Origin of the sequence: Flavobacterium saliperosum (assembly GCF_900100625.1) — a bacterium.
Taxonomy (GTDB): domain Bacteria; phylum Bacteroidota; class Bacteroidia; order Flavobacteriales; family Flavobacteriaceae; genus Flavobacterium; species Flavobacterium saliperosum.
In genome coordinates, this window is record NZ_FMTY01000003.1 from 7,424 (window position 1) to 65,094 (window position 57,671).

The window sequence follows — 57,671 nt, forward strand, 5'->3', positions numbered from 1 at the left end:
ATGGTGCGGCCACCGGATCGATTGATTTAACGCCATCGGGAGGTACACCGCCTTATGCTTATGCATGGACCGCTTCTAATGGAGGTGTGGTTCCTGCCGGTCAGGAAGACGATCAGGATTTGTCGGGATTGGTTGCGGGTACTTATAGTGTTGTAATTACGGATGCCAATGGAAATACAGGCGGCTGTCGTGCCGAAAACAGTACGGTAATCAGTCAGCCAGAAGCTGGACTTGGCCTTATATTGTCTTCCGATCCTGAAAACTGTGTGGGAACTGAAACCGGAAGTATAACTGCTGAATTCTCAGGAGGTACACCGCCATATACAGTTTATCTTAATGATGTTAGCGTTGGAGAAGTTGCATCACCATATAATTTTACGAATCTTGGAACTGGAAGTTACACCATAAGAGTAGTGGATGCGAACGATTGTGAAATTAGCGATTCTGAAACTGTTGATTTGATTCCATGTGAAGGTCCAAATTGTACCTATACACAAGGATATTACGGAGCTTATAACGGATCGGCTTGTACTCCGGACGGCTTACCAACATACGACCATCAGATTATAGTTAATGCGGTTACTCAAGCAGGAGGATTCTTCCGATTTGGTAGTGTTGCCAATAATAAATATTTCACATTATACTTGTCCGATGTAAATGGTAATCCGGTGATTGCGGATAATAATATTTTCAAAATGCTTCCTGGTGGCGGAACACCAAGAGCGTTGACTGGAATAGCTACTTACGGTAATACTGCGACATGGGGTTATGTTCCTATAAGCAGTGGTCGTGGTAAATATGGAGCTATTGGTAATGTATTGTTGTCACAAACAATGACCTTATTCTTCAATAAATCGTTAGATCCGGGATTAGGAGCGGTAGAATTAGAAACCACTTTTGCTACGGCAGATGTGGATTGTGGTTCGGACATTCCAGATATGAGTTCTATTCAGGTATTTACAATTCCACAGTCAGTGATTACTTATCTGACTAATAATGGTGGGGCTACTGTAAATAATCTGTTTATCTTGGCTAATAATGTATTGGGAGGAGTTGCAGGTTTACCGTCTCCTTCAGATGTAAATGCCGCTGTTGATGCTATTAACAGAGGATTCGATGAATGTAGAGTAAGTGTTTCTGTACCTGTTGATGCAGTCGCAGCCCAAAGTTCCGAATCTTCAACGGAAGCTATGTTCTCCGCATATCCGATTCCTTTCAAAGAATATATCAATGTCAGATATGAGTTCGATTATCAGTCAAAAGCGCGAATTGAAGTGTATGATGCGAAAGGGCTTTTCGTTATGGCTTATAATGATGCTGATGCCTACTTCAATAAAGAAGTTCGATTGGATTTCACTTTTAATCACGGTGAAGGACAAATGTTTTTCGTAAAAGTGATTACCGATAAAGGGGTGAGCACTAAAAAAGTAGTTTCCAAAAATTAAATTTTCATGATAATCAAAAAAAAGGCCGGTTTAAATACCGGCCTTTTTAATTTATAAGTGTTTAGGGATTATTTTACCAATCCTCTTGAAATCACAATTCGCTGAATTTCAGATGTTCCTTCATAAATCTGAGTGATTTTGGCATCACGCATCATACGCTCAACGTGGTACTCACTCACATAACCGTTTCCTCCGTGAATCTGAACCGCCTCAATTGTCGTATTCATAGCCACTTCAGAAGCATATAATTTTGCCATCGCACCAGAGTGGGAAATGTCCTGACCCGCATCTTTTTCACAAGCGGCTTTGTAACATAGCATTCTTGCAGCGGTTATTTGTGTTGCCATATCGGCCAATTTGAAAGCAATGGCCTGATGTTGGAAAATCGGTTTTTTGAACGCCACACGCTCCTGAGCATATTTCAAAGCCAGTTCGTAAGCTCCTTGTGCAATACCTAAAGCTTGTGAAGCAATACCAATACGTCCACCATTTAAAGTTGACATTGCAAAAGCGAATCCGAAGCCATCTTCACCAATTCTGTTTTCTTTAGGAACTTTAACATCACTAAACATTAAAGAGTGTGTATCAGAACCACGAATACCCATTTTCTTTTCTTTTGGACCAATTGAGAAACCTTCCCAACCTTTTTCAACAATAAAAGCATTAATGCCTTTATGTCCTTTTTCAATATCGGTTTGAGCGATTACAAGATAAGTAGACGCTGTACCACCATTGGTAATCCAGTTTTTAGTACCATTTAATAAATAATGGTCTCCCATATCAATGGCAGTTGTTTTTTGCGATGTAGCATCAGATCCTGCTTCAGGCTCCGATAAACAAAAAGCACCAATAACGTCTCCTTTAGCAAGTGGCACAAGATATTTCATTTTTTGCTCTTCCGTGCAATATTTTTCCAAACCGGCACAAACCAAAGAGTTATTTACAGACATTACTACCGCAGCCGAAGCATCCACTTTCGCAATTTCTTCCATTGCCAAAACATAAGAAACGCTGTCCAATCCGGCTCCTCCGTATTTAGGATCTACCATCATTCCCAGGAAACCAAGTTCCGCCATTTTCTTTACTTGTTCTGTAGGGAATTTTGAGTGCTCGTCTCTTTCAATTACACCCGGTAACAATTCAGTTTGAGCAAAATCTCTTGCGGCCTGCTGAATCATCAACTGTTCTTCGCTTAAATTAAAATTCATTTTATTTTCAGTGTTTTGTTTGTATGTCCTTTAAAAAAGTTTCCAAATATAGGCCATAAATATCATATTTTCAATAGGATTGTCTAATTTTAACCCATGCAAAATAAGAGGTATAACGTTGTTGGTGTCATGTCGGGTACTTCACTCGATGGTGTGGATTTGGCACACATTCATTTTAGTGTTGAAAACGGGAAATGGACCTTTCAGATTTTTGAAAGTGAAACGATTAGCTATTCTGATCAATGGGTTGACCAATTGAAGAAAGCAGTAGATTTTTCGAAGGCCGATCTAAAAAAACTCAACGAAAACTACACTACATTATTAGCTGAAATCATCTCCGATTTCATTCAAAAACACCAACTTGAACATCTCGATGCGGTTTGTTCACACGGACATACAATTCTGCACCAACCCCAAAACGGATTTACGTTACAGATAGGCAATCTTCCGGCAATAGCCCAATTGACCCATCAGAAAGTGGTTTGCGATTTTCGTGTTCAGGATGTGCAACTCGGTGGGCAAGGCGCTCCGTTAGTACCTATTGGTGACCGGATTCTGTTTTCCGAGTTTGATTGTTGTCTGAATCTCGGCGGATTTTCCAATGTGTCTTTTGAAGAAGGCGGTAAACGAATCGCCTTCGATATTTCACCGGTCAATACGGTGCTGAATTTTTATGCCGACAAGCTAGGATTGAAATACGACGATAAAGGACGTATTACCCGAACCGGAACAATTTCAGAAGAATTGCTGTCAGAATTAAACGCCTTAGATTTCTACCAAAAAGCATATCCGAAATCACTCGGATTCGAATTCGTAAAAGGAACAGTACTTCCGCTAATAGAAAAACACTCCATTTCCATTGAAGATAAATTGCGAACGTTTACCGAACATGTCGCTTTTCAGATGGCAGCGGCGTTACCTTCAGAACAAGGGAAACTTTTGGTTACCGGAGGTGGTGCTTACAACGATTTCTTAATCGAACGGATGCGTTTTTACCTCCCTCAAATGCAGATTATAATACCGGATGCCAAAACCATCGAATTTAAAGAAGCGCTTATTTTTGCCTTGCTGGGTGTATTGAAACTAAGAAACGAGATAAATGTACTGGCCAGTGTTACGGGGGCAAAGCACGATCATTGTTCCGGGAAAATTCATGAATTTAGTTCATAACAAAATCGGTAACTTTTTTTATCAATTCCTTGCTTTTTAAGTCATGACCCAATCCTTCGGTGAGTAGCAGTTGGCTGTTTTTCCAATGTTTGTTTAATCGGACGGAATAATTAAAATTAGTGGCCAGATCATCTTTATCATGTATGATTAAAGCCGGAATAGCAATGTTTTCAGCAAATTGGGCACTCGAAAAATAACTGGGTAACTTTCCTAATTGTTCCTGAAATTCATCGATTATTAAGTTGACGGATTTCGTCGTTAATCCTAAAGTTTGTTTGTAAAAATCGAAAAAATCGGAAGCTTCTCCGGGTGCACCCATGATGACTGCTTTTTCAATAGTATGTTCTTTGTAGTGATCTAAAAAATAAGTGGTAGCGAATCCGCCGATGGAATGACTTACAATGGATGAAATCTCCGATTTTTTTTCTAAAAAAGTGTTGATAACCTTGGCATACAAAACCACATGAATGGACTTCCCTGAAGATAGACCATGAGCCGGTGCATCTAACGCATACACTGTAAAGTCGTTTTTAACCAAATGCTCAATATAGTTTTTCCAACGGAATGAATGGCTGGCCCAACCATGAACCAAAAGTGTTTTTTTACTTCCGTTGCCCCATTTGTAAGTCTGGATTTTGTAACCTTCCATTGTAAAGTTGTCCGCCATTCCTTTTTGTAAGAATTCCAATTGATGCGGTTTCACTTTTCGGGCAAATGGATTGCAAAAAAGCAGAAAACCTTCTTTTTTTAGTTTTTTCGGATGTGCAAATGAGAGGAAATTGAAATAAAATCCTATGGATTTTTGCATTATTTTTTTAGAATTCATGATTATTTTTATTTTAAGATACCGATTGGTATCAAATTATATAAATTTTTTTACAGTAAGATGTCCGAAACAATCCAGTTTTTTAAATGGTTGACCACAATTTCAATATCGGCATTTGAATTTTGCAGTTTACTCATCATTACACCACCCTCAAGTGTTGATATTAGGATAGTTGCGACTAATTTTTCGTTCACTAAATTCCTAACTTGTTTGTGTGTTTTTCCATTGATGATTATTTTCTCCACAGAATCGCGAAAAACAGCTAAGGCCTGTTGTGCTTTTTGCTTCAATTCCAAATTGGTGTCATCAACTTCCACGGCAACATTCAGCAACGGGCAACCGCCAATAATGAATGGATTTGTAATGTAACTTTGAAATAAATTCAGTACACAAAAGAGCTTGTCCCTTGTGTTGTTTTCCGCTTTGATTTTCTCGTTTAACGCCAAAAAAATAGCCTGCATCATTTTTTGGAAAGCTTCAATTTCCAGACTTTCTTTACTCTCAAAGTGCCTGTAAATGGCGCCTTTGGTCAAGCCTGTAGCCTCAGTTATATCGCTTAATGACGTGGATTTATACCCTTTCGTGTTAAAAAGGGCAGTCGCTTCTTTCAGCACTTTTGCTTTTGTCAATTCCGATGATCGCATATGCAAAGATACCAATCGGTATCTAAATATCAAAAAAAAATAAATTTTCTTTTTTACATTGTTTGAAACACCCTAGCTTTGCATATCAAAATTAAATTTTACAGATGAAGGATTTATTAAAGAAATTTGAAAATAAAGAACCGGAAGTAGTGTTCCATTGGAAAGATGCAGAAACAGATGCAGAAGGATGGACGGTAATCAATTCCCTGCGTGGCGGTGCTGCGGGTGGAGGAACGCGTATGCGTAAAGGTTTGGATATGAACGAAGTGCTTTCATTGGCGAAAACCATGGAAGTGAAGTTTTCAGTTTCCGGTCCTGCTATAGGTGGTGCGAAATCGGGAATTAATTTTGATCCGAACGATCCAAGAAAAAAAGACGTGTTACAACGTTGGTATAAAGCGGTTTCCCCGTTATTGAAAAGCTACTACGGAACTGGTGGCGACTTAAATGTAGACGAAATCCATGAAGTAATCCCAATGACGGAAGCTTGTGGTGTTTGGCATCCGCAGGAAGGTGTTTTTAACGGACATTTCAAACCAACGGAAGCCGATAAAATTAACCGTATCGGACAATTGCGTCAGGGTGTGGTAAAAGTGATTGAAAATACGACTTTCTCTCCGGATATCAATCGAAAATATACCGTAGCCGACATGATTACCGGTTATGGAGTGGCACAGGCCGTGCGTCATTTTTATGATATTTACGGTGGAAATGTGGTGGGTAAAAAAGCAATCGTTCAGGGATTCGGTAACGTAGGGTCTGCGGCTGCTTTTTACTTGGCGGAAATGGGTGCGAAAGTAGTGGGAATTATCGACCGTGACGGTGGTGTAATCAACGAAAACGGATTCACTTTCGAAGAAATCAGAACGTTGTTCTTAAACAAAAACGGTAATACATTAGTTTCGGATAAAATGATTCCGTTTGCGGAAATCAATGAGAAAATCTGGTCGATCGGTGCTGAAATTTTCGCTCCGTGTGCGGCTTCACGATTGGTGACTAAAGCGCAGGTGGACAGTATGACGGCAGCCGGACTGGAAGTGATTTCCTGTGGTGCCAACGTGCCTTTTGCGGATAAGGAAATTTTCTTCGGACCAATTATGGAAGAGGTGGACAGCAAAGTGAGCTTGATTCCCGACTTTATTTCCAACTGCGGTATGGCGCGTGTTTTTGCCTATTTCATGGAGAAAAAAGTGGCGATGACCGACGAGGCCATCTTTAACGATACTTCGGAGATCATCAAAGCGGCCATCCAGAAAACATACAATGTTAGTTCTGATAAGAAAAACATCAGTGCCAGAGCTTTTGAAATCGCTTTAAAACAATTGGTATAATTCTTGCTAAATATAATCTGTCGAAAGATGGAAATATAAAAATTCCTTTATTCACGTAAAGGAATTTTTTGTTTTACGCTTAAATTAAAGATATATTTACGCAACAATTTTTAGACTATATTAGCGTTACATTTAATAAATCAAATACAATTATGAGTTTATTACTTCAGGTGGATACATTAAGCCAGGCGGCAACACAAGTGGCAGGCGAAGTTGCAACAAAAAAAGAATTGACACTGATGGATATTATCTTTAGTGGTGGTTTGGTAGGACAGGTCATCATGGTTTCGATTTTCATCATGTTGTTTTTTGCGATTTATCTTTACATTGAAAGATTAATGGCAATTAAAGCGGCTTCTAAAATGGATCAGACTTTTATGACCCAAATAAAAATGCATTTGCAACAAGGGAAGTTAGATAATGCTAAAGTGTTGTGTGCCTCAACCAATTCGCCCGTTGCGCGCTTGATTGAAAAAGGTATTTCCCGAATCGGAAAACCATTGGAAGACATTAACATCGCTATTGAAAATGCAGGAAAGCTGGAAGTGTATAAATTGGAGAAAAATGTAAGTATGTTGGCAACTATTTCCGGAGCTGGACCGATGACGGGTTTCCTGGGTACGGTTGTGGGAATGGTAATGGCGTTTCATGAAATGGCCGCCAGCGGTTCGAATAAAATTGAGATGAGTGTACTGGCAGAAGGGATTTATACGGCAATGATGACCACGGTTGTGGGGCTGATAGTTGGAATTATCGCTTATGTGGGTTACAATCACCTGGTGAGTATTACAGATAAAGTGGTACACATGATGGAAGTGAACGTAGTGGATTTCCTTGATTTATTAAATGATCCTATTTAATTATGAATTTACGCGGAAGAAATAAGGTAAATGCCGAGTTCAACATGTCGTCCATGACTGACATCGTTTTTTTATTGCTGATCTTTTTTATGATTGCGGTGACTACGATGACCACCACCAATGCCCTGGATCTGGTTTTACCCAATTCCGACGGACAGGCTGATGAGGTTGAAAATATTTCCGTCAGTGTCGATGATAAATCCAATTATTTTATAGACAAGGATCCGTTTCCTGCAGAAGAATTGGAAAATGCACTCAAAAGCAGGTTAGGAAACCAAAAGGAACCCAACATTGTTTTGCACGTTGCGAAAGGGGTGCCCATTGAAAATGCCGTTAAAGTAATGGATATTGCTTACAGAAATAAATATAAAATCGTATTGGCGGTAGCGCCTAAATAACGTATGGTATTACTGGAAACGAAACATCAGAAACGTTCTTTTACAATTACCACGATTCTTTTCGTGCTGATGTTCCTATGGTTTTTTCTGTATATTTTAAAAGACGACCCGAATGTGCCGGAAGTTTTTGAAGGTGGCGAAATTGCCATTAATTTCGGAACATCCAATGTTGGACAGGGAGAAGTACAGCCAATGGAGCCTATAAAAACCTCACCGCAACAACAAGCGGCAGAGCCGGTGAAATCGGTGGCGCAAAACATAACGACGCAAACCAATACGAAAGCGCCGGTAATTAAAACGGCAGATACCAAAAGCAATACGACTACAGAAGTTAAACCTAAAGTAGCTCCGAAGCCAACGCCTACAAAATCAACTTCCGATGCGCTTTCCAGTCTGATTAACGGTCCGAAATCCGATGGGGTCGAAGGGGGTCACGGCGATGATGGTGTTCCGGGAGATAAAGGCGATCCTAACGGAGACCGGTATTCGAACAGTTTCTACGGAAGTGGAACGGGCACAGGTTCCGGAAGTGGTACCAGTTGGGGGTTGAAAGGAAGAAAGTTGTCCAGCGGAGGGAAACAGGTGCAGGATTGTAACGAAGAAGGACGCGTGGTGGTACAGGTTACCGTTAATAAAAGCGGGAATGTTATCGCAGCTCAATATGTAAAAGGAACTACCAACACGAATCAGTGTTTGATTGTGCCGGCCTTGGCAACAGCCCGAAAATTCAAATGGCATGCCGACAATAATGCGCCGGATACTCAAATCGGATTTATTGTAATCAATTTTAAATTAGGAGAATAGTGAAACAGTTACTTTTTGTTTCATTTTTCATTTTTAATGTCAATTGTTTTTCTCAGCAATTAGGTACATCACACGGTGTTGGAGGGGATTATCCGGGACTTCAAAGAAAATTTGAACGTTTTGAAAGTGTTTTTTATGGAAGACCCGAGAACAAGAAAATTGTTAATCATATTGATGATATAATCAGTTGGGCTTTATTGGATAGAGAATTGAGTAAATCTGAAACTATTTCTGTTTCTTGTGTTGATAAAGGAAGATTGGTGTTTCAGATTAAAATTGATAAAAAAGGAAATGTTGTTGAGGCTAATCTTTCTAAAGGTTCAACGAGTAGTAATCTTTGTTTAGTTGAGCCTGCTTTGTCTATAATCAAAAACTATAAATGGAGACCAAACAAATCCGCTCCTGAAAGTCAGATAGGGTTTGTTGTGGTTAATTTTAAATAAGATAGTCAAAAGCTATTCTTTTTTGTTATGAATTACCAACAAACTTTATATTGGATGTTTGCCCAATTGCCTATGTATCAACAGCAAGGCGCTTCGGCATATAAGAAAGATTTAACGAATACCCTTTTACTTGCCAAACATCTGGGAAATCCGGAACGAACTGTCAAATGCATTCATGTGGCTGGAACTAACGGAAAGGGTTCGACGTCATCGATGATTGCTTCGGTGTTACAGGAAGCCGGGTATAAGGTAGGTTTGTATACTTCGCCGCATTTAAAGGATTTTCGGGAACGGATAAAAATCAACGGGATTGAGATTTCGGAAGATTTCGTTGTCGGTTTTATTGCCGATAACCAATCGTTTTTTGAGGAAAACCAATTGAGTTTTTTTGAAATGACAGTAGGCTTGGCTTTTGATTATTTTGCCAAATCGAAAGTTGATGTTGCCGTGATTGAAGTCGGCATGGGTGGTCGATTGGATTCCACCAATATCATTACGCCTTTGGTTTCAGTAATTACCAATATCGGATTCGATCACACGCAGTTTTTAGGGAACACGCTGGAAGCGATTGCCTATGAAAAAGCAGGGATTATCAAGCCGAATGTTCCTGTAGTAATTGGTGAATACACTAATGAAACGAAGCCGGTTTTTGTGGCAAAAGCCAAAGAATGTGCTTCACAACTTTATTTCGCATCCGATTTGGTAAAGGAAGACTATCCTTGCGGCTTATTGGGCGATTATCAGTTTCACAACAAAAAAACGGTGGTGCAGGCTATTGAAGTTTTAAAATCGCATTTTAATATATCGGAAACAAATCTGAAGAGCGGACTGTTGCATGTTGTAAAGAATACCGGTTTGTTGGGGCGTTGGCAACAGATTCATTCCAATCCTAAAGTGATTTGCGATACGGCACACAACGGTCACGGATTGAAAATTGTACTCAATCAGATTCAAAATGAAAATTTTGAGCGTTTGCATTTTGTTTTGGGGGTAGTTAATGATAAAGATTTGGATATTATTTTGCCGTTATTCCCTAAAAACGCGAATTATTTTTTCTGTAAACCGAATGTTTCCCGTGGTTTGGATGCGAAGATTCTTCATCAAAAAGCCGCTGATTATGGTTTGAAAGGCAAAGTATGTGATTCTGTTTCAGAAGCTTATGCAAGTGCTTTGCAGGTTTCTAAAGAAAAGGACTTTATTTACATTGGCGGAAGTACATTTGTGGTTGCAGAAATTTTGTAAAATAATTTTGCAGAAGTAAAAAATACCGCTATATTTGCAGCCTGTTAATGGGAACATTAATTGATAAAAGGGCGATTAGCTCAGCTGGTTCAGAGCACCTCGTTTACACCGAGGGGGTCGGGGGTTCGAACCCCTCATCGCCCACAAAAAAAACAAAAAAATTGAAGTGCTTTTTTTATTACCGATATAGGTTTTAAAATGTAGTTACTTTAAAATACCTTTTGTTATCATAGGCAACAACCCAAATTTTGTTGTTTATAAACGATGATACATAGTGGATCTCGTTTCCTTTTTCAACTTGTTGGTCATTAATGTACTTTTTCAAGACTTCATTGTTGTCTACCGCCATTATGGTGTTATCGTCAAATGTTTTGTTTTTAAGATTTGTAAATCCATCAAGTTTGGAAAGAAATTTTCGAGCCGTAGAAAAAGAACTAAAAGTGGATTCCGAAAAGAGCATCTTATTTTTTTTGTTCACCGTTCCGGCAGCTTTATCTAAAATTGCGTAATGCATGAATTCCTTATGGTCGTTGACTGCTAATGAGAAATATAAATTCTCTTTAAATTCCGCTAAGGATGTGCTGATTTGTGCAGGGGAATATGAGCGGTTTAAATCGCCTTCATCTTCAAAATTGTTAACGGATTCCCATATTTTGTTACCGTTTTTGCCAAATTTGAAGACATAATAGCCATTTACTTTGACTGTTTTGTTTAATTCGGATGCCTTATCGCTGTAAATCCCATAAACATAAAATTCGCCATTAGCCAAATCTTCATAAAAATTATTTATTGACAAATCATCCGAAAATATCGTTCTGTTGCTTTGACCATACGATTCGGAATAGCCGCCTCCGTTAGTGGAGGTAATCAAAAATTTATCCTTTAAATCAATTTCATAAACTATTTCTCCCAGTGGTTTTCCCTGAAAGTCGTACAAAGATTTATAAATCACATTTTTATGATAGTCGCTGCTAATTGATTTTGTGATAATCTCAAAATGTTCCTTTTTAACGTACCCTTTCAGGCCTATTTTTTTTGATTTGATAAAACCAGGACCATTGAGCCTGTTTACATCCGGCGCTTTTAATGAAAAATTGTTTTTCGTGCCTGTTGCTACAGACAATTGATTAACGTAGACTTCGTCTTGGAGCAGATTAATTTCTTTGCCTTTTTTATTGGTGAAGAAGATTTCATGCGTGCCGTTGAAGTTATGATTTAATTCTTCCCGATTGTTAAGGTTATTCATTTTTAATTGCCCGCTAATTTTTTCAGAATTACCAATAGTATATGTATTACCTTCATTCAACATCCTGTAAACTCCGGGTTCTTTAGAAAAATACACATTAACGAACTTTTGGTTCTTAGAAATCTCCTCAACTTTTCCAGTTTCATCTACTGCTATAAGGTCGTTAAAGTAATAGCTTGGAGGATTGTTGATAGAAAAATAAAGTTTTTCATTTTCGTTGCTAAACTGCGGATTTACAAGTTGTTTTTCTTCAAATTTCTTTTCAAAAATAGTATTTTGCGCGAATCCGAAACACGAAAAGATTAAAGTAACAGAAGTTAAAAATTGTTTCATAGGTGATTTTTATATGGGATGTAAAGTTATATCGTTTATTTCATTTTTTTAAACAATAATGTGCGATTTTTTTTATCCCTACTTTTTTCTATTGCTCGTACTCCTTTTCGATTTTCTTAATACTGTCAATGATGGTTTTGGTTCTGGCATGTTCTTTCTCTTTCTGTTTTTTGCCCAGATAGAAATAGGCTATGAGCATCCAGGCAATATACACCGCCAAAACAATCGCTTTTGTCATTGTCGACATGGGTTGCATCACCTCGATAAAATAAAACCCAAAGGCTATATTCAATAGGATAAAGTAGGCCAGCGTGCATTTCGTGTTTACAAATTGCTGAAAAGCATAGAAGGTTTCCAATTCGGATAAAACCTCTTTCGGATTTTGCGTCAAATCGATATTTCTCAGTCTGTACATCTGATAGAGTCGAATTGCAGAAAAAGCGATTATTGTTAGGAACATTAAGCCCACACCGATGTAAGTTGTCGCCATTTTGAAATCTATAGCCGCTACTACCATGATTATCGCTACTACAGCCAACAATAAGGTTGCAACCTGAATGATTATTTTGTTCGCCATGGATTGTTTTTCCTTTTTTGCTTTCGTTATGATTATGGTTACGTCCGGAAGCGGATTTTGCTTCTGTTGTTTCCAGAGTTCCTGTAGGGTATCAAATTCTTTCATATCTCGCGTAAATAGTACTTAACTGTTGTTTTATTCGGTGGATTTTGACTCTTAAATTGCCTTCTGAGATTTCGGTTACGGCGGCAATTTCATTATAAGGAACCTCTTCCAGTAATAAGGTGATGATTAACCGATCCGCTTCCGAAAGTTCGCTGATGCATTTGTATAAAAGCTGTATCTGTTGTTCTTTGTCGTCGGTTTCCTCTTCTTTTTTGATTATCGCTTTGTCGATATCAACACTTTTTTTGTTTTTCTGACTTCGTAAATGATACAGACAGGTATTAACCGCTATTCGGTAAATCCAAGTGCTGATTTGCGAATCCCCTCGAAATTTATCCAGATTTTGCCACGCTTTTATGAACACTTCCTGAAGTAAGTCGTCCGCTTCCATTGTGTCTCCTGTATATCCAAGACACAGTCGATGCACTTTTGGTGAATAGGTTTCATAAATTTCTTTAAAGAATGTTTCTTGATTTTGGTTGCTTGTCACGGTTTGGTTATTTGGTTTTTAAAAAGGCATCGATTTCTTTGTAAAACCACTGCGGTTGATCGTACATGATAAAATGTTTACTGTCGGCAACTTTTATGGTTTTGTTTTTTAAAAGGGCATATTGTTCGTTGTATATTTTTTCACTGGCTTCTTTGGTACCGAAAAGACTTGCCATTACTAATATAGGCGATTTTATGTTTGCGATGTCTTTTCTTAAGTCGGTAGTCGCCATTTCAACGATGGTGCTTCCCAATGTTTTTCGGTCGCTCTTGTAGCTCCATTCGGCAATTTGTTTAGCGCGAATGCTGTCGCTCACCTGATATAGCATGGATTTTGTCATGTTGGCCACATAGCCTTCGTTGGGTAGCGCTTTGAAATTTGCAATGACCATCTCTTTATTGTATTGCGGACTGCTTTTCAAGGATTCTGCTGTAGTTTCCGGTTTTCCGATGGCAGAAAGGAAGGGAAGTCCGTCGACGCAAATGCCTTTTCCGAACAATTCCGGTTCCGTGCTTTGCACCCAAAGTGTCATGAAGGCACCTAAACTGTGTCCGATTAGCATTGGTTTGTTTAATTTCTTTTCTTTCACATAGTGAATGATTTGATTCTTCACGGTTTTTAGAATCTCTTCGTCTTCAATTGGTTTAGCACCTGCGAACCCTGCTAATGTAAGAACGTGTAATTCGTAATTGTTTTTAAGGTGGTTTACGGTTTCGTTCCAAACATCACCACTACAGGAGTATCCCGGAATTAATAGAATTGGCTGTCCTTTTCCGATTACTTTTACTTCGAATGCTGATGGCTGTTGTGCGAAAGTTAGTGAAGTGATTACTAAAAGCACAAAGGAGAAGAATACTTTTTTAAAATTGCTTTTTTGGAATTTTTGAGCTGTTGATTTCATGATATTGCTTATTTATTTGTGTTTGATTTTCTCTTTTGATACATAACTCAAATCATTGTTACAAAAAATAGCAATTTTTTTTTAAAAAAATAAAAAAGCCGCTGATATAGCGGCTTACCAATTTATAATATTTCTAAAGTTCGCTCGAGTGCCATGCCTCGGGACCCTTTTATCAGTATGGTTTTTCCAATCGGATTGCTTTTTTGAAACGCAGAAGAAAAAGCTTCAAAGCTATCGTAAAAATGTAAGTTAGAATACTCGGTTTTGTTTCCGAAAAAATCCTTGCCTATAAAGTAGGTTTCTATTTTCGGTTGTTTGATCAATAATTCTACAATCTTTTTGTGTTCTTCCAGACTGTCCTTGCCGAGTTCAAACATATCACCCAATACGGCGATTTTTGATTCTCCATCGAGTTGAACAAAGTTTTCTATGGCGGCTGTCATGCTGCTTGGGTTGGCATTGTAGGCGTCAAGGATTATTCTATTCCCCTTTTTTTCGGTTAGCTGGGAACGGTTGTTGGAAGGAATGTAATTTTCAATGGCTTCTTTTATGGCTTGAGTTTCTACGTTGAAGTAAGTCCCGATGGTAAGTGCCGCATTGATGTTGTTCGCATTGTAAATACCAATGAGATGGGAATTGATTTCCAGATTTTTAAAACCAATTTTTACCATAGGATTTGCAGTAACCGAATCGATGGTAACATCGCTTTTTTCAGTCAATGAAAAAGTATAGCGTGTCAGCGAGGTCGTTTTTTCTTTTTGGATACGGTCATCAAGGTTTACAAATGCTGTTTTTTGCTGATGTTCCAGATACTCGTACAACTCGCTTTTTCCTTTTATAACCCCTTCAATACCGCCAAAACCTTCCAAATGGGCTTTTCCGAAATTGGTAATATAGCCGTAATCGGGTTCGGTGATGGCGCAAAGCAACGCAATTTCTTTTTGATGATTGGCTCCCATTTCCACGATGCCAATATCGGTATCCTCGTCGAAAGAAAGCAGGGTCAAAGGTACGCCAATGTGATTGTTCAGATTGCCGACAGTTGCTTTGGTGATGTATTTTTTGGAAAGAACCGCGTTGATTAATTCTTTTGTGGTTGTTTTTCCGTTGCTTCCTGTTAAGGCGATTATGGGCAAACCTAACTCTTTACGATGATAGTGTGCCAAAAGCTGTAATGCTTTAAGACTATCGTCTACCAAAAGCATTTTATCCTCATCGGTAAAGTATTTTTTATTGTCGATTACTGCAAAAGCGGCGCCTTGGTTTAAAGCTTGCTGCGCGAATTCGTTAGCGTCGAAATTTTCCCCTTTTAAAGCAAAAAATATACAGTCGGAAGTAATTTTTCGGGTGTCGGTACAAACGCCTGTACTCTGTAAAAAACACTGGTAGATTTCTTCTGTTTTCATCAGGAAAGTATATAAAAAAATAAAAGCCCTAAGTTAGGGCTTTTATAGTATAGTATGAAAATTTTTGTGTATTATCCTCTTGGTTTTTTCTTGTTGTCTTTCGGACCTACTTTAGACATTGCGCAACGGAAACCAATGTAGTCTGTTGCCATATCTTGTGGGTAGTATCTTCTTGAAGCAGGATCCAACCAGTAAGCTCTGTCTCTCCATGAACCTCCTTTGTAAACTCTTGAATCGTCATTTACTAAAGTTGTTCTTTTGGAAGATTTATCGAACTGTCTTTTCATTGTTCCTAAACTGTCAACCGAGATTTGGTGTTTAGGTGAATCGTACATTCTTTTCGCATCGCTTCCTTTTTTGTCGCCACCTTCGTCTTCAGAATCAGCAAATTTGAAATAGCGGGTTGATTGCTTGTCACCATCTCTATAGTTTCTGTTGTCAGAAGTAGAGAAGTTGTATCTTAAATATGTTTCGTTTTCGTCAACCGGTACTTGAGCAATTTGACCAGGGAAATTTCTAGCCATTACTTTACCGTTACTTAAAGTGTCATATTTTACGTTTTCAGATGTAACCATTTCAACTTTTCCGTCTTCGCCAATTTTGTTTTTGGTGTAAACGTTACCTCTAAAGTAGTTGAAATCGTTGGCTTCATCGTCTACCATTGGACGGTAAACGTCTTGTACCCATTCCGCAACGTTACCAGCCATATCATATAATCCAAAATCATTTGGAGCATAAGATTTAACTTTGTTTGTGATATCGGCACCATCATCAGACCAACCCGCAATTCCACCGTAATCTCCTTTACCTTGTTTGAAGTTGGCTAATTGATCACCTCTTTGCGCTCTTTTACCGCTACGGGTATATTGACCGTTCCAAGGGTATTTCTTTTTACCTTTATAGATGTTGTACTCACGGATTCCGTTAAGTGCAACTGCAGCATATTCCCACTCCGCTTCTGTTGGAAGTCGGTACTCCGGCAAAATGATACCTGAAGATCTTTGTGCGAATACGTTTTTAGGCTCGATTGTTTTTCCGTCTTTCGTAGTTTGAGGCTTGGCATTTTTGCCTTTAGCTCCTTTTTTGCCACGGAAAACGATTTCCTCATTCCCGCCACGTGCGGTGGAAGGACTTGCCAAATAAGCTTCGGTGCTGAAAGTGTTTGTTGCATCCACTTCGTTTACTTTAGCGTCTTTTTTCAAGTATTGTTCTCTTTCAAGGATGGCCTCGTTAACACGGTCAGTTCTCCACTTGCTGAATTCAGAAGCTTGAATCCAATTCACGCCTACAACCGGATAACTTCCGTATGCTGGGTGTCTTAAGTAGTTGTTGGTCATCGTCTCGTTGTATCCTAAACGATTTCTCCACACTAACGTGTCAGGAAGTGCTCCTGTGTAAATGTTTTTGTAATTTTCATCATCCGGAGGGAAAACGGTTTTTAACCAAAACAAGTATTCAGCATACATCATGTTGGTTACTTCAGTTTCATCCATGTAGAATGATTGAACGTGTTGTTGGTTTGGCGTGTTGTTCCAGTCGTGCATTACGTCATCTTCAACTTTACCCATGGTAAATGTTCCACCTTCAATAGCCACCATTCCCGGAGGAGTTTCCTGCTTTTTGAACTTGTCATTGTACTGGAAACCACCTTTTTTGTCGTTGATTTTCCATCCAGTTGCCTGTGAACCTCCTTTGGACGACCCCTTTTTACTACAACTAGTAAAAGATATTGCCAACGCTAACGCTGCAAACATCTGTAAAGTCATAATTCTTCTAATTTTCATACTTCAAGTAGGTAATAAATTTAGTGCCGCAATATAGCAATTAACCATTAAACTGCAACAACTTTTTTATAAATTATTAAAAAAAATATAAATTCGTGTTAAACCTCTTTCTGATAACGCTTTTGTTTAATATATATTGTGTAAAATTAGCTATTAAAGAAAATATTTTCTCTATTTGTAATAACTTTTGAAATAATTCGTTTTCAATATAATGAAAAAATACTTACTTCTCATATTATTGTCTGCTTCTTTTTTTTGTTTTGGTCAGGAACAAGGGACTGTTACAGTCGATTGGAAACCGACGCAAAAATATTTCATTGATTCCATTCCTTTTCTTATTCCGCAGTTTACAATCGAAAATCTTGAATTTAATTCGGTTGAAAAAACCTTGGTTTTCCGCAAAAGAATTAGCGTTCAGGCGCCCGTAAATGAAAATTCGTTGCAGATATCCAATATTGTTTATGAAACCATTGCAAAAGAAGAATTGAAAGATCTTTCTTATGCCAAACTTCCGGCCGGACTGAATGGTGCCATTGATTATACCGTCGGACGCGACGCGCAAAGCGTCCTACTTTCTTTTTCTCCTATTATAAAGGTAGGAAATGAGGTGAAGAAAGTCAAATCGTTTGCTTATGCCTTTTCAGGTGCGACGTCTTCTGAACGACCATCTTCCGCCAGAGCCGCTATTGTTAATTCCGTTTTGTCTTCTGGCGACTGGTACCGATTCTATATCGAGAAGTCCGGAATTTACCGACTTTCGAAAAATTTTTTACAGCAATTGGGATTTGATACCAATGTCGATCCCAAAAGGATTAAGATTTACGGAAACGGCGGAAGAATGATACCTTTATTGAATTCCGTTCCTTATCCTATGGATTTGGAAGAAAATGCGATTCAGGTCTTTGGTGAAGAGGACGGCGCTTTCGACTCCGATGATTATGTGTTGTTTTATGCCGAAGGAATTGATGTTTGGAATACCGACAGTGACACCAGTGTTAATCTTTACGATTCGAAATCATATTATTACGTTACCTCACAGGGCGGAAACGGAAAACGCATAGCTGCCAACGTACAGCCGGTCACTCCTGCGGATATGGTTTTTACTACGTTTGATGATTATCAGTATTATGAAGTGGATAAAACCAACGTGGGACGTTTAGGGAGAAAATGGGTTGGGGATAATTTTAATATTGAAAACGTACAGTCTTTTGATTTCAGTTTTCCAAATCTGGCAACATCGGTTCCTGTAAAAATAAAAGTTAATGCGGTTTCTGCTTCCTATGGAAACAGCTCTTTCAAGATCAAAGCCAATAATCTGGAGTTGAATACCATGGATTTTCCTGCTTTAGATCCTACCGTACACGTTGCGGCCTATGAGAAAGTTTATGAAGGGACTTTTACATCCTCTACGGCAAACATTTCGATACAGTTGGATTATAATAATGGGGGAGTGCCTTCTTCTAATGGGTATCTTGACAATATTTCACTGGTTGCTAAGCGAAACCTTCAGGGATACGGACAGCAGTTCTTGTTTCGAAATGACTTGGCCGGAACAAATGTTGGCGTTGGAGAATATCAATTGTCTTCCGCATCCGGAATTTCTCAGGTATGGGATGTTTCCGATATTTATAATGTATCTAAAATTGAAAATCCGGGCCTGCCAAACTTCTCGTTCAAAGCCGCTTTAGGCGAAGTGAGAAAATATGTGGCGTTGGACTTGGCTAATGCTTATACGCCTCCAAGTCAATCGGCTTCACGAATAGCCAATCAGAATTTAAAAGGAACCATTTTTAAAAATGATCTTGGTGTTGATGTGGATGTGGATTATATTATTGTTACTCCCACTTTTTTAAAAACACAGGCTGAAAAGTTAGCAAATTTTCACAGGAATTATTCGCAACTAAATGTGAAAGTGGTGGAACTGTCGCAAATTTATCAGGAGTTTTCCTCAGGGAAACAGGATATTGGAGCGATTCGTAATCTGATAAAATACATTTATTTTAATAATCCGTCTTATCCGAATAACAAAATACGATACGTAAATCTTTTTGGGGATGCTTCCTTCGATTATAAAAACAGGATTTTCGGTAATACCAATGTGGTTCCCGTGTTTGAGGCCTTTTTTAGGGTAACGTCAAATTCAGGCGCTACTCCCATTAACTTCTCAAATTACCTGACTTTTATGTCGGATGATTTTTATGCCTTGATGCACGACGATGAAGGGACTATGCTGACTATTAAAGATTTGGATATTGCCGTGGGACGAATGCTTGTGAATTCTCCTGAACAGGCCGATCAAATGGTAAATAAGATTATTGAGTATCATGACGAGAAGTCCTTTGGAAGATGGCGCAACCGTTATGTGATTGTTTCCGATGATGCGGAAAACGCAACCGATGCCACTTTACAACGAAATCTCGACGGATTGGCAGACCAGCTTTATGCGCAAAAACCATTCATGAATGTGAAGAAAATCCATTCCGATTCCTATATGCAGGTTACTGCGGCCGGCGGGGAGCGTTATCCTTCGGTTAACGAGGATTTCGTGAGTGAATTGGAAAGTGGCGGTTTGGTTTTCAATTATTTCGGACACGGCGGGGAGGATGGTTTGGCTCAGGAGCGTCTTTTTGATAAAGCCACGGCGCAAAATTTAAAGAACCAGTACAGATATCCTTTGTTTGTAACAATAACTTGTGAATTTACCCGTTTTGACAATCCGTTCCGACCAACGGCCGGTGAATACATGTTTTGGAATAAAGCCGGTGGTGCGGTGGCATTGGTTACAACTACCCGGGAAATAGGAATATCAACAGGGGAAAACCTCAATCAGGTGTTGAATTCAAAGTTGTTTTCATTCGGCTCCAATACTTACGAATCCATTGCGGAAGCATTGCGATTAACTAAAAATCAGGCTGCTTTCGGAGATCGTAATGTTGTTTTTTGTGTGGGGGATCCGGCTTTGAAATTGGCCATTCCTAAACCAAAAGTACGTTTGACAAAAATCAACGACGTGCCGGTTACACAGCCTACGGATACCTTAAAGGCATTGAGTTATGTGAAAATGGCGGGCGAAGTGGTGGATGAATTCGATAATCTGCAGTCGAATTATAATGGTGATTTGGCGGTTCAGATTTTTGATAAGGATTTAAACCGTTCCACATTAGGAAATGACGGTACGTTGAATGGTAGTGGCCAATTGGAGATAATGAATTTCACCACATTGGGAGAAACCATTTTCAGAGGAAATGCTTCTGTGACTAACGGGCAATTCGAATTTGGATTTATCGTGCCAAGAGATATCAGGATTCCGGTGGGTACCGGAAGAGTCAGTTTTTATGCAAAAAACAAACAGCCTCTTGAAAACAATACCGGGTATGATTTGACCGTTAAAGTGGGTGGTATCAATACAAATGCGGTTGCAGACAATTTACCGCCACGGATACAGTTGTGGATGAATGATAAATCGTTTGTTTCGGGTGGAATTACAAATGCCTCGCCAATATTTTTGGCAGAATTGAAAGACGAGAACGGGATTAATACTGCAAGCGGAATTGGTCATGATATCGTTGCGATTTTAGACGGCGATGAGAACAATCCGTATATCCTGAATGATTATTATGAAACCGAACCGAATGATTATACAAAAGGGAATATTCGTTTTCCATTCCGAAATTTAGCCAAAGGTTTGCACACGCTAACTTTGAAAGTTTGGGACGTGTATAACAACTTCGCAACAGCTGAAATTCAGTTTATTGTAATGGGGGATGAGGAAATGGCGCTTTCCAACGTTTTGAATTATCCGAATCCTTTTGTGAGTTACACCGAATTTTGGTTTTCGCACAACAGGCCGTTTGAAACACTGGATGTTCAGGTGCAGATATTGACCATTACCGGAAAAGTGGTTAAAACCATTAATCAGTCGGTAACTACTGTAGGGTTCACTAATCGCGAGATTAAATGGGATGGTAAAGACGATTTTGGAGACAGAATCGGAAAAGGAGTTTATGTTTACAAGTTAACGGTGAAGTCGCAAAGTTCAAATAAAACGGCAGAAAAAATTGAGAAACTTGTAATACTTTAAGAAAATAGTATATTTGTTAAATTAATTAGTATCATAAAAATGAAGAAAATATCCATAGTATCCTTGTTCTTGCTTGTTGTTCAATTAGTTAATGCGCAGGATAGAGTGATTACGACAGGGGTTCCTTTTTTGTTGATTTCTGCAGATGCCCGCGCGGCAGGTCTTGGTGATATGGGTGTTGCCACTTCAGCAGATGTTTTTTCACAACAGTACAACCCTGCAAAATATGCCTTCTCACCTAATAAGTACGGATTTTCAGTAAGTTATACTCCCTATTTGACAAGTATAGCTAATGATATTTCTTTGGGTCAGGTTACCTTCTATAACCGTATTAATGAACGTAGTGCTTTTGCTACCAGTTTGCGTTATTTTGGGTTGGGCGATATTGAATTACGCGAAACCGGTGATCCGGGAGAAATTCCGAGAACCGTTAGTCCTAACGAATTGGCTTTTGATCTTTCGTATTCATTAAAATTGAGTGAACAGTTCTCCATGGGAATTGCCGGTCGTTACATTCGTTCCAATTTAAGAATTCCGGATGGTAATACCGATGCATCAGCAGCCAATTCGTTTGCCGTTGACGTAGCCGGATTCTATCAGTCGGAAGAATTTGCCATGAGCGATTTCAACGCAAGATACCGTATAGGAGTCAATTTGCAGAATATGGGTCCGAAAATTTCGTATGATGGTGATGTGGAGCGTAGTTCCAATTTTCTTCCGTCCAATCTGAAATTGGGAGGTAGTTTTGATTTCATTTTAGATGAATACAATAAGGTTTCGGTTATTGGAGAGGTAAACAAACTGATGGTGCCAACGCCTGAAAAAGTGGTTCCCACAGATATTGACGGAGACGGTACGATTGAGCAGACTGAAATTAACACGGCCTACTCGGAAGCGAATCAGCGTTACAGAAGAATCGGATGGGCTTCCGGTCTTTTCAAGTCTTTTGGTGATGCGCCGGATGGTATGAGTGAAGAGTTGAAGGAATTTACCTGGGCATTAGGGGCAGAATATTGGTATCAGGATTCCTTTGCTTTCAGAGCGGGGTATTTTAATGAGAGTGTCGAAAAAGGAGCAAGAAAATTTGCTACCATCGGAGCCGGATTCAAATACAATATTGTTAAGGTAGATGTTTCGTATTTGTTCTCTACTTCAAAAGTGAGAAATCCTTTGGAAAACACATTGCGTTTCTCGCTGACATTTAATTTCGGTGATTCGTATGATGATCTATAGTAAAAAGTAATAATAAATGAACTATCCAAATTCGTCATGAGTTTGGATTTTTTGTCTGTAATAATTTGAGTAAATGAAGAACATTAGCATTACGTCAACTTTTTTGGTTTATGAATCTTCGGATGAACTTTCCGCAGAAGTGAAGAGTTTGATGGAACAGGCGATTGAAATCAGAAAGAAAGCCTATGCACCGTACTCTAAATTCAGGGTAGGGGCTGCCATATTGTTGGATAACGGGAAAGTGGTGTTGGGTTCCAATCAGGAAAATGCCGCATATCCTTCGGGTTTGTGTGCGGAAAGGGTGGCGATTTTTCAGGCAGGGGCCATTTATCCGGATGCTAAAATCGTAAAGATAGCAATATCCGCAACCGCGGATGATAAGGAAATGACCGAGCCGATACCACCGTGTGGCGCTTGCAGACAGTCTATTGCCGAATACGAGTTTCGTCAGGATTTGCCCATTGAAATATATTTCATGGCGGCAGTCGGTAAAGTCTATAAATCAGATTCGCTTAAGAATTTGCTGCCGTTGATGTTTGATAAAAACTTTTTATAAAAAGAACAATTTAACGTCTTTAAATTTTCACGTCTTAAAGGGATGTGTTATTTTTGCCGTTCGCAAAATTGTGTAATATAGCTTAAAAGAGCAATAATAGATGAAACCAATCACAAAAGAAGTTTACCTTAAATGGTATGAAGACATGCAGTTCTGGAGAAAGTTCGAAGACAAACTCGCTGCATTATACATTCAACAAAAAGTTCGTGGATTTTTACACTTATACAACGGTCAGGAAGCGGTATTAGCAGGAGCTTTGCATGCGATGGATCTGTCTAAGGATAAAATGATCACGGCTTACCGTAACCATGTTCAGCCAATCGGAATGGGTACCGACCCAAAAAGAGTGATGGCCGAATTATTAGGGAAAGCAACCGGTACTTCAAAAGGTATGGGTGGATCCATGCATATTTTCGATAAAGAACACGGATTTTACGGAGGTCACGGAATCGTAGGGGCGCAAATCCCTGTAGGGGCCGGAATCGCTTTTGCCGATAAGTATTTTAACACTGGTGGCGTAACCATGACTTATTTTGGAGATGGGGCAGCACGTCAGGGTTCGCTTCATGAAGCCTTTAATATGGCCATGTTGTGGAAACTTCCCGTGGTTTTTATCGTGGAAAACAATGGGTATGCCATGGGAACTTCTGTGGAGAGAACCGCAAACCATACCGATATCTGGAAATTAGGTTTAGGATATGAAATGCCATGCGGACCGGTAGACGGGATGAATCCGATTAAAGTGGCTGAAGCTATGCACGAAGCCATCGAAAGAGCACGTCGTGGCGACGGACCAACGTTCCTTGAAATGAAAACATACCGTTACAGAGGGCACTCCATGTCGGATGCACAACACTACAGAACTAAAGAGGAAGTGGAAGAGTACAAAAAAATCGACCCAATCACTCAGGTTTTGGATATCATCAAAGAAAACAACTATGCAACCGATGCGGAAATCGAAGCAATCGACCAAAGAGTAAAAGACTTGGTGGACGAATGCGAGAAATTTGCGGAAGAATCTCCGTATCCGGAAGTAAATCAGTTGTATGATGTGGTTTACGAACAAGAGAATTATCCATTTATTCCACATAAATTATAATCGATTATGGCAGTAGTAATTACAATGCCGCGTTTAAGCGACACCATGACCGAAGGTGTTGTGGCAACTTGGTTAAAAAAAGTTGGTGATACGGTAAAAGAAGGCGATATTCTTGCAGAAATTGAAACGGACAAAGCAACAATGGAGTTTGAGTCATTCAATGCAGGAACCCTGTTACATATAGGAATTCAGGAAGGCGAATCGGCTCCGGTGGATTCCCTTTTAGCAATAATCGGTGCTCCGGGTGAAGATATTGCTGCTTTACTAAGCGGAGGTGCTCTGGCTCCAACCCGAGGCGAAGCCGAATCGAGCGAAGCTAAAACAGAAGCGGCTCCGGTAGCAGAAGGTAAGGCGGAGGCTCCAACAGCTGCAGCAGCACTTCCTGCAGGAGTAAAAGTGGTAACCATGCCGCGTTTAAGCGATACCATGACCGACGGAACGGTTGCGACTTGGTTGAAAAAAGTAGGGGATGCCGTTAAAGAAGGCGATATCCTGGCAGAAATCGAAACCGACAAAGCAACGATGGAATTTGAATCGTTCAATTCCGGAACGCTTTTATATATTGGGGTTAACGAAGGGCAAACGGCTCCGGTTGACAGCATTTTGGCCATTATCGGCCCTGCTGGAACCGATGTTTCCGGTATTGCTGCTGATTTTAAAGCAGGTGGTTCTCTTGAAGCACCGAAAGCGAACGCTTCAGTTGAAGTAAAAACGGAAACGGCTACTGCACCTGTACAAAATACAAATGCAGGCGGAAGAATTTTCGCATCTCCGTTAGCTAAAAAAATAGCTCAGGATAAAGGAATCGACTTATCTCAGGTAAAAGGTTCAGGTGAAAACGGAAGAATCGTTAAAGGCGATGTGGAAGGATTCACACCTCAGGCTGCCGCTGTGCAAACGGCTTCAACTCCTGCGGCAACAACAGCTGTACCAGTTGTAAAACCATTCGTTCCTGCCGGAGAAAAATTCCAGGAGGAAATCAAAAATTCGCAAATGCGTAAAACGATTGCACGTCGTTTGGCAGAATCGAAATTCACAGCCCCGCATTACTACTTGACTATTGAAGTAGCCATGGACGAGGCAATGAAATCGAGAGCGGTAATCAATACAGTACCGGATACGAAAGTGTCGTTTAACGATATGGTTGTGAAAGCATGTGCGATGGCCTTGAAAAAACATCCACAGGTAAATTCACAATGGAGGGAAGATGCGATGATTATCAACCACCACGTAAACATCGGTGTGGCCGTTGCAGTGGAAGATGGATTGGTAGTGCCGGTATTGAACTTCACCGACCAGATGAGTTTAACGCAAATTGGCGCTAGCGTGAAAGATTTGGCGGGTAAAGCAAAAAACAAAAAACTGACACCGGCAGAAATGGACGGAAGTACGTTTACGGTTTCCAATTTGGGAATGTTCGGTATCCAGTCGTTCACGTCGATTATCAACCAACCGAATTCGGCAATTTTATCTGTAGGTGCTATCGAAGAAAAACCGGTAGTAAGAAACGGACAAATTGTGGTAGGAAACACCATGACGGTTACTTTAGCATGCGATCACAGAACTGTGGACGGAGCAACAGGCGCTCAGTTCTTACAAACACTAAGACAATTTTTAGAAAATCCGGTAACAATGTTGGCGTAAGCCCGTTGTTCTTAATAAATTAAATCCCGTTTTGAACTTCAGAACGGGATTTTTAGTATTTTAGTTTTATGAAGCACATTATAATTACAGGAACATCCCGCGGAATAGGGCACGAACTGGCCTTGCAATTTGCAGCAGCCGGACATCAGGTCCTGTCGATTTCAAGAAAAATAGCTCCGGAGTTACTCGGGAATAAACATATTACTTGTTTGAGTGTGGATTTGGCTTCGGATGAAGATTTGCAGAAAGTAGCCAATTTCATTTCAACCGCATGGAAAAAGGTGGATATCATCATTCATAATGCCGGATCACTTTTATTGAAACCGTTCGGAGAAATTTCGTCGGAAGAATTTGAGAACGTTTATAAAGTGAATGTTTTCGGTGTGGCCAATTTAACGCGTGTCTGTCTTCCGTATCTTCAAAAAGGAAGTCATGTGGTGACCATCAGTTCCATGGGTGGGATTCAGGGCAGTATGAAGTTTGCCGGACTTTCCGCTTACAGTTCCAGTAAAGGAGCAGTAATTACACTGTCTGAATTGTTGGCCGAAGAGTACAAAGAAAGAGGCATTTCCTTCAATGTACTGGCTTTAGGGGCAGTTCAGACGGAAATGTTACAGGAAGCCTTTCCGGGTTATGAGGCGCCGATTTCCGCAAAAGAAATGGCCGACTATATTTTCAATTTCGCGCTGACCGGAAATAAATATTTCAACGGGAAAGTGTTGCAGGTTTCATCCACAACGCCATAGTACATGAGTGAGGTTCTTCTGAAATACATCCCGGAACACGCTGTCCCTCCTTGTTTTGAGTTAATCAAAGCTTATAACGTTCATTTGAAAATTGTCAATGAACGCGTGACCCGTCATGGAGATTACAGAAGGCATCCCGACGGATTTCATCAGATTACCGTGAATGCCAGTTTAAACAAATACCGTTTTCTGATGACGCTGATTCATGAAATCGCCCACCTGGTAGCTTTCGAAAAATACGGGAGAGATATCAAACCCCATGGCGACGAATGGAAGCTCACGTTCCAACGCATGATGGTACCGTTTATTCGTCCGGAAGTTTTCCCAAGCCAGTTGTTGCCTTTGCTGGCACGACATTTCAGAAATCCGAAAGCGAGCAGCGATACGGACGCCACTTTATCGTTGGCACTGAAACAATTTGACCCGGTAAACGATAAAAATTATATCTTTGAGATTCCGTATGGCAGTACTTTTCGCATTCATAATGGGAAAATATTTAAGAAAATCGCCCTTCGTACCAAACGGTATGAATGCATAGAACTAAGCTCGGGAAGAATTTATCTGTTCAATCCGAATGCCGAAGTGGAATTGTTATCCAATTAAAACTTTGCGACTTTGTTACTCAGTAACTTTGCAACTCAGAAAAAATGAATAAAAATTATTATGCAATATTAATGGCCGGCGGTGTCGGATCCCGATTCTGGCCTTTAAGTACCACGGAGTTTCCCAAGCAGTTTCACGACATGTTGGGAACCGGGGAAACATTAATTCAGAAAACATTCAGCCGGTTGTCGCAATTGATTCCGCAGGAAAACATTCTGATTCTTACGCACGAAAGTTACAACGACTTAATATTGAAGCAACTGCCGCAGGTAAAACAGGAGCAGATTGTTTTGGAACCTGCCATGCGAAATACGGCACCGTGTATTTTATATGCTTCCCTGAAGATAAAAAAGCAAAACCCCGATGCGGTTATGGTAGTGGCACCCAGCGATCACTGGATTGAGGATGAGGTGCAGTTTGTAGCCAATTTGCAGCGTGCTTTCGATTTGTGTGAGCGTGAGGAAACCCTAATGACGTTGGGTATTTTACCGACATTCCCGAATACCGGTTACGGGTACATCGAATACGATAAATTAGACACGCGTCCGATAAAAAAAGTGGTACAGTTCCGTGAAAAACCGGATTATGCCACGGCACGAAAATTTATTCAAAGCCGAAATTATCTGTGGAATGCCGGAATCTTTATCTGGAGCGCAAAATCCATTTTAAAAGCGTTCGAGCATTTTCAGCCGGCAATGTTCGCCCATTTTATGGATGGCTATGAAGCCTACAATACGGATAAGGAGCCGTTGTTTATCAAAGAAAATTACCCGAAAGCCGAGAATATTTCCATCGATTATGCCGTAATGGAAAAAGCACTGAATGTTTTTGTGTTACCGGCCACTTTCGATTGGAACGATCTGGGAACTTGGGGTTCTTTATACGATAAACTCCCGAAAGACGAACAGGATAATGCCGTGGTGAACGCAACGGTTATACTGGAAAACGCTTCCAATAATATTATACGAACGGAAGGGAAAAAACTGGTTGTGATTGACGGATTACAGGATTTCATCATCGTCGATAAAGACGATGTTTTGCTGATTTATCCGAAAGGGAAAGAGCAGGAAATCAAACGGATTACCACAATGGCAAATAAATTGAAATAAAATAGATGAAAAATACGTGTGAATCACTTTCAGTAAGATATAGATATATTACTATTTTTTTCTTTTTTCTTTTTTTTAATTTTTCATTCAGTCAACTATCAAGTTTTACGCTACAAGTAACGGCAACCAATGAAACTTGCAGCGGCAATGGATCGCTTACTTTTACCGTAGCAAATACAACTCCCGGTGCTACAGTAATTTACACACTTTTTAGATTGCCGGATGTTATATCACCAATTACAATAACAAGTACCAATAGTTTTACAGGACTTGTAGCAGGAAATTACAGAGTGGTGGCAACACAATCTTTAGGGACAGCATCAAACTCGCAACAGCAGGATATAACTATTGTAAGTCAGATTGTCCTGCTGAATTATAACCTAGTAGGCGAAAATGAGGTTTGTGGCAATGATGGAAAAATAACCGTAAATGTCACACAGGGAAATGCAGTGTCCTATGAAATTTTTTCAGGGCCAATGATACGGCCTTTGCAAGCCTCGAATATTTTTACGGGATTAACCTCGGGATCATATCAGGTAAGGGTTTTTGATAACTGTGGTGAAGGTGTGGTGAGGGCTTTTACTGTAGATGCAAATGCAACAGCCTTAGGTTTTTACAATTATCATTATATATTAGATACTTGTAACACTATTAACGTTTCTGATCAAGTTCAACCAACACTTCCAAATGGGATTATAGCTTATCCTATTACTCTTCAATATACGGTTTTTCCACCAAGCGGGGCTCCTATACAATATACACAAACAATCAATTCAGGAAATCCAAATGTATCTTATTTTTCGCAAATCTTACCCTTATATTATAATCAGCATTATTCATACTCATTGCAAGTTACAAACTCCTGCGGTGAAGTTTATGTTAAAAGTCAAACAATAGATGTAGTTACCCAATTGGATCTGAGAATTGTTTTAACAAGATGTGATAAGATGATACGGGTTATGCCTGTAGATTTCATTGCGCCATATAATGTTACATTTTTATCAGCACCCTCTGGATTTAACGCCTCATTGTATAATTCGAATCATCCTGGACCTTTTGGTAATGAAGAAGCAATATATTACAATCCAAGTATTCCTCTCCCAAATGGTTTATATACAATTCAGATAACGGATTCTTGTGGGAGAACTGCTGTAAATTCAATACTGATTGAAGCAACACCACCTGTTGAACCTAGATTGTATGTTAATGAAGGATGTCAAGACGGATTTGGAGGTTTTTATATTTTCTCTGTAATAAGTATGCAGAATGTTACAATGACAGCTGCTCCGTCATCATATAACCAAAACCTGCCCTATGATGTTTCATTTAATTTAGATTCTGTTAGTAACGATGATCATGTTTTTTTAATGGGGGATTTACCTCAGGGGAATTATCAATTTAATATTACCGATGTTTGTGGACATATTTATATTCTTTCCGGGGTAATAGAGGGCTATCAAGATGAAACAACGATAAATATTATCGAAAATTGTGGTTCATTTGATATTGATTTACATCACACAAGCAACTCTGTTAATAGTCCTGCATTTTTTCTTCAAAAATTTGACCCTTTACTAAACGCATGGGTTCATCCGCTAACTGGTGTTGTGTACCCAGATGGTTCAATTCCAACAATTTTAAATTCAATACAATTAATAAATAATACTGTTAATTATAATTTTGCTTTTACAGGAGAATTTAGAATAATTAAAGATTTTACTTCTATAGGAAGTGGTGTGTATGGAATCTGTATAAAAACTTTAGATGAATTTACTTTTACAGGTCTGCCTGAAATAGATAATGTTTATTCCTTTCAATGTAATGATGGATCTTATGATGTATTAGTGGAAGCAAATGGTGTTGCTCCGTTAATTTACAGGATTACCACTAAGGATGGATTGCCATTTGTTATTGATAACGGAACCTCAAGCTTTTTCCCTAGTTTGTCTCCAGCTATTTACAATTTTCAGGTTGAAGATGCCTGTGGTAATATTCTAAACCGAATCTTTGAGATTAGCGACGAAGTTATCTTCCCTATCACACCATCCGAATTATGTGCAGGACAACCAGGCTCTTTGTCTGTTCCGAATTTCCCTTTTCTGCATTATGAATGGTGGAAAGACAATAACACGACAAACATCCTCAGTACCACAAATTTGCTTCAACTGAATCCGTTTAGTCTGCCTGCTGATTTTGGTGCATATCATGTTAGGATAACCAACCCAGGAAATCCGAATTCCTGTATCAATGAAGTTATTGATTATACAATTTCACCGGATATGGCTAATCCAAATGCGGGAGGTGACAATAATGTTTCTTATTGCGGCAGTCAGGGCGTTATTAATTTATTTAATAGTTTGTCCGGTACATACCAAGCTAATGGAATCTGGCAGGAAACAACCGGAAGCGGAGTTTTGAACAATAATTTATGGGATTCTGCACTAGTAAATCCCGGGGTTTATCACTTCACGTATACTGTAAACGGGCTTTGCGGTAATTCTGATGAATCGCAGGTAACGATTGAAATAAAAAGCACACCTCAGGCTCCTGTAGCTTCAGTAGCCCCAGTTGTTTGTGATGCTCAAACATTTCAGTTGTTTGCATCGGATATTCCTAATGCTACTTATCAATGGACCGGTCCTAATGGATTTTCAAGTACAGTGCAAAACCCAACCATTGACAACGCATCTAATGTAAACGAAGGAATTTATACAGTAAGTGTTTTTGAGGATGGTTGTGAATCCAATACTGCTTCAGTAGAGGTTTTTGTTAATCGCTCTCCGGCATTTGATATTGTTAATGAATGCATAGGGAATTCTTCATCCCTATCGGCAGTACCGCTTAATGATTCGTTTAATGTTGATACCGCAGTATATTCCTGGACATATCCGGACGGTACTGTTGTAAATACAAATCCTGTAACTATCACAGGACAGGAAACAGGTAGTTATGTACTTACCGTAACCTCTGCAAATGGTTGCAGTGCCTCAAAATCTATTGATGTTTTATGCACAAACTGCGGCATTCCAAGAGGTATTTCTCCAAACAATGATGGGTTAAACGATACTTTCGATTTGTCCTGTCTTCAAGGAATTGTGAATGTGAAAATCTTCAATCGTTATGGGATGAATGTATATGAACTCGACAATTATGTAGACCAATGGGACGGAAAAGATTTTAAAGGACGTTTATTGCCTGCGGCAACTTATTATTATGTGGTGAAATTCGATACCGGCAATGTGAAAACGGGTTGGGTGTATCTGAATTATTAAAATAAAAAAACGGAGTCTAATTTGACTCCGTTTTTTTATAATTTATCCGCTCTGTTCTGCGCTTTTCGTACTTTCTTGAATAGTTCCGAGGAATAGACAAAATCCACAATCGCTTCGTTGTCGGTTTTGAAGATTTCTTTCTTGGTGCCTTCCCAGGCCAAAACTCCTTCTTTTAGGAAAATGATTTTCTCTCCGATTTCCATTACCGAGTTCATATCGTGCGTGTTTACAACGGTTGTAATGTTGTATTCCTGGGTGATTTCCTGAATCAGGTTATCGATAACTACGGCTGTTTTTGGATCCAGTCCCGAGTTGGGTTCGTCACAAAACAAATATTTAGGATTGTTCACAATCGCACGCGCAATCGCCACACGCTTTTGCATACCTCCGGAAATTTCGGAAGGTTTCTTTTTGTGGGCATCAATCAGTTTTACACGATCGATTACAAAATCCACACGTTCCTGAATTTCTCTCGGGGTTTTGTTGGTAAACATTTTCAATGGGAATCCGATGTTCTCTTCCACAGTCATGGAATCAAACAAGGCACTTCCCTGAAATACCATTCCGATTTCGGTACGTAATGTTCGTTTGTCATCCGCACTCATTTCAGAGTAAATACGTCCGTCGAAAGAAATCGTTCCCACATCAACAGTATGGATGCCAAGTAAACTCTTAAGCAAAACGGTCTTTCCGGAGCCACTCTGGCCAATAATCAGGTTGGTTTTTCCGGTTTCAAAAGTGGTCGTAATTCCTTTTAAAACTTTCTGTTCCCCAAAGGATTTTTCTACATTCTTTACCTCAATCATCTTATTTGCTTAACAGTAATTGTGTTAAAATATAATTCACCAAAATAATCGCTACCGATGTCCATACGAACGAAGTCGTACTCGCTTTTCCCACTTCCAAAGCCCCACCTTTCATATAATACCCGTGAAAAGAAGGGATTGTTGCCAACAAAAAAGCAAAACAGACTGTTTTAATAAAAGCGTAGGTAATGTGAAACGGAATAAATTCCACCTGAAGTCCGGTCTGAAATTCGGTACTTGAGGCAAATCCGCCATACACTCCGGCAATCCATCCGCCAAGAATCCCTAAAAACATACTCAATCCGATAACGAACGGATACAACATCATCGCTACAATTTTCGGAAAAACCAAATAGTTCAGCGAGTTCACCCCCATTACTTCCAACGCATCAATCTGTTCGGTAACCCGCATGGTTCCGATACTGGAAGTGATAAACGACCCCACTTTACCTGCCATAATGATGGAGATAAACGTCGGTGCAAACTCCAAAATTACGGATTGTCTTGTGGCAAAACCGATTAAGTATTTCGGAATTAACGGATTGGTAAGATTTAACGCCGTCTGAATCGCCACAACCCCGCCCACGAAGAACGAAATGAAGGCTACAATTCCTAAGGAACCGATAACCAAATCGTCAATCTCTTTCATGATGAGCTGTCGCATCATCGACCATCGGGTGGGTTTGTTGAAGACTTCTTTCAACATCAAAAAGTATTTTCCTATCTGGGATAAATATCGAATCATAGTGTACTGAAAATATCCGCTAAAATAGTAAGAAGTTACGAGTTATGAGGTATGGGTTATCAGTTTTTTGGGCGTGTCCCTTTGGGTCGGGCTATCCGCTGTATCTTTTATTCCGCGATGCTCCATAAAAGGATGCCGCTGCCATCCCTCACGCAACCCCGGTCTTAATAACGAAAGCTGTTATTTAAACAACTTCTCTTTCATCTTCTTCCAACGGTAGCTACGGATAAACTTTGCCTGTTCGGGAGTTACCAACATCGTTTTGTTCTCCGATTTCGCTTTCCAAAATCCTTTGATATAATCCAGAAACAAAAGCGGTTTTCCTTTGCGTAGCGCCAGTTTCAAAGAAGCAATGGTCGTGATGAAAAATCCGTAACCCAACGTGTAAAAGGCTTCGCCCTGTTTGTATCGGGAAGCTTTGTTGTAATTGGCTCCGGTAGGTTTCAGGTGTTTTACTTTCAGGGTTTCATCGGTTACGACTTTCCAATTGTAAAATTTGCACAACAATTCGTCTACGGTATCCCAACCCATGGCTGGTTTGAGTCCGCCAATCTGTTCGAAGCACGCTTTTCGGTAAGCTTTAAAAGCACCACGAATGTGATCTTTGTCGGTTAAATTCTCTAAAATCCAATCATTATTTTTCTCGATGTAGGCAAATCCACCCACCATCCCGATTTTGTCGTCACTCTTAAAATGAGTCAGTATCGTTTCGAAGTAATTGTTCGGAAAAATCAAATCGGCATCGGCTTTTACAAGGATGTCGTAGTTTGTATCAATCGTTTCCAATCCTTTCTGGAATGCCTGAATCACCTTGCTCCCAGGCAGGTGAATCGCTTCGGAAGTTTTGTTTACCAAGGAAATCCACGGATGTTTTTCGGCGAAAGCCTGAACGATTTCCCCGGTTTTATCGGTGGAATTATCATTCACGACCACGACTTTCGCAGGCAAAACCGATTGGGAAACCAGCGATTGCAAAGTCAAGCTGATAAAAGCAGCTTCATTGTGGGCGGGAATTATGATATAATAGCGCATCGTTTCGAATAAGTTGTACAAACGTACACAAAATTTTTTTCTGATGATAAAATCAATAGAAGGTAAAATTTCATTTAAGTTCCCTCTTTCCTAAGCAGAAATAAAGTTTTACAGCGGAAATATCTTTATTTTTGTAGGATTAGAAACCAACAATTTGGAAAAGAAAAAAATCGCTTTTATCGAAATGGAAACCCATTCGGCTTTGCTCGAACAGTGGTACCTGTTGTTAAAGGAAATGACGGCGGTTGACTTCCGGTTTTTTGTCCACGATAAAGTGAATGCGAAACTTTCATCGATTCCCGAAGACAAAATCACGGTCGTGAAAACGGTTTCCGAAATGAATTGCAACGACTTCGATGTCATAGTGGTAAACACCTTACATCGTAATTTCGAACAGTATTCCAAAGTTTTTCAGCAAAAACCAACGTTATGTCTGGTGCATAATCTGAACTTCAGTCTGTTTTTTAAATCGATAAACCGCCATAACTTTTGGGCGGATAAAGAGCAATGTATCTATTATCTCAAATTGTATTTGTTGGAAAAAGTCGGCCAGAAAAGAAAGACGATATTACAGGCAACACGCTTCGGAGTACTTTCACAAAGTCTGTTGGATGAGGTAAAAAGCAAAGGAAGTTTTGCGGAAAAAACGGAATTGGTTTCCATGAATTATTGCCATTCGCATTCGTTTCCGATATCGGAAGTGATCGACATCGTAATGCCGGGGAATGTTTCGAACAAACGAAAAGACGTGGCGATGCTGCTCTCCGTTTTACCGAAACTGAAACCCAAATCTCGACTGCATTTTACTTTTTTAGGAAAACCGGAAAACGACAGCGTATTGCAACAATTGGAACATCTCAAACATGTTTGCGATGCCAATGTAACCATAACGCATTACTATCGGTTCATTCCGTGGGAAGAATACAGCGAGGTGATTGCCAAGGCGCATTTGCTTTTGTGTCCGGTAAAGTCGCAAACCTCATTTTATTGGGTCGATGAATTCTACGGAAAAACGAAAGTCAGTGGCAGCGAGGCCGACTGTATTTACAACGGAAAAATCGGTTTGTTCCCAACGTCGTATCCCAAAATGGACTGGCACAATCTGTACTATGAAAGTGAAAGAGGATTGACTTCCGTTTTGAATACGCTCAGCAAGGAACAGTTGGAAAACGAATACCAAAAACTACAGCCTTATCTTGAAAAATACACTTTTGAAAAAGTGAAAAACCAATTAGAGCAACAACTTATAGCACTGACAGCATCAAAATAATGATACAAGCACTAATACAATTGGCCTACAAATTTTGGCCCGAATTATACAAAAAGCGTTTTTTTAAAAAACTGAATTCGTTGCATACTGACGATTTCAAATGCGAACCGGAATTGCTGTATCTGCATCAGGTACTGAAAAACGATTCTGTTTTTATCGATATTGGAACCAACAAAGGTATTTACTTGTATCAGGCCGAGAAAGTGATCAAAACCGGTAAAATCATCGGGTTTGAACCGAATAAGAAGTTGGTGGAATTTTGTGCGCATTTGTTCAAAACGGCTAAAGTGTATCCTTTTGCGGCATCGTCCTCTTCCGGGATTTCGGTGCTGAATATTCCCAAAAAAGGCAACGGGTTACAGGACACGCGCGCCTCATTGGAAGCGTTGGGTGATGATGTGGAGAAAATTGAAATCGAAACCATTCGTTTGGATGATTGGGTTGCAAAACAGGGACTAGCAAAAATCGATTTGATAAAAATCGATGTGGAAGGTCACGAATTTGATTCTATAAAAGGCTGTGAAAACATTCTGAAAACCATCAAGCCGATTTTCATCATCGAAATCGAATTGCGTCACGCCCATTATCCGATTAAGGACATTTTCGATTTTATCATTGGTTTTGGTTATGAGGTGTTTTACTTTGATAGAAAAAATCTGAAAATTGCACCGTTCGATTTCAACCAAATCGCCAATTTTCAAAAAGACGAGTACCTGAACGATTTTAATCGTTATATTAATAACTTTATTTTTATTCCGAAGCCAGTTTAACCGCGAAGTACACAAAGAAGGCGCTAGGTTCGCAAGGCTTTATGAAGTGTGCAGCGGAAAAGGTTTAACCGCAAAGAGCGCAAAGAAGGCGCTAGGTTCGCAAGGCTTTATGAAGTGTTCAGCGGAAAAGGTTTAACCGCAAAGAGCGCAAAGAAGGCGCAAAGTTCGCAAGGCTATGTGTACATTGCGAAAACTTAGCGAACGTAGCGGTTAATTGTAAAGGTTTAGAAATAAAGTTTAGAAATAAGAAAGGGTCCTTTGCGACCATTGCGAAAAACCTAGCGTTCTTTGCGGTTAATTGAAAAAGTTTGGAAACGTAGTTCACAAAGAAGTAGAGCCTTTGCGTACCTTGCGTAAACCATAGCGACCTTTGCGGTTAAATTTTGGAATTTAGAATTTAGAATTTTCATAACATGAGTGTAGTAGCACGCCAAAGCATAAAATACAGCTTCGTAGGGTATTTCAGTTTTTTAATTGGAACACTGGCTACGTTTTTCCTGTATCCGAATGATTTGGAATTCTATGGGAAACTGCGTTACGTGCTCCCGGCGGCCGAATTGATTCTACCTTTGGTAACCATCGGAATGGCGTATGCGAACGTAAAGTTCTATCCCAAACTCTCCTCCGAAAACCAGCATCATAACCTGTTGAAATTCTCGATGCTCTTTACGCTCGTTAATTTCACGTTTGTGTTTTTATGTTTTCTCTGCATTGGTTTCTTCTCCGATTATTTCCGTGGAAAAGACTTGTGGAACATGCGGTATTATATTTTTGTCTTGGTGTTTTTGCTTTCTTTTCTGCAATTGTTTTCCAAATACATTTCGATTAAGAAACGGATTGTGGTTCCGAATATCTTAGAGAACAGCATGCCGAAATTCGGAGGGATTGCCGCGTTCATGGCCTATTTCTATTTTGGTTGTTCCGAAACGGTTTCCATCGCCATTTTCGTGGGGTTCTACGTTTTTTCGTTGCTGATTATGTTTGCCTATCTGTTGCGACTGGAGCCTTTACCCATGAAAACGTCGTTCACTTTTTTATATCAGGATAATTTCAAGAAGGAATTGTTTTCCTATGCGTTTTACACCCTTTTGGGCAGTATTGGAAGCATTATTGCGTTGCGTATCGACAACTTTATGGTCGGGGAGTTTATCGGGTACAAGGCGAACGGCGTCTATGCGATTGCTTTTTCGATTGTGGGGTTAATCAGTGTGCCATCCTTAGGCGTGTATACGATTTCATCGCCCATTATCGCCGACTACATTGCCAAGAGCAACATGGAAGAATTGGATAAATTCCACAAGAAAACATCGTTGCATTTGTTTTTGATCGGTGCTCTTTTGCTGGCGATGATTTTAGCGGGAATGAACGATTTGTTTTCGATTATGAAAAAAGGCGAGGAGCTCATGAATGCCAAAGGCGTGATTTATTTTTTGGGTTTTGCCACGTTGTTCGATTTGGCGACCGGTTTTAACGGGTACATCATTTCCTATTCGAAATATTACAAATTCAACATCATATCGATGCTGTTTCTGGCGGTTATCACTGTAGTGAGTAATTTGTTGTTTATCAAGTTTACCGATTTGGGCATCACCGGCGTTTCCATTGCGACGTTCATTTCGCTGACCCTTTTTAACGTACTGAAACTGTATTTCAATTATAAGAAATTCGGAGTGCATCCTTTCACCAAACAATATATCAGTGTATTGGTGCTGCTGTTTTTGTCGCTGATTATCGGCCTGTTGGTGCCGGATTTCGGAGACAATCATTTTGTAAACCTGTGCCTTAAACCGTTGGCGGTGCTGTTGGTGTTCTTCTTCGGTAACCAATTCTTCAAAATCATTGCCATCAAGGAAGTGTTACCGAAATCGTTATTCGGAAATAAGAAATAATTCTTTTGGAGCGACCCGAGCGATAGCGAGTTGGCGAAGTAATGGCTTGGGATGTACCGGCTGTCCGTTTTCCCGCTTTCCGATCCAATTAGTCATTGCGAGCTTGCGAAGCAATCTCCCTCCGCTACTTCGAGCAGGAGCGGAGTGTTGCTCTTAACTTTTTATTCCAAGTTTCTTTTTTGTACTTCGAGCTCAATAAATTTTGGTAAATAGTTAGGCGAGCAGCCTTTTGTCACCACTTCATTTTTGTAAAGCCCCAGTTTTTCTCCCATTTTTATACATTGAGTTCTATTGGCTTTATCGAAGATTCCAATCCAGGCGGCGGTGAAGTTCATTGCCCATTGCACCTCAGGTTCTTCCTTTAGCATTTTTTCTTCTATTGCCGAAAGCAATTCGTTTGTATTGTTTGGCGGTGTTTGTCCGACCCATCGCAATCGCCCCTGATGGTACCAGAAAATCCGTCTTTGAATGGCTGAAGGACTATTTTCCCAGGAAGCTATCAATGCAACAGCTTTTTTATTTTTTGTGAGTTGGTTCGCCATTAACCAATCGGCCAGTTGAATACGCTCCTCCAATTCGTGGTTCTGAATGTCGTCAAAGAGCATTTGAATGACCTCCGGATGCAGTTCTTTGTTCTCCATAATCAGAATTGACAGCAGTCTGGGAAATAGCTTTCCCGTTGACCAAAGTTCTTTAGCCAATTCGTGATCTTTTTTAATTTCTTTGGCAATAGTTCGCAAATCCCCAAACTTCGTTCGGTCATTAATCTCATTGGAAATTTTCGCTGCTTTCCTGGAAAGTATCATTTCAAGTAAATTGTTTTTTATTGTTTCCCCAAAGTTTTGCGGCTTGACGATGTGACGGATTATTAGCACCAAAGTTCAATAGCAACTAAGTGTAGCGAAGCTAAATCGATGTTATAGGCTGTGTTTATTGCGTTGTCTTGTTATGCTATTCTTGAAATTGCTATTTTTCACAAAGTTCTTTCAGCTTGTCGAGTGCTTTTGGGTAGGTCTCGTTCATATAATCTAAAAAATCTTCTGTTGTGTCTAAGTCAACAGTAACGGTTGTAGTCCCATTGTTTTCTTCGAAGGTATAGTTTTCGAATCCGTTTGCCCATTTTTCTACTTCTGGGCCTTCTGTAATTTCCTTATCCGCTTTTACAAGCCCATAATGTTGAATAGAAACAAATTTGTTGGGAATGTTGTCAACTATCTTGGAAACCATACCTCCCTTTTCTCCTTTTTCATCTACTCCAATAAATAGCATTTTATTTCCCTTGTCCCAACTTCCTTCATAGGTTGATGTAGGGTTAAACAAAGAAGTCCATTGTTCATAAGTTGATTTACTGGTAATACCCAACATAAAATCGTATATCTTGTTTACAGGGGCGTTGATGCTTACGGTGTATTGTAACTTTTTCATACTGTTAACTATTTGATTGGATTAATCTTTCAAAGTGTCATTATCAGTCATACCAGCTGTCGTTTTACATCGTCTATAACATCCGTGACTTTGTGATTTAAAGTTACCAATTTAAGATTACGTTTACAAATACAAAACCAACATTATTTTTAGCATTTAAACCCCAATTTCATGAAACCACTGTTGTGCGTTCGGCTTTGCTTTATTAAGAATCTGGTTTTGGGCTTTTTGAAATTATATATCTCATCAATCCGGGAAACCATCGTTGCAACCATACAAATATTTTGCCGTGTGTAGTGAAAACATAATTTCTCTTTCGTTTTAAAATAGCCTTTACCATCACCTTTGCAGCTTTATCAGTAGGCCAAATTAAATTTGACGGACGTGGATCTGGAAGTTCAGGATGCCAAACTCCGTTATTATCAATTCGTGTAATTTCCGAAACCACAAATCCGGGATGCAACGTAGTACAACTCACACCTGTGCCCATTAATTCCACCTGTAAAGTCTGACCAATTGAGTGTACGGCAGCCTTTGAGGCTCCGTATGCGCCTAAATTAGGACTAGGAAGATATGCACCTACACTACCCACTAAACCAATTCTTCCATTGGTTTTCTTTAAATGTGGCAGGGCATATTTAACAGTTATGGCTAAGCCGGTAACATTGCCTTGTAATTGTCTATTCCAATCTTTGGCTGTTAGCTTTTCCATATTTCCAAAAACACCAAAGCCGGCATTTGCTATAACTACATCTAAACGCCCCCAAGCTAAAATGATTTGTTGCACTGTATTTTCAATAGCGTTTTCTTCCATTATATCACACGGTATTACCAATGCTTCCCCACCGGAGTGTCTAATATCGTCTGCCACTTTATTCAATAGTTCTTTACGTCTGGAGGAAAGAACTACTTTATATCCTAATCTTGCCCATTCAAAAGCCATAGATTTACCAATACCAGATGAAGCACCAGTTATCCATACTACGTTTTCTTGCGGATTTGTCATTTTTAGCATTTTTAGTTAGTAGAATTACTTTTCAAGCTGACGCACAACGTCCTTGGCTTCATGAGGTTGGGGTTTATATGTTCCCAAACCTTTCCATTAGGATTGAAATCAAATATACAAAAAGAAGTTTCAGTTTTTCCCTAAAACCCCACTTGCATAAACCCGTTGTTAGCGGCAGATTCTTTTAATGTCAAATTTATGATACTTACTGTACTCGAAAATCAAATCATTTATACGCATCTAGATCTAGGTACAATTTGAAATTTCTCCAAACGTACTCATGAATAATTACCTACACAATCACTAAATTTAGTGATATTTAGATTACTTCGTCTCCCGATAGCTATCGGGACGCTCGCAATGACATTGTGACTAAGTAACTATTTTTTTATAAAAGTCACACTTTTTGTGACTAACTTATATGTTTCAGAAAAAAGTCACGATATTTGTGACTACTTCAAAAAAAACAATAATAAGTCACAGCATGAAAACGCCCGATATAAAAAATAGACTAGGACTAACACAGGAAGAAATGGCGATGCATTTGGGTATCTCCCTAAGCCAGTGGAAAATGTTCAAATCCGGGAAGCGCTCCCTGCCGCTGCAGGCACTGGAAAATTTTTCGGTTTTACTAAAAGGCGTGCAGCAGAAAAAAGATAGTTCCACGGAAGCACAGGGCCTTCGTAAAACAGAGGAGGAGCAAGCAAAAGGAAAAAGACAGCACGCCTACTTAAAAGTACAGGTAAAACTGCAGCGGCTGGAAAAAGAAATCGCCGTTATTGAAAATCAGCGCGCCGAAAGTTTTGCAGCCTTGGAAACAGCTTTCTTTTTGGAAGGGCAGAAGGAGGGTAAGGCAAACAAAGATTTTATTCAGAGTATCCGAAGCAGGGCTTTAACTACGTTAAAAAAGCAGAGCCTGTACAAACGCGAAGCACTGCAGCTGCAAAAAGAAAACCTCGAAATGTTAAAATTGGAAATCGGGAAAAAAATGGCCGCGGAGGAAAAATAATTGAGAATCAGCAGCATAAATCAAATTATTAAAAGATTTATTTTCCTACAAAATGTTAAAATTTTTTGCGGTGTTATTTGTGGGAATTTTTTGGCATCACATTTGAAAATGACTACAGCATTATAAACCTTTTAAATTTTAATTTATGTATTCATTGAACAGAATTACCACAATTACAGATTGCGACACATTATTGGCATGGGCAAACAAAGAGAAATCAGAATTGACCTTAAAGAAAATTAATGACGAGTACTCGGTACAAAATTACGGTTCCACTTCCATAGAAATCGAAGCGATCTTACAAGGGGTCATTGCCGAAATTGCCGCACAGGAATCCGTAATCGCCATTCTGCAGGAAGGCCCATCCAAAGAGGAAGCCATCCGAAAGAAAACCAGACTGGAATACAAACGGTTCGTGCTCACCACCCGAAAAGAAAATTACGGTTCGGTAGCCTTACTGGAAAAAGAACTGGATCTGGATCGCATCAACAAAGAACTCACCTCCGTCGAAACCTTCATCACGGACCTAACCGCGCATAGGGGAACATTACAGTAATAAAAAAGGGCAGCTCAGTCGAGTTGCCCTTTTTTGTTTGATTTTTCTTGATATCCCTAATGAACTTCGAAAAAAAAACACCCCTAAAGTCCCCTCAAGGGGACAATCCTTCTAACAACTTTTGTCTTATAAAACAGCATTTGATTATTTTAAGAGAACGTCTTGGTAAGATTCCCCCCTTGAGGAGGGCTACGGGGGGTGTCAGAAAAGAAAAACCCCATACAAAAAGTATGGGGTCTATATCAAGAGTCATAATTCATAATTAACAACGGTACACAAACGCATTAATATTCATTCCGGCACCTACCGAAGCGAATAAAACCACGTCGCCTTTATGCAATTCCTGATTTTCGATTTTACCTTTCAGAATCAGGTCGTATAAAGTTGGGATGGTGGCCACGCTGCTGTTTCCGAGTTTTTTAATATTCATCGGCATCACGTTTTCAGGTGGCGTTTGTTGGTATAACTTGAAGAAACGATGTACAATCGCTTCGTCCATTTTTTCGTTGGCCTGGTGAATCAGGATTTTTGTAAGGTCTGCTATCGGAATACCGCTATTGTCCAAACAAGCCTTCATGGCAAGCGGAACATTGGTCAGTGCAAATTCATAAATTTTTCGGCCGTACATTTTAAGATACCGTACATCGGGATTGTGGTCTACATTATAGGACTTTCCGAAGAATAAAAACTTACTTTCCTCATAAGTAAAGGAAGCGGTTTCATGGGCTAAAAACCCACCTTCGCCATCGGTCAGTTCAAGAACCGTAGCTCCGGCACCATCCGAATAAATCATACTGTCCCTGTCGTGCATGTCCACCACTCGGGAAAGGGTTTCGGCACCAATCACCAAACATTTTTTTGCCATACCGGCTTTAATGAAAGCCTGCGCCTGAATCATCCCTTCAATCCAGCCCGGACAACCAAACATCACGTCGTATCCCACACATTTCGGGTTTCGGATTCTGAGTTTGTGTTTCACACGGGCAGCAATGCTGGGTACGGTATCCGATTGGATGGCACCTTTTTTTACATCACCAAAATTGTGGGCAACGATAATATAATCTAATTTTTCGGGGTCGATTTTCGAATCTTCAATTGCCTTTTCAGCGGCAAAAAAAGCAATGTCGGAAGTGGTTAAGTCGTCTTCAACATAACGACGTTCTTCAATTCCGGTAATATCCTTGAATTTTTCGGCAATCACTTCATTTGGAACAGCATAAGTGGAGCCGTCTTCATTGAGAAATTGATGTCTTTCAAAATCGGTATTCGTAACAGTTTGGGTTGGGATATAACTTCCTGAACCCGTTATTTTTATAGCCATGGCGTAGGTTTCAATACTACTAAGGTAGTTATTCTAAATTGTGATGTATTCAAAAAAAATAGTTTACGTGTTATTTTTATGAAAACGTTACGGTAACGTCAGTAAAATTACAAATTTTGTTTTTATTTTCTATTTTGATGCGAAAAATGTATTTGAATTTGACAAAAAAAACCCCTTCCGTTTCCGAAAGGGTTTTTTTATTAGCTGCTTTTGCCATCTGCTATCTGTAATCTGCAAACTAGCTTTCCATATACGCTTCAATCGGCGCACAAGAACAAACTAAATTTCTGTCACCGTATGCATCGTCTACACGACGAACGGATGGCCAGAATTTGTTGTCGGCAATATATTCCAACGGATAAGCCGCTTTTTCTCTTGAATATGGGAAGTCCCAACGCTCAGCAGTCAGCATGGCTAACGTGTGAGGTGCATTGTGAAGTACGGTATTATGATCGTCTGCTGATGAATCTTCGATTTCTTTTCTAATTGAAATCAATGCATCACAGAAACGGTCTATTTCCGCCAAATCTTCCGATTCGGTAGGTTCGATCATTAAGGTTCCGGCTACCGGGAAAGAAACCGTTGGTGCATGGAAACCGTAATCCATTAAACGTTTGGCGATATCGCCAACTTCTACACCTTTTTGTTTGAATTCACGACAGTCTAAAATCATTTCGTGAGCCGCACGACCCATTTCTCCTGAATATAAAATTGGATAATGTCCTTCAAAACGCGCTTTCATATAGTTGGCATTTAAAATGGCGTGTTCGGTAGAAGAACGTAAGCCTTCTGCACCTAACATACAGATGTAACCGTAAGAAATCAAACAAACCAAAGCCGATCCGAACGGAGCTGCAGAAATAGCGGTAATGGCTTGATCGCCTCCAGTCGCTACAATTGGGTTTGTTGGTAAGAACGGTACTAGTTTTTCGTTTACACAAATTGGTCCAACACCAGGTCCGCCACCACCGTGAGGGATAGCGAAAGTTTTGTGTAAGTTCAGGTGACAAACGTCGGCACCAATAGTAGCCGGATTGGTCAATCCAACCTGTGCATTCATGTTTGCCCCGTCCATATATACTAATCCGCCGTTATCGTGGATTAATTTTGTGATTTCAATAATAGAGGATTCGTAAACCCCATGCGTAGAAGGATACGTCACCATCAAACAAGATAAATTGTCTTTGTTTTCGATGGCTCTTGCTCTTAAATCTTCCACGTCGATGTTTCCTTCCGGAGTGGTTTTGGTCACGATGATTTTCATTCCTGCCATCGCTGCCGAAGCCGGATTGGTTCCGTGTGCCGAAGATGGAATCAAACACACGTTTCTGTGGTGATCGCCTCTGGATTGGTGGTAGGCACGAATCGCCATTAAACCGGCATATTCTCCTTGCGCTCCCGAGTTCGGTTGTAATGAGGTACCCTTGAAACCGGTTATTACATTTAACTGCTGCTCTAATTTTTTAAGCATCGTTAAATACCCTTGCGCTTGGTCGGCTGGAGCAAATGGGTGAATGCTGTTCCAGTTTGGCATGGAAAGAGGTAGCATTTCTGCCGCCGCATTCAACTTCATCGTACAAGAACCTAAGGAAATCATCGAATGGTTCAATGATAAATCTTTACGCTCTAATTTTTTGATATAACGCATCAACTGGCTTTCCGAATGGTGACTGTTGAAAACGTCGTGTTGCAAGAAGGTTGAGGTTCTTACTGATTTTTCTGTTAATTGAATTTCAGTTGCTAATGAAGAAACGTGAACCGAAGATTTTCCGGCGGCTTCTGCGAAAATAGCAATGATTAGGTTGATATCGGAAAGCGATGTCGTTTCGTTGAATGAAATTGAAACCGATTCGTTATTCGGGTAGAAGAAGTTTACTTCGTTTTTCTCTGCAATCGCTTTTACTTTAGCAGCATCCGCTTTTACTAATAGCGTATCGAAGAAAGCCGAGTTCACCTGGTTCACTCCGATAGAAGATAATGCTTTTGCCGTTGTAACTGCCGAAGCGTGTACTTTATCAGCAATATAACGTAAGCCTTTCGGACCGTGATACACCGCATACATTCCGGCCATAACCGCTAACAATACCTGAGCCGTACAAATGTTGGACGTCGCTTTTTCACGTTTGATGTGTTGCTCACGGGTACCTAAAGCCATACGTAAGGCACGGTTTCCGTTTGCGTCGATAGAAACTCCAATGATTCTACCCGGCATCGAACGTTTGTATTCTTCTTTTGTAGCAAAATAAGCAGCGTGTGGTCCACCGTAACCCATCGGAATACCAAAACGTTGCGTAGTACCAACAACAACTGCAGCACCCATTTCGCCGGGAGAAGCTAATTTTACTAAGGATAAAATATCGGCAGCTACCGCTACTTTAATTTCTTTTGATTTTGCCGTGTTGATGAAACCTGCGTAATCATAAACCTGTCCGTATTTGCCCGGATATTGTAAAATCGCCCCGAAGAAATCTTCTGCGAAATCAAAAGTTTCATGATTACCCACAACCAGTTCAATATCTAGTGGTGTTGAGCGCGTTTGTAAAACCGATAACGTTTGTGGTAAAATCTCTTCCGAAACAAAGAATTTGTTAACGTTGTTTTTCTTTTGGTCACGCGTTCTTACGTCGAATAATAACGCCATGGCTTCAGCTGCTGCGGTTCCTTCATCAAGAAGCGACGCATTGGCGATTTCCATTCCGGTTAATTCGATAATGGTAGTCTGGTAGTTTAATAACGCTTCCAGACGACCTTGTGCGATTTCCGCCTGATACGGAGTATACGCTGTGTACCATCCCGGGTTTTCGAAAATATTTCGCTGAATAACCGGTGGGACAATCGCCGGATGGTATCCTAAACCGATATACGATTTGAATACTTTATTTTTTGAACCTAGCTGACTTACGTGAGTTAAATACTCATATTCGGTCATGGCAGGGTCTAATTGTAAGTCTTGTTTTAAACGGATTCCGTCCGGAAAAGTTTCATAAAGTAATTGCGACATGTCCTTTACACCAACGGTTTTGAACATGTGTTGCAGGTCTGATTCTCTCGGACCGATGTGTCTTAAAGCAAATGCATCTGTTTTCATCAGTTATCTATACTGTTTGTTTAAGCGTTTGGGGGATTTTAAGTACCTCAAACAAAATTTTGAGTTGTGTTTTAACGCCAACAAAAATAATTATTAATATCCTAATAATCTTGTTTTTTAACCTCAATTTTATGCAGAATTGTTAACCGAAAATTACAGTTATTAACAGATTGATTACTTTTGTAAGTATGCAATTACTCAAGCGGATACTAGATTTTTATATCAACGGAAGCATTCATGTGGCTTTGGCGGTATATGCCTTGGTGCGCATGACGTTTCATTTCTTTCCTATCGGGTATGACGAACCGATGGCTTGGTTTGCTTTTTTCGGTACGATTGTGGGGTATAATTTCGTGAAATACGACGAATTGGCCCGCGCAAAAAAAGTGAAGTGGAGCAATCAATTGCGCGCGATTGTGGGACTGAGTGTTGTTTCTTTTCTGGCAACAACCTATTATTTTTTTTATCTTGAGCGAACCACCCAATTGGTGGCGGTTGGTTTTCTGGCGCTGACGATGCTTTATACGTTGCCGGTTTTTCCGAAGATGGGTAATGCGCGCAATTGGGCCGGTGTGAAAATTTATATCGTAGCGTTTTGTTGGGCCGGAATCACGCTTTTTCTGCCGATAATCAATGCCGATTTACCGCTTTCACACGATGTATGGCTGAAATTTTGCCAACGGTTTTTACTGGTGATTATCCTGATTCTGATTTTTGAAATCATCGATCTTAAAAAAGACGATTTGTCGCTGCAGACGGTTCCGCAGAAGTTGGGTGTCCGAAAAACAAAAATCCTCAATTTGTTTTTGCTGATACCGTTTTACTGCCTAGAGTTTTTGAAATCCGATTTTCAACTGCAACAACTTTGGATTAATTTGATTTTGGTGCTTGTGATTGCACTTTTTACGCTTTTCGCGAGTCCGAAACGATCCGATTATTACACGTCTTTTTGGGTGGAAAGTATTCCGGTTTTCTGGTGGTTACTGGTTGTTTTTTGGAAATAAAAAACCGAAGCGACAAACTCCGGTTTCTAAATTCTTATTTCTGACTTCTAAATTTTAAATCAACCCTGCACGTTTCAGTAACGCTTCCGGTTTCGGTTCCTGACCTCTGAATTTTTTGTACAAGGTCATCGGCTGATCTGTACCCCCCTGAGACAGTACAAAATCTTTGAATTTATCAGCTACTTCTTTGTTGAAAATACCTTTTTCCTGAAAATACGCAAAAGCATCGGCATCCAAAACTTCCGCCCACTTATAACTGTAATAGCCTGACGAATATCCGCCCTGGAAAATATGTGAGAACGAAACACTCATACAGTTTTCGGCGACATCGGGGTATAAGGAGGTGTGTTCCATGGTTGCTTTTTCAAACGCTTTCACGTCGGTAATGTCGCTTGGATTGTTGCTGTGGAACGCCATGTCCAGCAATCCGAAACTCAATTGACGTAAGGTCGCCATACCTTCTAAAAAGTTGGCACTTTCCTTGATTTTATCGACATATTCCTGCGGAATGATTTCTCCGGTTTCATAATGATGGGCAAACAACGCCAACGCTTCCGGTTCGTAACACCAGTTTTCCATCACCTGACTTGGTAATTCTACGAAATCCCAATACACGGACGTTCCGGATAAACTCGGATACGTGGTGTTGGCTAACATGCCGTGTAACGCGTGTCCGAATTCATGGAATAGGGTGGTTACCTCGTTGAAAGTCAATAAGGACGGTTTGGTTTCAGTGGGTTTGGTGAAGTTGCAAACGATGGACACATGGGGTCTTTCGTTGATACCTTCTTTTACGTATTGCGGTTTGAAGGAAGTCATCCAGGCGCCGTTACGTTTTCCTTTTCTCGGAAAGAAATCGGAATAGAAAATGGCGACTAAATTTCCGTCAGCATCCGAAACTTCGAAAGTATGTACGTCTTCATGGTATTTGTCGATGTCGAAAACTTCGGTAAAGGTTAATCCGAAAAGCTTGTTGGCAATGGTAAAAGCGCCGTTCTGTACATTCTGTAATTTGAAATACGGCTTCAGTTTTTCATCATCCAAGTTGAATAATTCCTGTTTCAGTTTTTCCGAATAATAAGAGCCGTCCCATTTTTCCAGATGATCAATGTTGTCCAGTTTTTTGGCAAAATTTGTCAGTTGCTGAAATTCTCTTTCGGCTGCGGGTTTCGCTTTTACCAATAAATCATTCAAAAACGATTTTACTTTTTCCGGATTTTGTGCCATGCGTTCTTCTAAAACAAAGTCGGCGTGGGTTTTATAACCTAATAAATTAGCGCGTTCGTGACGCAGGTTGGCTATTTTTAAAACATTCTGCTGATTGTCAAATTCGTTGTTCTGAAATGCTTTTTTTCCGTAAGCGATGGAAAGTTCTTTTCGCAGTTCACGGTTTTCGGCGTAAGTGACAAACGGCAGGTAACTCGGAATGTCCAAGGTGAAAATCCAGCCTTCTTTTTCATGACTTTTAGCCAAAGAACGCGCACCTTCTATTGTTCCTTCCGGTAATCCTTTTAAATCGTCCTCATTGGTTATGTGTAATTCGTATGCATTGGTTTCGGCCAAAACATTTTCACCGAAAGTCAGTTTTAATTTGGCCAGTTCCGTATCTATTTCGCGAAGACGGACTTTTTTATCGTCTGCTAAAAGGGCTCCGTTTCTTGAGAAGTTTTTGAATTTTTTATCCAACAACATGGCTTGTTCGGTTGTGAGCGTCAGGCTGTCTTTTTGGTCGTAAACCACTTTTATCTTTTCAAATAAAGCGGTGTTTAAGGTAATGTCGTTGCTTAATTCGGTTAACATCGGGGAGACTTCCTGTGCTATTTTCTGCATTTCGTCACTGGTTTCCGCAGAATTCAGGTTGAAAAAGATACTGGTAATTCGGTCCAAAGACTGTCCCGCAAACTCCAAGGCTTCAATCGTATTTTCAAAAGTGGGCTTTTCAGGGTTGGCAACAATGGCATCTATTTCAGCGCGGGTAAGTTGAATGCCTTTCGTGATTGCCGGTACGTAATCCTCAATTTTTATCTTCGAAAAAGGAGCCGTATTGTATTTGGTTGAAAAAGAATTAATAAGAATATTCATTTGATTGTGTATTTTGACGATTTTATTTGCTGTATATCGAAAGGAATCATATATTTGACACGTAAAATTTTGATTACAAATTTATTACCGCCTTTTTTGACCCAAAAAAGATTGAAAATAAACACCGGCTAATTTTAACCCATTAGTCTGTGGACCCCGAAAAAAGTCCCAGCCACAGGGGCTTTTTTCATTTTTATTTGGTAAGGTTTTTCGAAGCGGAAAGTACGGCCTGTTTCAACCCTTCTTTGTAAGCTATCATTTTGTCCATCACACATTGGTCGGAGCTTCCTATAATCTGCGCTGCCAGAATGCCTGCGTTTTTAGCGCCGTTCAAAGCAACAGTCGCTACCGGAACGCCACCCGGCATTTGCAGAATGGATAAAACGCTGTCCCAACCGTCGATGGAATTGCTTGATTTTACCGGAACACCAATTACGGGAAGTGGACTCATAGACGCAACCATACCCGGAAGATGCGCCGCGCCACCCGCTCCGGCAATGATTACCGAAATCCCTCTTTTGTGGGCATTCTGACTGAAGTCAAACAATTTTTCAGGCGTACGGTGTGCCGAAACAATGTCTACTTCGGTTTCAATATCAAATCCTTTTAATATGTCAATGGATTCCTGCATCACCGGCATATCGGAAATACTGCCCATTATTATTGCTACTTTACTCATTGTTGTATGTTTGGTTATTCGTCCTTCGACAAGCTCAGGATGACAATTGTTGTTTGGTTATTCGCTTATTTGGTTTCTACAATTTTATAATCTGCTTCCTGCTCACTGAACACTAATCACTCGAATACTGTTTTTCACTTCTTCGGCAATTTTTCGTGCTTCGGTCATGTTCTCGTTTACAATCGTTACGTGTCCCATTTTACGGAAAGGTCTTGTTTCTCTTTTTCCGTAGATATGCGGCGTTACGCCATCAATCGCCATGATTTTCTCTATGTTTTCGTAAACCACCGGTCCGGAAAAACCTTCGGCGCCTACCAAATTTACCATAATTCCGGCAACTTTACTATCGGTATTCCCTAAAGGTAAATCTAAAATCGCACGAATGTGTTGTTCGAATTGGGAAGTATAACTGGCCTCAATGGAATAATGTCCGGAATTGTGCGGACGCGGCGCCACTTCATTGACAAGGATTTCGTCGTTTTCGGTTTGAAACATCTCAACGGCTAATAACCCCACGTGATTAAACGCTTCCGAAACTTGTAAGGCAACTTTTTGAGCTTTATCAGCTACATTTTTATTAATACGTGCCGGACAAATCACATATTCCACCTGATTGGCTTCCGGATGGAATTCCATTTCCACCACCGGATAGGTTTTGATATCACCCGAAACATTTCGGGAAACGATAACGGCCAATTCGTTTTTGAACGGCACCATTTGTTCGGCGATGCATTCCACTTCGGGTAAATCGATTAAATCCAATGCGGAACGTACGATTTTCACCCCATTTCCGTCATAACCAAACTGGGCGCATTTCCAAACGAAGGGAAATTCCAGTTCGTTTTTTTCTAACGTCTGTTTCAAGTCGTTGATGCCAACAAAACGCTGGTGTGCAGAAGTGGGAATGTTTTTTTCAACATAAAAATCCTTTTGTCGTCCTTTATTTTGAATCATTCGAAGGGTTTTTGGAGACGGATAGACTTTTAAGCCTTCTGCTTCCAAAGTATCCAAAGCATCGAGATTTACGTTTTCGATTTCGATGGTTAAAACATCCACCATTTTTCCGAATTGGTAAACGGTTTCATAATCCATCAAACTGCCCTGAAAAAATTTAGTGGCACCAAACTGACACGGCGCTTCACTGCTGGGGTCTAAAACGTAGGTTTGAATGTCGAATTTTCGGGTTTCGGCAAGGATCATTTTTCCTAATTGCCCTCCGCCCAGAATTCCTAATTTAAAATCGGAAGAGAAATAGTTCATTGTGTTGTTGTTTGCGCAAAGATAGGTAACAATTTGAGGATATGAAAATTTGGTGTTTATTTGATTTTGCGTAAAACTTCTCTTGCGGCTGCTTTGTATCCTGCCGACTGATGGGCATAATCCCGTTCGATAATTTCTTTTAAAGTTTCATTTATCCAATCCTGTTTTTTGCCGAAATGGGAAAGAGCTTTCATGGCATACACCTTCGGTGCCACCCGTTCGTCGCGAATGAGCCAGTCAAGACAAATTTCGATTAGTTTTTCCTGTTGACTTTCGTTCAGTGTGATTTTTTCGGAAGTTCCCAAAAAGTACGCTGTGCGGGACATGCCCCGAATGGCCGACTCGTGTTTGTATTTCGATAGGGTTTCGCAAATGCGGTCAAGATAAGGAAGCAGCATTTCTGTTTTTGATTCGGCAATCATTTCAATAATCCAAACCGCTTTGTGATGGTTTTTATTGGAAAGGTCGGTGCCAAAAGCGATTAAGTCAGGCAATTGGCTCGGATTTTTAAAAATATAATCCCGAAGACCGTTGCGGTTTTCAGTACTCGCGTTGCTTTTTTCAAATCGGTGGAATAAAATCTCGTTCATTTTGTAAAAGAATGCCAATATCGGTTGTGCTAAAGTAAGTGAAATTAATTTGAATGTGCATTGTATTTGGGGTAAATGAGGTAACTCGTAATCCATAACTTATAATTTATAATTCGTAACCTATAATTCACAACTCCTACCTAAAAATAATTATCTTTGCCAATTATTCTATAATTTAAAAATGGAAATTCAACTTCACGACAAGCGATTTGTTCCTTTTGTTTCTGCGGAAGAACTGGAATGGGCTATTGCGCGTATGGCACAACAGATTGCAAACGATATGGGGAGCGAAATACCGGTGTTTATTGGTGTTTTAAATGGCTCTTTTATGGTTGTTTCTGATTTTATGAAACACTACAAGAAAAACTGCGAAGTAAGCTTTATCAAAATGGCCTCCTACGAAGGCATGGAAACTACCCATGAAGTGAAACAGCTTATCGGGCTGAATCAGGATTTGTCTGGAAGAACCGTAATTGTGATTGAAGATATTGTGGATACCGGCAATACGATTGTGGAATTACACCAATTGTTTGCAGATAAAAACCTGAAAGCGTTAAAATATGCCACCTTGTTTCTGAAGCCGGAAGCCTATAAAAAAGATATCAAAATTGACTATATTGGTATCGAAATTGAAAACAAATTCATCGTAGGTTTCGGATTGGATTACGATGGTTTGGGAAGAAACTTACCCGAAGTATATCAGTTGAAAGGATAATAAACAACATAACTACAAACAACAATTTTTTAAAATGATAAACATTGTTTTGTTCGGGAAACCGGGCGCAGGAAAAGGAACACAGGCAGAATTTTTAAAAGAGAAATACAATTTAACGCATCTTTCCACGGGGGATATTTTTCGTTATAACATGAAAAATGACACGGCACTTGGAAGAGAAGCAAAAGGATATATCGACAACGGGGATTTAGTGCCGGACAGTGTAACGATTAAAATGTTACAGGATGAGGTGGATAAGAATTTGGATTCGAAAGGGTTTTTATTCGACGGTTTCCCAAGAACATTAGCACAGGCAGACGCCTTGGATGCTTTTCTGAAAACAAAAAACTGGGAAGTAACCGCTACCATTGCGCTTGAAGCGGATGATAACATTTTGGTGCAACGTATTCTGGAAAGAGGAAAAACCTCCGGAAGAATCGACGATCAGGATGAAGAGAAAATCCGTAACCGTTATGAAGAATACAATGAAAAAACAGCGCCTTTAATGAACTATTATAAGGAGCAGAATAAGTTTCATGCCGTAAACGGTATTGGGTCTATTGCAGAAATAACCGAGCGCTTGAGCGCTGTAATAGACAAGTTGTAACGTAAAACAGAAACATGGAAATACTCATAATTTTCTTTTTGATAGTACTGAACGGAGTTTTCTCCATGTCGGAAATCGCATTGATTTCGGCTCGAAAAAACCGTTTGGAATCCGCAGCAAAAAAAGGAAATACCAGTGCGAAAGCGGCGTTAGATTTAGCCAATTCGCCTAATAAATTTTTGTCCACCGTACAGATCGGAATTACCTTAATCGGAATTTTAACCGGTATTTACAGTGGTGAAAAAGTTACCGATAACGTACAGTTTTTTTTAGAAGGTTTTGAAACGTTAAAACCGTATTCTGAAAGTTTGGCTGTTGGTATCGTTGTTGTGGTTTTAACCTATTTTTCTTTGGTCATCGGAGAATTGCTGCCTAAAAGAATCGGATTGAATTATCCCGAAGCGATTGCGAAAGCCGTGGCCGTACCGATGAAAGCGGTTTCCATCATCACCATGCCGTTTATCTGGTTGTTAACCAAGTCTACCGATTTTGTTTTGGATGTTTTTAAAATCAAACCTACGGCAGACGGAAAGGTAACGGAAGAGGAAATTAAAGCGATTATCAAAGAGGGAACCGAAGGCGGGGAAGTACAGGAAATCGAACAGGACATCGTGGAACGCGTATTTCACATCGGTGACCGAAAAGTGAATTCCCTGATGACGCACAGAAAGTCTTTAATGTATCTTTCGCTTGATGAAACCATGCAGGAATTAAAAGAGAAAGTATTGGAAGAATTGCATTCGGTGTACCCCGTTTGTGTTGAAAATCTGGATGACGTTGTGGGCGTGGTTTTATTGAAAGACCTGTTCGCCAGTTTCGAAAAAGGCGATTTCGATTTGAAATCCATTACCAGAGAACCGGTATATTTTATCGAACATACTTCGGCCTACAAAGCGTTGGAGAATTTCAAAAAATCCAAAGTGCATTATGCTTTGGTAACCGACGAATACGGAATATGTCAGGGTATTATCACCCTAAACGACATTCTGGAAGCGTTGGTGGGCGATGCGGCCGATTTCTACGAAGAGGAATTCCAGTTAATCGCCCGCGAAGACGGCACCTGGTTGGTAGACGGACACTATTCGCTACACGACTTCCTGACGTATTTCGATATGGACGACCTGATCAACGATTACGATGTGACGACAGTCAGCGGATTGATTATGACCGAGTTATCCTATATTCCGAAAGTGGGCGAAATCCTCATCTGGAACAAAATGGAACTGGAAGTTATCGATATGGACGGTGTGAAAATCGACAAGGTTTTAGTCCGCCAATTAAAAGATGCAAATTAAGAGGGAACGAATGGTTCGGGCTTTTTCAACATACCCTGTTCCCGCCATTGCCTTTATCTCTCCGCTTCGCTGCGAGGATACCGGCGCTGTCGGGGTTAGTAAGCCGACCATTGGAATACTTGAAAGAATATAAAAGAATAAGAAGTGAAAGTGCCGTTTAAAGACGGTTAAGTCAATCAATTTTTGACACGATAATTAATAGAAGGGAAAGAAAAAATGACAGAGGATTTGAAATTAAAAGGAGGACAGCCGGTGGCTGTCAGGTATATTTTCAAGCTTTTGTTTATAATTTAAGGAAGGGAAGAAGAAAAAATGACAGAAGGAAATTTTGTAGACTACGTAAAAATATATGTTGCTTCCGGAAAAGGAGGTAAAGGGTCTACGCATTTGCACAGAGAGAAATTTATTGAAAAGGGTGGTCCCGATGGAGGTGACGGTGGTCGCGGCGGACACGTATATCTGGTTGGTAACAAAGGATTGTGGACGTTGTTCCATTTAAAATTTGCCAGACACGTAAAAGCGGGTCACGGTGGCGATGGCGGAAGCGCCAGAAGTACCGGAGCCGACGGAGAAGACAAATACATTGAAGTACCGTTGGGAACTGTCGTTCGCGATAAGGAAACCGACGAAGTGCTTTTCGAAATTACCGAACACGGCGAAAAACGCATTCTCGTAAAAGGAGGAAAAGGCGGATTAGGAAACTGGCATTTCAGAAGTTCCACAAACCAGACGCCACGGTATTCACAACCGGGTTTGCCATCGGAAGAGATGGATGTGGTTTTGGAATTGAAAGTATTGGCCGATGTTGGTTTGGTTGGGTTTCCTAATGCTGGAAAATCAACATTATTGTCCGTGCTGACTTCCGCAAAACCAAAAATTGCCGATTATCCGTTTACGACTTTAAAACCGAATTTGGGAATTGTATCCTACAGGGATTTCCAATCGTTTGTAATTGCCGATATTCCGGGAATTATTGAAGGTGCGGCTGAAGGAAAAGGATTGGGACATTACTTCCTGCGTCATATCGAACGTAATTCCACCTTATTGTTTTTAGTGCCAGCCGATGCGCCGGACATTAAAAAAGAATACGATATTTTGTTGGATGAACTTCGTCGTTACAATCCGGAAATGCTGGATAAGGATCGCTTGGTAGTGATTTCAAAATCCGATATGCTGGACGAGGAACTGAAAGCGGAAATGAAAAAACAATTGGATAAAGACTTTAAAGGAATTCCGTATATGTTCATTTCATCGGTAGCGCAACAAGGCCTTACGGAACTGAAAGATAAACTGTGGCAGATGCTGAATGTGGAAACAGAAGAATAAATACAATAAAATAAGTTAATTAAAGGTGTTCGAAAGAGCACCTTTTTTTGTTGTATCTGATAAGGTTTTTAAATTAATTGTAAGAAAAATGCAAGTAAATGCAACAAATAAACGTGATTTTGTTGTATTTTTTATTTTTTTAATAAAAAAAAGTATATTCGCACACTTAACTAAATAACCCAAAAAATGAAAATTAAATTACTATTTGCTTTATTGGTGACACAGTTTGTGTTTTCTCAGGAAAGAACCTGCAGCACTACGGAGAAAATGGAGGAACTTTCCCGTAACGAGAAAATGAAAGAAGTGTACGAAAACAATCAAAGAAGATTTGAAGCCGAATTAGAAAAACTTTCCGGCAAGAATGCTGAAAGAACGGCAATGCGCGCTACTTTAAGAATTCCTGTCGCAGTGCACTACCCCAGCGCTAACGGTTTGACGGAGCCTGAAAAACAATGTTTGAGAGATCTTGCTCAAAATCAGGTTGACATTTTAAATGCCGACTTCAATGCGACCAATGCTGATTTGTCGATATGGACAAATACTACCGGTTCCTATTTTCCGGGAGTCAATCACGGTGCTATGGACGTAAGGTTTGAAATAGCACAAGGAGATCATCCTGCAAGTACAGGACTGGTTGATGGTACAAAAGCAATTACTTTTGGTCAGGCTTTTGGAGGTGGACCTAACGGTGATTGGGACCCGGATTGGGCTGGATATTTAAATTTTGTAGTTAAGAATTTGTCCGGAGGAACATTAGGATATGCTTATTTAGGTTCGTCACCGGCTGATGGTGCTGCAGTTTATATAGATAACGGTGCTTTCGGTTCCGGTTCCGGTTGTACCGGTTTTGTGCCTGGAGCGCCTTACAATTTAGGACGAACATTAACCCATGAGTTAGGTCATTATCTGAATTTGAACCACATTTGGGGCAATACAACCTGTGGGAATGATGGTGTTGCTGATACACCTGTGCATAACACTTCCAACGGAGGCTGCCCAGCAATTTCCCATTTGTCTACTTGCACGGGAACCCCTAGAGAGTTGACTATGAATTACATGGATTATACCAATGATGTTTGTATGTATATGATTACTGCAGGTCAGGCAGCTCGAATGCAGGCACATCTCAACACGATTCAGTCGGCTTTTAACCAGGATGCATTGTTGTCGGATGACAATTTCAATCTTAAAAACAGCTTTGCCATTTATCCAAATCCGAACAAAGGAACATTTAATGTTCAGTTTTCAGAAATCGTAAGCGATTATTCTGTTCAGGTAGTTGACCAAATGGGAAGAGTCGTTTTTAATGTTGATTTTACCAACCAAAACAATTTAACACAGACAATTGCTTTAAATTCGGCTTCGTCCGGGATGTATTTCGTAGTTGTTAAATCAAATGATTCGGTTGCCACTACAAAGATTATTGTAAACTAAACGTTCGCAGATTATGATGAAGAAAGGTGTTCGAAAGAGCACCTTTTTTTGGTTTCTGAAAAGAAATAATCAATTGTTAAATTTTTCTTAACAAAAAATATTTCCATGCCATTATTTTCAGCCAATTACCAAAAAAAAGTATCTTCGCATCACTAAAAATATTATCTATTATGAAAAAATTACTTTTATCCCTAATCGCTTTGGTT

General features: G+C 39.9%; 50 protein-coding genes and 1 tRNA gene (1 of these 51 cut by a window edge). 30 read left to right on the forward strand and 21 right to left on the reverse strand.

The features are described 5' to 3' along the window. On the forward strand, positions 1–1,445 hold a 1,445-nt coding region (locus BLQ05_RS06305; RefSeq protein WP_176756871.1), incomplete at its 5' end, for a SprB repeat-containing protein. A gap of 68 nt (positions 1,446–1,513) precedes the next feature. Here the strand turns inward: BLQ05_RS06305 and BLQ05_RS06310 are convergent. After that, positions 1,514–2,653 (reverse strand): acyl-CoA dehydrogenase, encoded by a 1,140-nt coding sequence (locus BLQ05_RS06310; RefSeq protein ID WP_023577374.1) that lies wholly within the window; start codon positions 2,651–2,653, stop codon positions 1,514–1,516. 96 nt (positions 2,654–2,749) lie between these two features. On the opposite strand from BLQ05_RS06310, the gene BLQ05_RS06315 reads away from it, so the two are divergent. Further along, a complete protein-coding gene (locus tag BLQ05_RS06315; RefSeq protein ID WP_035654878.1) occupies positions 2,750–3,823 on the forward strand; it encodes an anhydro-N-acetylmuramic acid kinase in 1,074 nt (357 codons plus the stop codon). On the opposite strand, the gene BLQ05_RS06320 is transcribed toward BLQ05_RS06315, so the two are convergent. Then, on the reverse strand, positions 3,813–4,649 hold the full coding sequence (locus tag BLQ05_RS06320; protein WP_023577372.1) for an alpha/beta hydrolase: 837 nt from the start codon (positions 4,647–4,649) through the stop codon (positions 3,813–3,815). The genes BLQ05_RS06315 and BLQ05_RS06320 overlap by 11 nt on opposite strands. A gap of 50 nt (positions 4,650–4,699) precedes the next feature. Beyond that, positions 4,700–5,293 carry a TetR/AcrR family transcriptional regulator gene (locus BLQ05_RS06325; protein WP_023577371.1) on the reverse strand — a complete coding sequence of 198 codons (594 nt, stop codon included), beginning with the start codon at positions 5,291–5,293 and terminating at the stop codon, positions 4,700–4,702. A 104-nt stretch (positions 5,294–5,397) separates the two neighbouring features. Between BLQ05_RS06325 and BLQ05_RS06330 the strand changes: the two genes are divergently transcribed. The 7 genes from BLQ05_RS06330 (at position 5,398) to BLQ05_RS06360 (ending at position 10,515) form a co-directional block, all read left to right on the forward strand. Next, positions 5,398–6,624 carry a Glu/Leu/Phe/Val dehydrogenase dimerization domain-containing protein gene (locus BLQ05_RS06330; protein ID WP_023577370.1) on the forward strand — a complete coding sequence of 409 codons (1,227 nt, stop codon included), beginning with the start codon at positions 5,398–5,400 and terminating at the stop codon, positions 6,622–6,624. Positions 6,625–6,776: 152 nt separating this feature from the next. Beyond that, positions 6,777–7,484, forward strand: a complete 708-nt coding sequence (locus BLQ05_RS06335; protein WP_023577369.1) for a MotA/TolQ/ExbB proton channel family protein — start codon at positions 6,777–6,779, stop codon at positions 7,482–7,484. A 2-nt stretch (positions 7,485–7,486) separates the two neighbouring features. Beyond that, positions 7,487–7,882 (forward strand): ExbD/TolR family protein, encoded by a 396-nt coding sequence (locus tag BLQ05_RS06340; protein ID WP_023577368.1) that lies wholly within the window; start codon positions 7,487–7,489, stop codon positions 7,880–7,882. A gap of 3 nt (positions 7,883–7,885) precedes the next feature. After that, positions 7,886–8,686: an energy transducer TonB gene (locus BLQ05_RS06345; RefSeq protein WP_023577367.1), complete on the forward strand. Its 801-nt coding sequence runs from the start codon at positions 7,886–7,888 to the stop codon at positions 8,684–8,686. Beyond that, on the forward strand, positions 8,686–9,129 hold the full coding sequence (locus BLQ05_RS06350; protein ID WP_051365783.1) for an energy transducer TonB: 444 nt from the start codon (positions 8,686–8,688) through the stop codon (positions 9,127–9,129). Before BLQ05_RS06345 ends, BLQ05_RS06350 begins: the two co-directional genes overlap by 1 nt. A 27-nt stretch (positions 9,130–9,156) precedes the next feature. Further along, complete coding sequence (locus BLQ05_RS06355) at positions 9,157–10,371, forward strand: bifunctional folylpolyglutamate synthase/dihydrofolate synthase (protein ID WP_035654875.1); 1,215 nt, start codon at positions 9,157–9,159, stop codon at positions 10,369–10,371. 69 nt (positions 10,372–10,440) lie between these two features. Further along, positions 10,441–10,515 (forward strand) — tRNA-Val (locus BLQ05_RS06360). Positions 10,516–10,564: 49 nt separating this feature from the next. On the opposite strand, the gene BLQ05_RS06365 is transcribed toward BLQ05_RS06360, so the two are convergent. The 6 genes from BLQ05_RS06365 to gldJ all read right to left on the reverse strand — a co-directional run bounded on the left by BLQ05_RS06365 (position 10,565) and on the right by gldJ (position 17,213). After that, a complete protein-coding gene (locus BLQ05_RS06365; RefSeq protein ID WP_023577365.1) occupies positions 10,565–11,950 on the reverse strand; it encodes a hypothetical protein in 1,386 nt (461 codons plus the stop codon). A gap of 88 nt (positions 11,951–12,038) precedes the next feature. Then, the gene (locus tag BLQ05_RS06370; protein WP_035654873.1) at positions 12,039–12,632 is read right to left on the reverse strand and encodes a hypothetical protein; all 594 of its coding nucleotides are present in this window, start codon (positions 12,630–12,632) and stop codon (positions 12,039–12,041) included. After that, positions 12,619–13,122, reverse strand: coding sequence for an RNA polymerase sigma factor (locus BLQ05_RS06375; protein WP_035654872.1), 504 nt, complete (start codon positions 13,120–13,122; stop codon positions 12,619–12,621). The genes BLQ05_RS06370 and BLQ05_RS06375 overlap by 14 nt, the downstream gene beginning before the upstream one ends. Before the next feature lie 7 nt (positions 13,123–13,129). Continuing rightward, the gene (locus BLQ05_RS06380) at positions 13,130–14,023 is read right to left on the reverse strand and encodes an alpha/beta fold hydrolase (protein WP_023577363.1); all 894 of its coding nucleotides are present in this window, start codon (positions 14,021–14,023) and stop codon (positions 13,130–13,132) included. A gap of 122 nt (positions 14,024–14,145) precedes the next feature. Continuing rightward, entirely contained in the window at positions 14,146–15,429 is a 1,284-nt protein-coding gene (locus tag BLQ05_RS06385; protein ID WP_023577362.1) for a UDP-N-acetylmuramoyl-tripeptide--D-alanyl-D-alanine ligase, read from the reverse strand. A 71-nt stretch (positions 15,430–15,500) separates the two neighbouring features. Next, positions 15,501–17,213, reverse strand: a complete 1,713-nt coding sequence (gene gldJ / locus BLQ05_RS06390; RefSeq protein WP_035654870.1) for a gliding motility lipoprotein GldJ — start codon at positions 17,211–17,213, stop codon at positions 15,501–15,503. 211 nt (positions 17,214–17,424) lie between these two features. Here gldJ and porU point away from each other — a divergent pair, with 211 nt between their 5' ends. The 9 genes from porU to BLQ05_RS06435 all read left to right on the forward strand — a co-directional run bounded on the left by porU (position 17,425) and on the right by BLQ05_RS06435 (position 31,556). After that, on the forward strand, positions 17,425–21,294 hold the full coding sequence (gene porU, locus BLQ05_RS06395; RefSeq protein ID WP_023577360.1) for a type IX secretion system sortase PorU: 3,870 nt from the start codon (positions 17,425–17,427) through the stop codon (positions 21,292–21,294). A 39-nt stretch (positions 21,295–21,333) separates the two neighbouring features. After that, positions 21,334–22,527 (forward strand): type IX secretion system outer membrane channel protein PorV, encoded by a 1,194-nt coding sequence (porV, locus tag BLQ05_RS06400; protein WP_023577359.1) that lies wholly within the window; start codon positions 21,334–21,336, stop codon positions 22,525–22,527. A gap of 73 nt (positions 22,528–22,600) precedes the next feature. Further along, complete coding sequence (gene cdd / locus BLQ05_RS06405; RefSeq protein ID WP_023577358.1) at positions 22,601–23,083, forward strand: cytidine deaminase; 483 nt, start codon at positions 22,601–22,603, stop codon at positions 23,081–23,083. Between the two features lie 100 nt (positions 23,084–23,183). Next, positions 23,184–24,182 (forward strand): pyruvate dehydrogenase (acetyl-transferring) E1 component subunit alpha, encoded by a 999-nt coding sequence (gene pdhA, locus BLQ05_RS06410; RefSeq protein WP_023577357.1) that lies wholly within the window; start codon positions 23,184–23,186, stop codon positions 24,180–24,182. Between the two features lie 6 nt (positions 24,183–24,188). Continuing rightward, positions 24,189–25,826, forward strand: coding sequence for a pyruvate dehydrogenase complex dihydrolipoamide acetyltransferase (locus BLQ05_RS06415; protein ID WP_023577356.1), 1,638 nt, complete (start codon positions 24,189–24,191; stop codon positions 25,824–25,826). Positions 25,827–25,894: 68 nt separating this feature from the next. Next, positions 25,895–26,572 carry an SDR family NAD(P)-dependent oxidoreductase gene (locus BLQ05_RS06420; RefSeq protein WP_023577355.1) on the forward strand — a complete coding sequence of 226 codons (678 nt, stop codon included), beginning with the start codon at positions 25,895–25,897 and terminating at the stop codon, positions 26,570–26,572. Between the two features lie 3 nt (positions 26,573–26,575). Next, positions 26,576–27,175 (forward strand): SprT-like domain-containing protein, encoded by a 600-nt coding sequence (locus BLQ05_RS06425; protein WP_023577354.1) that lies wholly within the window; start codon positions 26,576–26,578, stop codon positions 27,173–27,175. A gap of 44 nt (positions 27,176–27,219) precedes the next feature. Beyond that, on the forward strand, positions 27,220–28,284 hold the full coding sequence (locus BLQ05_RS06430; protein ID WP_023577353.1) for a mannose-1-phosphate guanylyltransferase: 1,065 nt from the start codon (positions 27,220–27,222) through the stop codon (positions 28,282–28,284). A 5-nt stretch (positions 28,285–28,289) separates the two neighbouring features. After that, the gene (locus tag BLQ05_RS06435; RefSeq protein ID WP_023577352.1) at positions 28,290–31,556 is read left to right on the forward strand and encodes a T9SS type B sorting domain-containing protein; all 3,267 of its coding nucleotides are present in this window, start codon (positions 28,290–28,292) and stop codon (positions 31,554–31,556) included. A gap of 35 nt (positions 31,557–31,591) precedes the next feature. Here BLQ05_RS06435 and BLQ05_RS06440 read toward each other — a convergent pair whose 3' ends face one another. The 3 genes from BLQ05_RS06440 to BLQ05_RS06450 all read right to left on the reverse strand — a co-directional run bounded on the left by BLQ05_RS06440 (position 31,592) and on the right by BLQ05_RS06450 (position 34,139). Next, positions 31,592–32,362, reverse strand: a complete 771-nt coding sequence (locus tag BLQ05_RS06440) for an ABC transporter ATP-binding protein (protein ID WP_023577351.1) — start codon at positions 32,360–32,362, stop codon at positions 31,592–31,594. A 1-nt stretch (position 32,363) separates the two neighbouring features. After that, positions 32,364–33,107, reverse strand: coding sequence for an MlaE family ABC transporter permease (locus tag BLQ05_RS06445; RefSeq protein WP_035654869.1), 744 nt, complete (start codon positions 33,105–33,107; stop codon positions 32,364–32,366). A gap of 180 nt (positions 33,108–33,287) precedes the next feature. After that, positions 33,288–34,139, reverse strand: coding sequence for a glycosyltransferase family 2 protein (locus BLQ05_RS06450; protein ID WP_023577349.1), 852 nt, complete (start codon positions 34,137–34,139; stop codon positions 33,288–33,290). Positions 34,140–34,293: 154 nt separating this feature from the next. On the opposite strand from BLQ05_RS06450, the gene BLQ05_RS06455 reads away from it, so the two are divergent. From BLQ05_RS06455 to BLQ05_RS06465, 3 genes are all read left to right on the forward strand, one after another. After that, a complete protein-coding gene (locus BLQ05_RS06455; protein ID WP_023577348.1) occupies positions 34,294–35,409 on the forward strand; it encodes a glycosyltransferase family protein in 1,116 nt (371 codons plus the stop codon). Then, positions 35,409–36,179 (forward strand): FkbM family methyltransferase, encoded by a 771-nt coding sequence (locus BLQ05_RS06460; protein ID WP_238321151.1) that lies wholly within the window; start codon positions 35,409–35,411, stop codon positions 36,177–36,179. Before BLQ05_RS06455 ends, BLQ05_RS06460 begins: the two co-directional genes overlap by 1 nt. A gap of 413 nt (positions 36,180–36,592) precedes the next feature. Next, positions 36,593–38,068 carry a lipopolysaccharide biosynthesis protein gene (locus BLQ05_RS06465; protein WP_023577347.1) on the forward strand — a complete coding sequence of 492 codons (1,476 nt, stop codon included), beginning with the start codon at positions 36,593–36,595 and terminating at the stop codon, positions 38,066–38,068. Positions 38,069–38,229: 161 nt separating this feature from the next. Here BLQ05_RS06465 and BLQ05_RS06470 read toward each other — a convergent pair whose 3' ends face one another. The 3 genes from BLQ05_RS06470 to BLQ05_RS06480 form a co-directional block, all read right to left on the reverse strand. After that, the gene (locus BLQ05_RS06470) at positions 38,230–38,874 is read right to left on the reverse strand and encodes a DNA alkylation repair protein (protein WP_035654867.1); all 645 of its coding nucleotides are present in this window, start codon (positions 38,872–38,874) and stop codon (positions 38,230–38,232) included. Between the two features lie 160 nt (positions 38,875–39,034). Further along, a complete protein-coding gene (locus BLQ05_RS06475) occupies positions 39,035–39,493 on the reverse strand; it encodes an SRPBCC family protein (protein WP_023577345.1) in 459 nt (152 codons plus the stop codon). Between the two features lie 205 nt (positions 39,494–39,698). Next, the gene (locus BLQ05_RS06480; RefSeq protein ID WP_023577344.1) at positions 39,699–40,499 is read right to left on the reverse strand and encodes an SDR family NAD(P)-dependent oxidoreductase; all 801 of its coding nucleotides are present in this window, start codon (positions 40,497–40,499) and stop codon (positions 39,699–39,701) included. A 484-nt stretch (positions 40,500–40,983) separates the two neighbouring features. Between BLQ05_RS06480 and BLQ05_RS06485 the strand changes: the two genes are divergently transcribed. Together BLQ05_RS06485 and BLQ05_RS06490 are read left to right on the forward strand one after the other, a co-directional pair. Then, complete coding sequence (locus tag BLQ05_RS06485) at positions 40,984–41,508, forward strand: helix-turn-helix domain-containing protein (protein WP_035654865.1); 525 nt, start codon at positions 40,984–40,986, stop codon at positions 41,506–41,508. 145 nt (positions 41,509–41,653) lie between these two features. Next, complete coding sequence (locus BLQ05_RS06490) at positions 41,654–42,064, forward strand: hypothetical protein (RefSeq protein ID WP_023577342.1); 411 nt, start codon at positions 41,654–41,656, stop codon at positions 42,062–42,064. Positions 42,065–42,326: 262 nt separating this feature from the next. Here BLQ05_RS06490 and BLQ05_RS06500 read toward each other — a convergent pair whose 3' ends face one another. Then, positions 42,327–43,385 (reverse strand): 3-oxoacyl-ACP synthase III family protein, encoded by a 1,059-nt coding sequence (locus BLQ05_RS06500; RefSeq protein ID WP_023577341.1) that lies wholly within the window; start codon positions 43,383–43,385, stop codon positions 42,327–42,329. Positions 43,386–43,623: 238 nt separating this feature from the next. Beyond that, entirely contained in the window at positions 43,624–46,473 is a 2,850-nt protein-coding gene (gene gcvP, locus BLQ05_RS06505; RefSeq protein WP_023577339.1) for an aminomethyl-transferring glycine dehydrogenase, read from the reverse strand. A 188-nt stretch (positions 46,474–46,661) separates the two neighbouring features. Here gcvP and BLQ05_RS06510 point away from each other — a divergent pair, with 188 nt between their 5' ends. Continuing rightward, complete coding sequence (locus tag BLQ05_RS06510) at positions 46,662–47,477, forward strand: hypothetical protein (protein WP_023577338.1); 816 nt, start codon at positions 46,662–46,664, stop codon at positions 47,475–47,477. Between the two features lie 54 nt (positions 47,478–47,531). On the opposite strand, the gene BLQ05_RS06515 is transcribed toward BLQ05_RS06510, so the two are convergent. The 4 genes from BLQ05_RS06515 to BLQ05_RS06530 all read right to left on the reverse strand — a co-directional run bounded on the left by BLQ05_RS06515 (position 47,532) and on the right by BLQ05_RS06530 (position 52,088). Beyond that, positions 47,532–49,559 (reverse strand): M3 family metallopeptidase, encoded by a 2,028-nt coding sequence (locus BLQ05_RS06515; protein WP_023577337.1) that lies wholly within the window; start codon positions 49,557–49,559, stop codon positions 47,532–47,534. A gap of 193 nt (positions 49,560–49,752) precedes the next feature. Continuing rightward, positions 49,753–50,238, reverse strand: a complete 486-nt coding sequence (purE, locus tag BLQ05_RS06520; RefSeq protein ID WP_023577336.1) for a 5-(carboxyamino)imidazole ribonucleotide mutase — start codon at positions 50,236–50,238, stop codon at positions 49,753–49,755. Positions 50,239–50,340: 102 nt separating this feature from the next. Beyond that, complete coding sequence (locus BLQ05_RS06525; protein WP_023577335.1) at positions 50,341–51,498, reverse strand: 5-(carboxyamino)imidazole ribonucleotide synthase; 1,158 nt, start codon at positions 51,496–51,498, stop codon at positions 50,341–50,343. A gap of 56 nt (positions 51,499–51,554) precedes the next feature. Then, positions 51,555–52,088 carry a hypothetical protein gene (locus BLQ05_RS06530; protein ID WP_035654862.1) on the reverse strand — a complete coding sequence of 178 codons (534 nt, stop codon included), beginning with the start codon at positions 52,086–52,088 and terminating at the stop codon, positions 51,555–51,557. Between the two features lie 181 nt (positions 52,089–52,269). On the opposite strand from BLQ05_RS06530, the gene BLQ05_RS06535 reads away from it, so the two are divergent. From BLQ05_RS06535 to BLQ05_RS06560, 6 genes are all read left to right on the forward strand, one after another. Then, positions 52,270–52,803 (forward strand): phosphoribosyltransferase, encoded by a 534-nt coding sequence (locus BLQ05_RS06535; protein WP_023577333.1) that lies wholly within the window; start codon positions 52,270–52,272, stop codon positions 52,801–52,803. A gap of 34 nt (positions 52,804–52,837) precedes the next feature. Next, the gene (locus tag BLQ05_RS06540) at positions 52,838–53,410 is read left to right on the forward strand and encodes an adenylate kinase (protein ID WP_023577332.1); all 573 of its coding nucleotides are present in this window, start codon (positions 52,838–52,840) and stop codon (positions 53,408–53,410) included. A gap of 65 nt (positions 53,411–53,475) precedes the next feature. Continuing rightward, positions 53,476–54,705 carry a hemolysin family protein gene (locus BLQ05_RS06545; protein WP_035654860.1) on the forward strand — a complete coding sequence of 410 codons (1,230 nt, stop codon included), beginning with the start codon at positions 53,476–53,478 and terminating at the stop codon, positions 54,703–54,705. Between the two features lie 312 nt (positions 54,706–55,017). Beyond that, on the forward strand, positions 55,018–56,031 hold the full coding sequence (obgE, locus tag BLQ05_RS06550) for a GTPase ObgE (RefSeq protein WP_023577329.1): 1,014 nt from the start codon (positions 55,018–55,020) through the stop codon (positions 56,029–56,031). 186 nt (positions 56,032–56,217) lie between these two features. Further along, the gene (locus tag BLQ05_RS06555; protein ID WP_023577328.1) at positions 56,218–57,465 is read left to right on the forward strand and encodes a zinc-dependent metalloprotease; all 1,248 of its coding nucleotides are present in this window, start codon (positions 56,218–56,220) and stop codon (positions 57,463–57,465) included. A 170-nt stretch (positions 57,466–57,635) separates the two neighbouring features. Continuing rightward, positions 57,636–57,671 carry the beginning of a S46 family peptidase gene (locus BLQ05_RS06560; RefSeq protein WP_023577327.1) on the forward strand. It continues 2,115 nt past the right edge of the window, so the window shows 36 of its 2,151 coding nt (coding positions 1–36); the start codon lies at positions 57,636–57,638; its stop codon lies off the right edge, out of view.

What these genes read in the sequence shown, in the direction of transcription:
- BLQ05_RS06310 (WP_023577374.1), bottom strand. Translation starts at nt 2,653, where the DNA reads ATGAATTTTAATTTAAGCGAAGAACAGTTGATGATTCAGCAGGCCGCA.
- BLQ05_RS06315 (WP_035654878.1), top strand. Translation starts at nt 2,750, where the DNA reads ATGCAAAATAAGAGGTATAACGTTGTTGGTGTCATGTCGGGTACTTCA.
- BLQ05_RS06320 (WP_023577372.1), bottom strand. Translation starts at nt 4,649, where the DNA reads ATGAATTCTAAAAAAATAATGCAAAAATCCATAGGATTTTATTTCAAT.
- BLQ05_RS06325 (WP_023577371.1), bottom strand. Translation starts at nt 5,293, where the DNA reads ATGCGATCATCGGAATTGACAAAAGCAAAAGTGCTGAAAGAAGCGACT.
- BLQ05_RS06330 (WP_023577370.1), top strand. Translation starts at nt 5,398, where the DNA reads ATGAAGGATTTATTAAAGAAATTTGAAAATAAAGAACCGGAAGTAGTG.
- BLQ05_RS06335 (WP_023577369.1), top strand. Translation starts at nt 6,777, where the DNA reads ATGAGTTTATTACTTCAGGTGGATACATTAAGCCAGGCGGCAACACAA.
- BLQ05_RS06340 (WP_023577368.1), top strand. Translation starts at nt 7,487, where the DNA reads ATGAATTTACGCGGAAGAAATAAGGTAAATGCCGAGTTCAACATGTCG.
- BLQ05_RS06345 (WP_023577367.1), top strand. Translation starts at nt 7,886, where the DNA reads ATGGTATTACTGGAAACGAAACATCAGAAACGTTCTTTTACAATTACC.
- BLQ05_RS06355 (WP_035654875.1), top strand. Translation starts at nt 9,157, where the DNA reads ATGAATTACCAACAAACTTTATATTGGATGTTTGCCCAATTGCCTATG.
- BLQ05_RS06365 (WP_023577365.1), bottom strand. Translation starts at nt 11,950, where the DNA reads ATGAAACAATTTTTAACTTCTGTTACTTTAATCTTTTCGTGTTTCGGA.
- BLQ05_RS06370 (WP_035654873.1), bottom strand. Translation starts at nt 12,632, where the DNA reads ATGAAAGAATTTGATACCCTACAGGAACTCTGGAAACAACAGAAGCAA.
- BLQ05_RS06380 (WP_023577363.1), bottom strand. Translation starts at nt 14,023, where the DNA reads ATGAAATCAACAGCTCAAAAATTCCAAAAAAGCAATTTTAAAAAAGTA.
- BLQ05_RS06385 (WP_023577362.1), bottom strand. Translation starts at nt 15,429, where the DNA reads ATGAAAACAGAAGAAATCTACCAGTGTTTTTTACAGAGTACAGGCGTT.
- gldJ (WP_035654870.1), bottom strand. Translation starts at nt 17,213, where the DNA reads ATGAAAATTAGAAGAATTATGACTTTACAGATGTTTGCAGCGTTAGCG.
- porU (WP_023577360.1), top strand. Translation starts at nt 17,425, where the DNA reads ATGAAAAAATACTTACTTCTCATATTATTGTCTGCTTCTTTTTTTTGT.
- porV (WP_023577359.1), top strand. Translation starts at nt 21,334, where the DNA reads ATGAAGAAAATATCCATAGTATCCTTGTTCTTGCTTGTTGTTCAATTA.
- cdd (WP_023577358.1), top strand. Translation starts at nt 22,601, where the DNA reads ATGAAGAACATTAGCATTACGTCAACTTTTTTGGTTTATGAATCTTCG.
- pdhA (WP_023577357.1), top strand. Translation starts at nt 23,184, where the DNA reads ATGAAACCAATCACAAAAGAAGTTTACCTTAAATGGTATGAAGACATG.
- BLQ05_RS06415 (WP_023577356.1), top strand. Translation starts at nt 24,189, where the DNA reads ATGGCAGTAGTAATTACAATGCCGCGTTTAAGCGACACCATGACCGAA.
- BLQ05_RS06420 (WP_023577355.1), top strand. Translation starts at nt 25,895, where the DNA reads ATGAAGCACATTATAATTACAGGAACATCCCGCGGAATAGGGCACGAA.
- BLQ05_RS06425 (WP_023577354.1), top strand. Translation starts at nt 26,576, where the DNA reads ATGAGTGAGGTTCTTCTGAAATACATCCCGGAACACGCTGTCCCTCCT.
- BLQ05_RS06430 (WP_023577353.1), top strand. Translation starts at nt 27,220, where the DNA reads ATGAATAAAAATTATTATGCAATATTAATGGCCGGCGGTGTCGGATCC.
- BLQ05_RS06435 (WP_023577352.1), top strand. Translation starts at nt 28,290, where the DNA reads ATGAAAAATACGTGTGAATCACTTTCAGTAAGATATAGATATATTACT.
- BLQ05_RS06440 (WP_023577351.1), bottom strand. Translation starts at nt 32,362, where the DNA reads ATGATTGAGGTAAAGAATGTAGAAAAATCCTTTGGGGAACAGAAAGTT.
- BLQ05_RS06445 (WP_035654869.1), bottom strand. Translation starts at nt 33,107, where the DNA reads ATGATTCGATATTTATCCCAGATAGGAAAATACTTTTTGATGTTGAAA.
- BLQ05_RS06450 (WP_023577349.1), bottom strand. Translation starts at nt 34,139, where the DNA reads ATGCGCTATTATATCATAATTCCCGCCCACAATGAAGCTGCTTTTATC.
- BLQ05_RS06460 (WP_238321151.1), top strand. Translation starts at nt 35,409, where the DNA reads ATGATACAAGCACTAATACAATTGGCCTACAAATTTTGGCCCGAATTA.
- BLQ05_RS06465 (WP_023577347.1), top strand. Translation starts at nt 36,593, where the DNA reads ATGAGTGTAGTAGCACGCCAAAGCATAAAATACAGCTTCGTAGGGTAT.
- BLQ05_RS06470 (WP_035654867.1), bottom strand. Translation starts at nt 38,874, where the DNA reads ATGATACTTTCCAGGAAAGCAGCGAAAATTTCCAATGAGATTAATGAC.
- BLQ05_RS06475 (WP_023577345.1), bottom strand. Translation starts at nt 39,493, where the DNA reads ATGAAAAAGTTACAATACACCGTAAGCATCAACGCCCCTGTAAACAAG.
- BLQ05_RS06480 (WP_023577344.1), bottom strand. Translation starts at nt 40,499, where the DNA reads ATGACAAATCCGCAAGAAAACGTAGTATGGATAACTGGTGCTTCATCT.
- BLQ05_RS06485 (WP_035654865.1), top strand. Translation starts at nt 40,984, where the DNA reads ATGAAAACGCCCGATATAAAAAATAGACTAGGACTAACACAGGAAGAA.
- BLQ05_RS06490 (WP_023577342.1), top strand. Translation starts at nt 41,654, where the DNA reads ATGTATTCATTGAACAGAATTACCACAATTACAGATTGCGACACATTA.
- BLQ05_RS06500 (WP_023577341.1), bottom strand. Translation starts at nt 43,385, where the DNA reads ATGGCTATAAAAATAACGGGTTCAGGAAGTTATATCCCAACCCAAACT.
- gcvP (WP_023577339.1), bottom strand. Translation starts at nt 46,473, where the DNA reads ATGAAAACAGATGCATTTGCTTTAAGACACATCGGTCCGAGAGAATCA.
- BLQ05_RS06510 (WP_023577338.1), top strand. Translation starts at nt 46,662, where the DNA reads ATGCAATTACTCAAGCGGATACTAGATTTTTATATCAACGGAAGCATT.
- BLQ05_RS06515 (WP_023577337.1), bottom strand. Translation starts at nt 49,559, where the DNA reads ATGAATATTCTTATTAATTCTTTTTCAACCAAATACAATACGGCTCCT.
- purE (WP_023577336.1), bottom strand. Translation starts at nt 50,238, where the DNA reads ATGAGTAAAGTAGCAATAATAATGGGCAGTATTTCCGATATGCCGGTG.
- BLQ05_RS06525 (WP_023577335.1), bottom strand. Translation starts at nt 51,498, where the DNA reads ATGAACTATTTCTCTTCCGATTTTAAATTAGGAATTCTGGGCGGAGGG.
- BLQ05_RS06530 (WP_035654862.1), bottom strand. Translation starts at nt 52,088, where the DNA reads ATGAACGAGATTTTATTCCACCGATTTGAAAAAAGCAACGCGAGTACT.
- BLQ05_RS06535 (WP_023577333.1), top strand. Translation starts at nt 52,270, where the DNA reads ATGGAAATTCAACTTCACGACAAGCGATTTGTTCCTTTTGTTTCTGCG.
- BLQ05_RS06540 (WP_023577332.1), top strand. Translation starts at nt 52,838, where the DNA reads ATGATAAACATTGTTTTGTTCGGGAAACCGGGCGCAGGAAAAGGAACA.
- BLQ05_RS06545 (WP_035654860.1), top strand. Translation starts at nt 53,476, where the DNA reads ATGTCGGAAATCGCATTGATTTCGGCTCGAAAAAACCGTTTGGAATCC.
- obgE (WP_023577329.1), top strand. Translation starts at nt 55,018, where the DNA reads ATGACAGAAGGAAATTTTGTAGACTACGTAAAAATATATGTTGCTTCC.
- BLQ05_RS06555 (WP_023577328.1), top strand. Translation starts at nt 56,218, where the DNA reads ATGAAAATTAAATTACTATTTGCTTTATTGGTGACACAGTTTGTGTTT.